Below are 57,304 nucleotides of genomic sequence, written 5' to 3' on the forward strand. Positions count from 1 at the left end.
TGACATATCGAATGGATATGGACTCGGCATAGGTGCGGGCGCTTCGCAAAACAACGAGCACACGGGGTACATATCCGGCATTTGCGGTGAACTGAAATGATGGTTTCGCTCTTACAGCGAGTCACTTTGCAAAAGCGGCAAAGTAACCAAAGCGCTTTCGCCCCCGCGTACGGCCCTCGCTGCGCTCAGGTGTCCCTCACTCCGGCCCTGCTCCGTGGGCACGCCGTGACGGGCCATCCATGGCCCAACACGGCTCTCCCGGCATCCATGCCGGTCGACACACTACGCAGAACCTCCTCTCGGCCTCCCGAAGGGGCGGGCAGATCAAAAGCACTGCACGCCGAGGCGGCCCACCGGCCGGCCTGTTTGGTGTAAGTGTGCGCTGCTCAATCTGTAGCCGCTGACGAGCCTCGCACGACTCGTTAGCGGGTCTGAAGGACACTTCAACTGTGGGAGCGAGCCTGCTCGCGAACGACCTTCGCGAGCAGGCTCGCTCCCACAGGGAGGGTTGACTGGCAGCAGAGTATCTACAGGTCGCCGGGTCCCATTGGGCCGAGAATTTCCTTGCGGCAAACCTCGAGAATCTCATCTGCCAGAGCGCTGTCATCGGGGCAGGCACGGGACAGCACGATCGCGCCAATGGCATGGGCCATGGTGTCGATCATCTTGGCCCGCATGTCCTGTGGCTCCACGCCGGTGAGGGTGATGCCTGAGTGCTCCACGGCGGCCAGCATGTTTTCGAGCCCCTGGGCAAAGGTTGCCTTGACCTCTTCAGGCTGACGCGCAGCGTCCCCTGACAAGGCCGCGAAGGTGCAACCCTGGCCTGGAGTATCACGGTGCTGACGGGACAGGTACTGGTCAAAGAACGCGGCAATGTCGTGCTCTGCACTTTTTTCCAGTGAGTTCGCCAGCCCGCACGCAGCGGCTTCTGCCATCAGGTCGGCCTTTGAGCCAAAGTGCTTGTAGAACCCGCCATGGGTGAAGCCTGCCTCGGCCATCAGATCCGCCACTCCCACACCGTCATAGCCACGCTCGCGAAACAGCCTGGAAGCCGTCTCGACGATATGTGCCCGGTTCGCCTGCGCCTGTGCTTTTGTGACCCTCATTGCTTTATGCCTCGTTCAAACCACTGACAATCAAGGGCCCAATATACATGGATGTCGACCATCATCAAAATGGTTGACGTTTAAGATTATGATCATCATCATAATGGCTCGCTGATCGATATGCCGTATCCCGCGGCTAGATTTTCTCTTGAGAGAGCGCCTCCATGACTACTCATTCTTCTGTCCTTATCACCGGCGCCTCCAGTGGCATCGGGGCAACCTACGCGGAGCGGTTTGCCCGCCGTGGCCATGACCTGGTACTGGTTGCCCGCGACAAGGCGCGACTGGAAGCCCTGGCAGCACACGTGCGCCAGGAATACGGCGTTGCCGTCGATGTGTTACAGGCAGATCTGACCCAATCCAGTGATCTGGAGGTGGTTGAAGCGCGGCTGCGTGACGACTCCAGCATAGGCATCCTGATCAACAATGCGGGCATTGCCCAGTCGGGCGTTTTTTTGGAACAGACCGCGCAGAGCCTCACGACGATTATTGCGCTCAACACCGTTGCGCTGACGCGACTGGCCAGCGCGATTGCGCCACGGCTGGTGCAGGCCGGTGAGGGGGCGATCGTCAACATAGGATCGGTGGTAGGTCTGGCGCCCGAGTTCGGTCAGTCGGTCTACGCTGCAACCAAGGCGTTTGTGCAGTTGCTGTCACAAGGGCTGAGTCACGAGCTGTCGGCCAAAGGTGTTTATGTTCAGGCGGTGTTGCCTGCCGCAACCCGCACCGAAATCTGGGAGCGCGCGGGGATCGATATCAATACCCTGCCCGAAGTGATGGATGTGGGTGAGCTGGTCGATGCCGCTCTGATCGGTTTCGATCGCCGTGAGTTGATGACTATCCCGCCTTTGCATGACGCTGCCCGTTGGGATGCACTGCAGGGCGCACGTCTGGCGCTGCTTGGAGATGTGCGGATGGCCCATGCTGCCGAGCGTTATCAAAACTGATAGATGTGGAAAGGCCGCACCGGGCGCAGTGGGCGCTCGGTGCCTCACCCGGAGCCGCCGTGTATGAATGCTTTTTTTATCGATGGATACGGCAAGGACAATGGGCGGATAGGGCACGTGCCCGACCCTGAAGTTCGACCCGATGAAGTACTGGTCAAGGTGTATGCCGCCAGCGTCAATCTGCTGGACTCCAAAATCCGCAAGGGCGAGTTCAAATTGATCCTGCCGTACCGGTTTCCTCTGGTGCTGGGGAACGATCTGGCGGGCGTGGTGCTTCGAGTCGGCAGCAATGTGAGTCAATTTAAGCCGGGAGACGAGGTTTATGGGCGTCCTCAAGAGGACCGTATCGGCACGTTTGCTGAGCTGATTTCGGTGTCGCAGGATGCGCTGGCGCTTAAGCCCGTCAACCTTGACATGGAGCAGGCAGCGTCCGTGCCATTGGTCGCACTCACGGCCTGGCAGGTGCTGGTAGAAACCGCGCAACTGAAAAAAGGGCAGAAGGTGCTTATTCACGCGGGTTCCGGCGGCGTGGGCAGCATTGCCATTCAACTGGCCAAGCACGTGGGGGCCTTTGTGGCCACGACCACCAGCACCCGCAACGTCGAATGGGTAAAGGCTCTCGGAGCCGATGTGGTTATCGACTACAAACAGCAGCATTTTGAAACGCAGTTGCACGACTACGACGTGGTACTCAACAGCCTGGACGCTGGCACCCTCGAAAAATCCCTCAAGGTACTAAAACCGGGAGGGCAGCTTATATCTATCTCCGGCCCACCCACCGCGCAGTTTGCCAAAGCCCAAGGGCTGTCCTGGGTGTTGCAGCAGGTCATGGGCCTTCTGAGCTATGGCATTCGCCGCAAAGCACGCCAAAGAGGGGTGAGTTATTCGTTTGTCTTTATGCGGGCAAGCGGGGAGCAGTTGCGTGAGGTCACCACGCTGATTGAGTCTGGTGTTATCAGGCCGGTGGTTGACCGGGTGTTTGAGTTCGGCGCGACAGCCCAAGCGCTGAGTTACGTTGAGTCAGGCAGGGCGAAAGGTAAGGTCGTCATCCGGGTCGAGCTGTAACAAATGCAATGCGGTGCTAGGCTAGCAGGCAGAAAACGGCCATGAAATCCATCGTGGCCCCTGTTTTTTCGGTCCCGTTACCATGCCCGCAACCCAACAGGTCAACACCCTTCCCGTCGATGCAAGCTGCGCAACTCCGAGGTTCTGGCGGGATGCGCAGTTACCATTTATCGAGGCTCGCTCAATCGCCGACGGTCGCAAGGTTTGCTATGCCCGGCACTCTCACGAGATATTCTCGATCGGTGCGATCACGTCCGGTTGTTGCAACTACCTGCATGAAAAAACTTCACACGCTATCAGCGCAGGCACGGTGGTGTTGATGAACCCGGGTGATGTCCACGCCTGTAACCCGGTCGAAGATCAGCCTTGGTCGTACGTGATGCTGTATGTGGATGCACTTTGGCTGTCCGGTATTCAGCAGGGTTTTGATGAGCAAGGCAGCGAGGTGTTCCAACCCGTCGCGGCCACCCACACGCAATCCGCCGTCTTGTTCAGCGGCCTGACCGCCCTGTATGCACAATTGGTCGACCCTCAGCTCGAGGTGCTGGCCAAGCATGAAGCCGCGATTCTGTTTTTCTCGTCGATGCAGCAGGAGCTGGGCAGTTCGGTGGCGCTGCGCAAGAGCGCCAATGTGCGGGTGGAGCGTGCCGCCGACTATATTGATGAGCACTTCTTGAGCACGATTCGATTGCAGGACATCTGTGAAGCCGCGAGCCTGTCAGAGGCTTACCTGATTCGTGCATTCCAGCAGCGTTACCACATGACGCCCCACGCCTATCTGATCAACCGACGGATTCAACATGCGCAAACGCAGTTGCGTGAAGGTGCATTGATCGCCGATATCGCGCATCAAACCGGGTTTGCCGATCAAGCGCATTTCCAGCGGGTATTCAAAAAGTACCTCGCGGCCACGCCCGGCCAGTACAAGACTTAAAACCACAGCAAAGAGACCGCACAGCCCGCCAGCATGGCCGCCATGCAGCGGTTGAACAGCCGGATGCGCTGTGCGCTGCGCAGGTAACGGCTCAGGAAGGCCCCGGTGTAGGCCCAGCAAGCTACGGACAGGTAGCAGACGACAAAGTAGATCAAGGCGAACGACCAGATCAGTACGGCTTCTCCGCCCGCCACAAACGCGCCCATGCCCGCAACTGCAGCCAGCCACGCCTTGGGGTTGAGCCACTGCATGGCCGCGCCATATAAAAACGAGGGCTGTCGTGTATCACCTTCGAACTCGATTCGGCCGTTATCCATCGCCAGCTTCCATGCCAGATACAGCAGAAATGCCATGCCGGCCCAGCGAATCAGGTCGGTCAGTATCGGCCACTGCTTGAGCACTTCATGCAGGCCGAAACCGGTAAACAGCAGCAGCACGACAAAACCCACCGTGGCGCCCAGCACATGACGCAGGCTGGGGCCCAGGCCGAACTGCATGCCGGAACTCAGGGCAACGACATTGACCGGCCCCGGTGAAATGGATGCTGCCAGGGCGAACGCCGCCATCGAAATCAACACGCTCATCGTTACTGTGCTCCGCTCAAGGGGTGTGCTCGAAGGTTAAGGAGCATGCAGGTTGGCGTATTGAACAAAACTCCCCTGTGAAGACGTCGATGGGAGGCGTGCAGACCAATTGGCTTGCACTTGTGAAATTTAACCTGTAATTTTTCATGAAATTAAACGGTTTAAATTTCACGGCGGCCCGGGATGAACAAGCAAGAAGAGATGGCCGCATTGGCGATCCTTATCCACGACCTGCGCAAACACAAGAAATACACCCTCAAGGAACTGGCTGACAAAATCGGCCGTTCGGTGGGTTTTTTGTCCCAGGTCGAACGCGGAATTTCGCAGCCAACGGTGGCCGATCTGACCGCCATCAGCGAAACACTGGGCGTGCCGACCACCTATTTTTACAGCCTGCCAAAACCCAAGCAGTTGCCCTGGGTGACCCGCCCGGACGAGCGCCGCACGTTGTATCTGGGCAACGGCATTACCGATATTTTGGTTTCGCCGAAAATCCGCGCGTCGTTCTCGATGCTTGAAAGTCTGCTGGAAGCAGGCGCGAGCAGCGGTGAGCGGCTCATGACGGACAGCTCGGAGCAGGGCGGCTATGTGATCGAAGGTCAATTGACCCTGTGGCTGGGTGACGACGATGAGCCCGCCACCCTGAACGCCGGGGACAGTTTTCAGTTCGACAGCCACACGCGCTGTCGCTACGCCAACCTGACACAGCAGCTCACGCGAGTGCTGTGGGTCTACACCTGATAACAATAAAGGAACTTCCAAGATGGATGCTGCATGCTCTGATCTGCTGGCCGAGGTGCGTGCCTTTCGCCAACACAACCCTGAGGTGCGTTATGTCGACCTGATTTCCCTGGATATTCCCGGGCATTTCTACGGCAAGCGTTACCCCATCGACATGCTAGAAAAAGTGGCGGTTGGCAGCGTGCTCAAATTGCCGCAAAACTGCGTGTTGCTGGGTGTGCAGGGCGGGCTGTTCAAGATTGGCGATTACTGTTTCAACGACGGTGACCCGGATGCCGTACGGCGCCTGGTGCCAGGCACCCTCAAGCCGGTGACCTGGGAAGGCAAGCCGCTAGGCCAGATGCTGATTACCACGGACGGCACTGAAAAACCGATTGTCTTCGAGCCCCGGGAGGTCCTCACCCAGGTGTTGGCCCGGATGGCCCGAAAGGGTATCCACCCGGTGGTGGCGTTTGAACTGGAGTTTTACCTGTTCGACAAGCAACTGCGTGAGGGGCTGCCGCAGTTTCCACGTGATCAGTTGAGCGACGATGCCGATGACCAGCCCAACATGCATATCGAGCGGTTGTCGCGCTTTTCTCCTGTGCTGGATGACATGGTCGATGCTGCGCAGGCCCAGGGGATCGACGCAACCGTGATCACAGCGGAGCTGGGGCCGGGTCAGTTCGAAATCAATTTTGGCCATCTCGATGATGGTGTTCGGGCAGCGGACTGGGCGGCCCTTTTTTGCCGCAGTACCCGCGGGGTTGCCCTTAAGCACGGTTATCGCGCCAGCTTTATGGCCAAGCCCTATCTGCAACATCCCGGCAGCGGCATGCATGTGCATGTGAGCCTGTACGACGCCGGCGGCAACAACCTGTTGGCGCACAATCAGCAGCAACCCTTGCGGCATGCCATTGCGGGTTGCCTGGAATTATTGCCGGCCTGTATGCCGATTTTTGCCCCGAACCAGAATGCGTTTCGCCGTTTGGGCGGCACGACCAACATCGCCACACACGCCAGTTGGGGCTACGAAGATCGGGATGCCTGTTTGCGGATTCCTGAATCCGATGCAAAAAACCTGCGGGTCGAATATCGCCTTGCGGGTGCCGATGCCAACCCCTATCTGGTACTGGCGGCGATTCTGGTGGGGTTGGAGCACGGGCTTGAGGCGGGTAAAGAGCCGATTTTGCCGCTTAACGAAGACCGCAACAGCGGTATCGCTTTCCCGCTTGAGATGCTTGAAGCGGTGCGGACCATGCAGCATCAACCTCAGTTGCGCGACGGCATGGGCGGCGAATTTGTAGACGTTTACTGCGAGAACAAACGTCAGGACCATCTAGCTTTCATGCAAGAAATCAGTGCCCGGGAATATCGCTGGTTTTTGTAAATGCCTTATGGAGTAAAGACTTATTGGCGTTTGCAATGACTGCACCAGACAGCAGATTTTCAGGGGATACCTGCTATACCTACTGATTGAATCCATGACCGGTTAATCAGGGCGATGAGAAAACAGACTGTCAGATGTGCGTCTGCGGCGTTGCCGCTGTTGTTAGCCCTGCAGGTGGCGCAGGGGGCAGAGCCACCCGTTAAAACCAGTACCAGCGACTCGGACTGGCTGCTGTTGGCGAGCCCGTTTGTGTGGGCTCCGTCAATGAGCGGGCAAGCGGCGCTTGGCGGGGTCAATACCAAAGTTGATGTGCCGTTCTCGGATGTTCTGGATAATTTGAGTTCGGTTTTCATGGGCAATCTGGAGCTGACCAATCGCACGTTGGGGTTTTATGTCGACGGCGTCTACGCGAAAACACACCAGTCTGAACGGGTGTACGGGCGCAAGGTAGGTTTGGCAATCGCCCAATCCACCCTTGCCGTGGGGGTGTACTACCGCGTCTATGAGTATGAGTTGGGGGGCTCCACGATTTTCGGCGAACCTCGCGCCTGGCGCGTCGAGCCCACGGTCGGTGTGCGCTGGACCAAGCTGTCGACAAAACTGGACATCGATTCTCTGGGTTTCAGTACCAAGAAAAAAACCGAGTGGACAGACCCTTTCGTTGGCTTGCGCATGCAGACCGACCTGACGGACCGCTGGACGCTTTCGGGCCAGGCCGATACTGGCGGGCTGGACACGTCCTCCAAGAAAACCTGGAACGCTCAGGGGTATGTGGGCTACCGCATGTTCCTGGCGGATCACCCCACGATCATTCGTGTCGGTTATCGGGTGTTGTCGCAGGACTATCGCACCACCGACTTTACCGGCAACAAGTTCAAATACGATGTGACCCAGCGCGGCCCGGTACTAGGCCTGTCCATGCGCTTCTAAACCAGCAGTGAGGAATCAAGGGAATGCAATTGCTCAAACACACCCAACATCTGGCGTTGGCAGTCGCAGGTTTTATGCTCGCGTTGCCTGTTGCCAATGCCTGCACCCGCCTGGTTTATCTGGGTGACAATCAGACGGTGATTACGGCGCGCTCCATGGACTGGAAAACAGACGTGGCAACCAATCTGTGGATCTTCCCCCAGGGTATGCAGCGCACAGGAGAAGCCGGGCCGGGCTCGCTCAAGTGGACGTCCAAATACGGCAGTGTGATTGCCACGGGCTATGACATTTCAACCACTGACGGGGTCAACGAAGCCGGGTTGTCAGCAAACCTGCTGTGGCTGGTTGAGTCTGAATATCCACCGGTCAATAAAGACAAACCGGGGTTGAGCATTTCTGCCTGGGCTCAGTATGTCCTGGACAACTTCAGCACCGTTGCCGAAGCGGTCGACGTACTGAAGACCGAACCCTTCACCGTTGTCACCGCCAATGTGCCGGGTGAGAGTCGTCTGGCGACCCTGCACCTTTCAATGTCCGATGCTTCGGGCGACAGCGCCATCATTGAATTTATTGATGGAAAACAGGTGATTCACCACGACCGGAGCTATCAGGTCATGACCAACTCACCGGCGTTCGATGCGCAGTTGGCAATGAATGCGTATTGGCAGTCCATTGGCGGTACGGTGATGCTCCCCGGCACCAATCGCTCCGCGGACCGTTTTGCCAGGGCGTCGTTTTACGTCAATGCGGTGCCAAAAAACCAGGACGCACGCTTGTCGCTGGCCAGTGTGTTCAGTGTGATCCGCAACGTTTCAGTGCCCTACGGGATTACCACACCCGGCGAGCCGAACATATCTTCGACCCGCTGGCGCTCCGTGATCGATCACAAGCAGGGGTTGTACTTTTTCGAGTCGGCCGTCACCCCGAACACGTTTTGGGTGGACTTGAACAAGGTCGATTTTTCAAAGGCAACGGGCACCGTCAAAAAGCTGAACCTGGGGCCGGACCAAAGCACTATTTATTCCGGGGAGGTCTCAAGCAGCTTTAAAGTCACTCCGGCGTTCAAGTTTGAGGGGGTTTAATGTTGTTGCGAAGGTGGGGTTATCCGAGTGTTGCATCGTGCTCCGGCACCAAGCGGATCTCTACGCGTTGACCTAGTGCGCGGGCGGCGCTGGCCAGGGTTGCCAGTGTCATGCCCGGGTCATTTTCATCAAGTGCCCGATCGACCGCCGTACGGCTGGTGTGCATCCGGTCAGCCAGCGTTTTTTTGGTGACATGTTGCTCCTTCATGGCCTCGGCTATCTGCCAGGCAATGACGCGTTTGAGTGCAGCGGCCGAGACCTCTTCTGCGAGGCCTTGCTCCGAGAGGAAGTCGTCAAAATCGGAGCCGATGTGGTTATTCATGCGCTGTACCTCATAGTTTTGCATTGCGCTGTCTGGCTGTTTGAAGATCGACCGCCGGGGTTTTCTGGCTTTTCTTGATGAATCCGTGAAGCAGGATCATCTGCGAGCCGACAACCGTAAAGATGATACGAGCAATGATGCCATCCAAATCCGAGCGAACCTCCCACAATTTAGGCTCCAGCTTGCGCACAACCGGCATGCCAATCGGCCAGCCAAGTTGTACGGTCTTTATATCGGTTCCAATCAGGCGCCTCTGCTCGCGCTCGAGACTGGCCAACCATTCACGCACAGGCTCATTGCCTGCGAGCGTGCAAAAAAATCGACCATTAAGAATGGGAGGGACAGAGTTCATGTACTGAAGTGTACCTAATTTGGTACCTTCCTCAAGCCCGGCCAGTGTTCAACTGATCAGCGGCCAGGGGTGACCTGCTCACAGGACATCTGAAACTGCGCGTCGAATGATTCTACGACGGCTGCGCCGCCGGACGCAGCCGTCGTGCCTCGGCAGCTGCTACGGGCTGGGTGATCGCAGGGCCCCATCACGGGGCCCGCGCAGATCAGCAGGCCAGTGGCTCGCGGCTGTGCTTGCCGTCGAGCAAGCGCTGGATACCCAGCGGGTTGGCGTTTTTAAGCGCGTCCGGCAAAAGGCTGTCCGGATAGTTCTGGTAGCACACCGGGCGCAGGAAGCGGTCGATGGCCAGAGTGCCCACCGAGGTGCCTCGAGCATCGGAGGTCGCGGGGTAAGGCCCGCCGTGAACCATCGCGTCGCACACTTCAACGCCGGTCGGGTAACCGTTGAGCAGTAGGCGTCCGGCCTTTTGTTCAAGCACCGGCACGACCTCGGCGAATGCCTGCACGTCAGCGGGCTCGGCAATCAGTGTCGCGGTCAACTGACCATGCAGGCTATGCAACGCTTGCAGCAACTGCGCCTTGTCGGCTACTTCGACCACCAGGGTGGTGGGCCCGAACACCTCTTCCTGTAATACCTCGGCACCATCGATCAGGAGGCTGGCATTGGCCTGGAACAATTGAGGGCTGGCCAGATTGCCTTGTTGCGGCGCACCTGCAAGGTGGCGAATACCATCGACATCAGCCAAGCGCTGGATGCCCTTGCTGTAACTGGCCAGGCCCCCTGCATTGAGCAGTGTCTGTGCGGGCTGAGCGCTGAAGAACTGGCCGAGTGTGTCGATAAAGGCACTGAATTCGGGTGAACGGATACCCAGCACCAGGCCCGGGCTTGTACAAAACTGGCCAGCGCCCAGCATCACGGAACCGCCCAGCTCCCGTGCTATCTGCTCGCCGCGGGCACGCAATGCCTGGGGCAATACCAGCACCGGGTTGATGCTCGACATCTCGGCAAAGACCGGGATCGGCTGTGGCCTTGCCGCGGCCATGTCGCACAGGGCACGGCCACCGGGCAAGGAACCAGTAAAGCCGACGGCTTGAATCGCCGGATGCTTGACCAGCACAGCGCCCACACCCGCGCCGTAGATCATGTTGAACACACCGGCTGGCATGCCGGTGCGCTCGGCGGCACGCACAATCGCAAGCGCCACCTGTTCAGCGGTTGCCATATGCCCGCTGTGGGCCTTGAACACCACCGGGCAACCGGCCGCAAGTGCCGAGGCGGTATCACCGCCCGCAGTGGAGAACGCCAGCGGGAAGTTACTGGCCCCGAACACAGCCACCGGCCCCACGCCCATTCGGCACTGACGCAAGTCTGCACGGGGCAATGGTTGACGATCAGGCAGCGCCTGATCGATGCGCGCTCCATAAAAATCCCCTCGGCGCAGCACATTGGCGAACAGGCGCATTTGCCCGCTGGTGCGCCCGCGCTCGCCCTGGATGCGCGCGGCTGGCAAGGCGGTTTCGCGGCAGACGATGGCCACGAAATCGTCGTCCAGGTTGTCAATTTCTTCGGCGATGGCTTCCAGGAACTCGGCGCGCCGTGTGGCGGGCAAACTGCGAAAGGCAGGAAACGCGGCGCTGGCAGCGCTGACAGCGGCATTCACTTCGGATTCCGTAGCCTGGATAAAGTGGTATGGCAGCGCTTCGCCGGTGCTGGCATCCACGCTTTGCAGGTGCACGGTGCCAGCGCCGCTGCGGTGTCCGCCAATAAAGTTTTGTCCGGTGATGCGTGTCATATCAAGGTCCCTTTAGGCAACGGCTACAAGATTTTTTGAGCCTGCTGCGAATCAGCTCATCGCGCCGCAGTGCTCGCAATCGGGAGCCACCAAGGCTCCTTCAGGCGGCCACTGTAGTTTTTGTCGAAGAGACTGCCCAATGACGAATGCTGATTGGGCGATAACCATTGGTCATCCTTCAGGCTCGCGCGGCATCCCATACGCGCATGATCTGAGTGATCGCTGCATCGAGTACCTCATGGGGCACGCCGTCGCGGGCGAGGGTGGTGAGCCCCAGCAAAAAACTCTCGAACACAGTGGCCAGTGCAACCGGATCGGTATGTTCCGACAGTTCAGCGGTATTGATGCCGCGCTCAACACAGGCAATAAATCCTGCGCGGTTGCGGGCACGGGCTTCGGCCAGCGGCGCGCAGATGGCCAAGGTCTGTGGTGTGCAGGCACTCATCAGGCCCAGAGCAACCAGGCAACCCCGTGGGTGACCGGTCTCGCACTGCATGTTGGCGGACCGGCGCAACGTTGTTTCGATGGCCTCGCGCGCAGGCAACTGGGGGTCGTACAGGCTGTCGGTCACTTTGCCGTGACTGTTCAGATAGCGTTCCATCACTTCTTTGAACAGGGCTTCCTTGGAACCGAAAGCCGCATAGAAGCTGGGTGCAGAAATGCCTGAGCCAATATTCGCCTTGAGCTGGCTCAGGGAAGTTGAGTCGTAGCCTTGCTCCCAGAACAGGTGCATGGCCTGCGTGATAGCCGCGTCCCGGTCAAATGTACGCGGGCGTCCCATCTGTGCCATTTGAATCTCCTTCGTCACGAGACATAAATACTATTCGATACAAAAGTCGTTGACCAATATTTTTCCTCGACTTACATTTGTACCTATCGATACATAACTAGGCAGGTCAGAGCACCCATGGCACAAGAGCAAAACACCACTGAACGATTACCCATGGGCGCGCTGCTAGCGCTCGCCATGACTGGCTTTATCTGCATCGTCACCGAAACGTTGCCTGCGGGCCTGTTACCGCAAATCAGCAGTGGCCTCGAAGTGTCATCGGCATGGGCGGGGCAGATGGTTACGGTCTACGCGCTGGGGTCTTTACTGGCCGCCATCCCGTTGACCATTGCGACCCAAGGCTGGCGGCGGCGCAATGTACTACTGCTGACGATTGTCGGTTTTCTGCTGTTCAACTCGATTACCGCGTGGTCTTCAGACTATGTCGTGACCCTGATTGCACGGTTTTTTGCCGGTGCATCAGCCGGACTGGCCTGGAGCCTGCTAGCGGGTTATGCCCGGCGCATGGTCTCACCGAACTTACAGGGCAGGGCCATGGCGGTGGCGATGGTCGGCACCCCGATTGCACTGTCTCTGGGTGTGCCGCTGGGTACCTGGCTGGGCGCGCTGGTGGGGTGGCGCACGGCGTTTGGCCTGATGTCGATCCTGACCTTGGTGCTGATTGTCTGGGTGGTGGTCAAAGTCCCCGATTACCCGGGGCAGACGGCCTCTGAGCGCATCGGTTTGCGCCAGGTATTGGCCACTCCGGGGGTGCGTCCGGTGCTCGCTGTGGTGCTGACCTGGATGCTTGCGCACAACATGCTTTACACCTACATCGCGCCTTTCGTGGCCTCTGCAGGCCTGGGCAATGAGGTCGATCGTGTGTTGTTGGTCTTCGGGCTGGCTGCGCTGGCAGGGATCTGGATGACCGGGCGTCTGGTGGACCGGCATCTGCGTAACGCGGTGCTGGCAAGCCTGGCGACGTTTGCCGCGATCTCTCTGCTGTTCGGGTTTTTCTCACAGTCGGTGGCCGTGGTGTACGCGGGTATCTTCGTTTGGGGGTTGTCCTTCGGTGGCGCCGCCACATTGCTGCAAACAGCCCTGGCCGATGCGGCAGGCGAGGGCGCCGATGTGGCGTTGTCGATGAACGTAGTGGTCTGGAACAGCGCTATTGCCGCCGGGGCATTAACCGGCGGCGTGTTGCTCGACCAGGTCGGGGTTGGTGTCTTTCCCTGGGTATTGCTGGCGCTGTTGCTGGCAGGGCTGTGGATTGTGTTTAGCGCCCGGACCCACGGTTTCCCAAAGGGCCAGAGGCAATCAGGAGCGGCGGTGGTCGGGCATTGAGCCCGGTTGATCGGGCGTTTTCACTCTGGCCCGTTACAAGGGCCAGAGTGTGCCGGGGTTCTAAGCCTTGTCAGCTGACCTGTCCGCCGCTTTCCAGTACGTCGTGATGGGTGTTCAGGGCAGTGATCACCGCGATGCGCAGCCCCTCAACCACCGTTGAAAGTGTCATGGATGGCATGCCGTTCTGCACCGTCTGCTCTGGAAGCGCGGGCACATGGATAAACCCGCCGCGCACCGCAGACCCGGCCAATGCATGCTGCAGGCAATAGAACACCTGGTTGCAGACAAAAGTGCCCGCCGTATGCGACACCGAGGACGCAATGCCAGCGGTCTTTAACGCCCGTACCATGGCTTTGATGGGCAGGGTACTGAAGTAGGCGGCCGGACCGTCCGCCACCACAGGCGTGTCGATGGGCTGCTCGCCCAGGTTATCGGGGATGCGGGCGTCGTTGATGTTGATCGCCACCCGCTCGATGCACACGTCAGCACGGCCGGGGCCCAGCCCGACCGCGATCACCAGTTGCGGCTCGTACTCTTCCAGCAGTTGCTGCAGTCGTTCAGGTGCCTGTGCAAAAGCGCAGGGCAACTGGCGGCCGACGATGCGCACATCGCCTAGCAAGGTGCCGTCCAGAAGGCCCACGGCCTCCCAGGACGGGTTCACGGTGTCTTGGTCGAACGGCTCGAAGCCGGTCAGCAGTACAGTGCGCATCAAGGCCTCACATCAGCACGTAAAGAAGCACGATGTTGACCAACAGCATCATCAGTGCGGTCGGCATTTGCGCCTTGATCACGGCGTATTTGTCCGGCAGTTCCAGCAGGGCAACGGGCACGATATTGAAGTTGGCTGCCATCGGTGTCATCAGGGTGCCGCAGTACCCGGAAAACATGCCGATTGCCGCCATGACCGCCGGGTTGGCATCGTACATACCCACCAGCACCGGTACCCCGACACCGCCAGTCATCACCGGGAACGCAGCAAAACCGTTGCCCATGATCACGGTAAACAGCGCCATGCCCAGGACGTAGACGATGACTGCGACCAGTCGATAGTCCATGTTGATGTACGCAGTAGTGATATGGGCAACCGCAGTACCGACACCTGCGTCATTGAATAGCAGGCCAAGCATGGCCAGCATTTGCGGCAAGACCATGGTCCAGCCCAGGGCTTCGGTCAGGCGGCGTGATTCACGCAAACCTTGCAACGGCGTGTCGCGGGTCAGGATGCACGCCAGGACCAGAGCCACCATGCAGCCGATACCCAGTGACACGAACGTGGTGTTTTTTGGGTCCAGCAGCGGCACGCCACCGATCTGGGTGTTTTTCAGCAGGATGGAACCAATCACCGTCACCAGCGGAATCGACAGGGCTGGAATGAACAGCTTGTGGCCCAGACGTCCAGCACTGCCCCGTGCTGCCTTGATCGACAACTCGGCGTGGGTGCCACGGCCGACGCCACCGATGCCCGCAATACCGGCCATGACCAGCACGCCAACACCGACCACAAACGGCGACAGGCTATCGCCAATCAGGAACACCATGGCGAACAGCGCCCAGAACAGGCCGCTGGTCCAGCGTTTCGGGTGGGTACGGTCACTCACAATCATGCCCGCAGTGACCAGCAACAGAGCACCGGCCAGCCAGTAGAAATACTCAATAGAGATAATCATCGTGCCAGCTCCTGGGCTGCATCAACTTCTTCCCGGGCAACTTCGGCCATGCTGCGTGACAGCATCAGGTCGAAGCGGTACAGGCGTAACGCATGCACGATAAAGGCACAGATGGCGGTCGGGATGCCCCAGAAGGCAATGTGCAACGGCTCTACATCAAGCCCCGAACCCAGCAGGAAGGTGTGCATCAGTGCGATTGCACCAAAGGCTACAAACACGTCTTCGCCAAAGAACAAACCAATGTTGTCGGTGGCCGCGCACATGGCGAGCACCTTTTGACGCACGGGGGCCGGCAGCTTGCCGTACTTGTTTTCGGCGGCGCCCTCGGCCATCGGTGCCAGCAGCGGGCGGACCATCTGCGGATGCCCGCCCAGGCTGGTCAGCCCGACTGCGGCCGTAGTTTCACGCACAAACAGGTACATGATCAGCAGGCGCCCGACGGTGGCGCGCTTGAAACTGGCAATCCAGTTTTGCGCATGCAGACGCAACCCGTGGCGCTCAAGCAGGCCGATCACGGCCAGGGGCAACAGCAGAATCAATTGCAGGGCGCGGGTTTGCAGGAAGCCTTCACCCATTTCGCTGATGATTTTTTCCAGCGGGAAGTTGGCAGCGAGGCCGGTGACGATGGCTGCGGCGCTTACCACCAGCAGTGGATTGAAGCGCAGCACAAAGCCAATGATGATGACGAACACGCCAATCAGTGGCCATAGATTTACGACGGTTTGCATGAGGGGGGAATCCCTTTAGCTGATTGCCGCTGCACCAGGGCAGGCTGGTGAGAGCAAGTCGAAAGCGGTCAGGCACACTTTCGAAAAATCGGTACGCTGCCGGACTCAGCGTGTTTTTTTATTTTTGACGCCCGATGAGCGTCATTGCCCGATATGGTTGGTGGCTTTGGGTTGTGCGTCCAGTCAATAAAAGTTGTCACCACTGAACAAAAAAGTTTTACCAATCACCGACTTAAGCCGACTGGCTTGCGGCTGCGGCAAGGGTTTAAAGTACGGGCCTGGTTTTGTTTGGGTGAGGCGTCCTGTATGAACATGCGATTTCTTCTGACATTCGTCTGGGTGGCGCGCCTTGGCAGCTTTCGACTCACCGCCGAAAAGCTCTCAAGCACCCAGGCGGCTATATCGAGTCGCATTTCAGTCCTCGAAACCGAGCTTGGCGTGCAGCTTTTCCAGCGCGATTCCCGTGGGGTCAATCTGACCCGTGAAGGTCATCAAGTGCTGGGCTACGCCGAGGAAATGCTGGCCACCCAGCAACGCCTGCTCCAGTCGCTGGGGCAGGCAGACAGCTTCGCCGGGCGCTTGCGCATCGGGGTGATGGACACCGTCATCCACAGTTGGCTGGGCGATTTGATCAGCGCATTGAGCCGCGATTACCCTCAGGTCGAGGTGGAACTGACGGCCGACACGGCACTTAACCTCAATGAACAGCTGCTCAAGGGGCAGTTGGACCTGATCTTTCAGACGGACCTGCTGCGCGCTGATGGTGTGCGCAATGTGCAGTTGGCCAGTTATCCCCTGAGCTGGATCGTTGCCAAGGATGCTGCCCTGGATCGCAACTACGAGAGCCTGGCTGATTTGTGTCAGGAGCGGTTGCTGACCTTCTCTCGCCTGTCACGGCCACATCAGGACATGCTCAATTTTCTGCATCAGCACGACATTGCGGCCCCGCGCATCAGTTGCATCAACTCGGTGGCGGCCATTATCAAGTTGGTGGCAGACGGGTTCGGCATCGGTGCATTGCCACCGGTACTGGTGAGTCGCGAACTGCAAAGCGGAGCGATGATCGCCTTGCCGATCGAAACTGCACCGGGCTTTGCGGTGTACGCAAGCTGGCGCGCAGGGGCGGGGCTGGAACTGAACGAAGCGGTGGTAAGCCTCAGCCAGGCGGTTGTTGCCCAATACCAGCGCAGCGTTGTACCTGAACACTTTGTGCTACCCGGCATCTGATCCGTATTTTTTTGCGTTATCTGCGACTGTTATGTATGCAGTTTGCGGCGCAAAATTCCCGTCAACCTTTCGAGACAGACGAGGACGTGAGTACTCAGCAACACTCGCGTGTGGTCGGCTGATGTTCTGCGCCTGTTTTATTACGAACGTTTGACGGGGAATTTCATGAACAAAATGGCATGGTTTTTAGGTGGCTTTTTGGTGCTGACCATCGGGATCGGCATTTTGGCGACCATTCCGCCGGGTTGATGGGGTGTTTTTACTCGCGAGTTGAAGTTTTTCTGTAGCCGCTGGCGAGTAGTACAAGGCTGCGTCCGAACGCGCAGCGGTCGTAAACCCTGAACGCGCGGCTTGACTGATAAGCCGTGGACGCTGGACTTTACGGTGGCTACGCAGTCGGACGCAGCCTTGGCGCCTGGGCAGCGGCTGCGTTGTGTGAGCTCAAGCCATGGCTTTCATCGCCTGCTCTATGTCCGCCAACAAATCGGCAATGTCCTCCAGCCCCACGGCCAGTCGTACCAGCCCCTCTGAAATACCGTGCCTGGCCCGTTCTTCAAGGGTGTAAGTGGAGTGGGTCATGCTCGCAGGGTGCTGTGCCAGTGATTCGGCGCCACCCAGGCTGACCGCGCGGCTGAACAGTTGCAGGGCATTCATGAACCGCTGTCCTGCGGCCATTCCACCTTTGAGTTCAAAGGCAATCATGCCCCCCGGCAGTTTCATTTGCCGGGAAGCCAGGGCGTATTGCGCGAAGGAGGGCAGGCCGGGGTAAGCCACCCATTCCACGGCTGGATGATCCTGCAACATGTGTGCGATGACTTGGGCGCTGCTGCAATGGCGATCCATGCGCAATGCCAGGGTTTTTATGCCTCGCATCAGCAGGTGCGCATCATTGGGCGACAACACCGCGCCGGTCAGGTCCTTCAGCCCTTGCAGGCGAATCCTGTCTGCCAGAAGCTGGCTGGTCACCACCATGCCTGCGGTGATATCGCTGTGCCCGCTCAGGTACTTGGTGGCCGAATGCACCACCACATCGGCGCCCAGTTCCAGGGGGCGTTGCAAGTAGGGGGTGCAGTACGTGTTGTCGATCACCACGATGATGTCGCCGTGCGTGTGGGCAATCTGTGATACAGCGGTGATGTCCACCAATTGCATGTTCGGGTTGGCCGGTGTTTCAAAGTAAATCATGCGCGTTGCCGGGCTGATGGCAGCTTCGAGATCCGCGGGGTTGGACATGTCCACGTGCTTGACCACGACCCCGAACTCCCCGATGCCGTGATGCAGTAGCGCAAAGGTGCAGCCATACAGCGTGCGGTTGACGATGATTTCATCGCCGGGCCTGAGCAAGGTCCAGAACGTTGCAGCAATCGCCCCCATGCCGGAGCTGAATGCCACGCCCGCTTCGCCGTTCTCCAGCGCCGCCATGCGCGACTCCAGCAGGGCCAGGGTCGGGTTGGAAATACGGGTATAAAAATGGCCGCTCTCTTCTCCGGCAAAACAGGCTGCGCCGTATTCGACCGATGCAAACGCAAAGGTCGACGTCAGATAAATGGGCGGGATCAGCGCACCGTGATTTTCCAGTGCGTTGTATCCGTGATGTATTGCGCGGGTAGAAAAGCCGAAGTTGTTATTTTTATCGTTCATGCTGAACTCTCCGATATTTCCTACAATGCTATGCTTTAAACAGACGGTAAAAATTCCAAATTTGCCTGTAAATACCCAGTGTATTAGAACAAAACCAAGTCGCAGCGATATTTAGAGGCACAGTATGCCAACTGCTCTGGATCGAATTGATAAAGCCCTACTTGCTGCACTGCAAGTTAATGCCCGCCTCACCGTCGCCGAGTTGGCCGAGAGCGTTTCGCTGACCACCTCACCGTGTTGGCGAAGGGTAAAAATTCTGGAAGAAAGCGGGATTATTACGGGCTATCAGGCCGTTCTTTCGCCCAAGGAACTGGGTTATGGCGTTACAGCTTTTGTCAGCGTGATGATGGAATCCCACTCTCAAGAGGTGGCCCGGTGTTTTGAGCAGCGCTTGCTGGAAATCCCTGAAATCATTGCCTGTCATAACGTCTCTGGGCGTTATGACTTTTTGTTGGAAGTCGTGGCCAAAGATCTGGAGTCTTTTGGTGAATTTGCCCGCGAGGTCCTGCAAGCCTTGCCTGCGGTGAAGGAGATTTATTCGAGCTTTTCGTATAAGTCGGTCAAGCCGCGGCGAGTGGTTCCGGTCATCGGTTGAGGACGGTTAACCGTTGGCTCACGGTGAAGTATGCGAACTTCGCACTCACCCTGTTATGGGGTTGTAAGTGTGTTCTGTTAAAGGTGTAGTTCTGGTCTTTCGATAGTTATTTAGCAGGCGGTAAAAATTCTAAATGGTTCACTTTTAATTTCATTTATTAAGAGTAAGTAACCATGTTGACCCGTGAAATCATGTTGCAGCTTTTTCCAAAAAGCGTTGCGTTTGTCGATGTGTATCTGCCGTTCATGCAGGCGATGACCCCTCAACGACTGATCAATACGCCCAAGCGTATGGCGGCATTTTTGGCTCAGGTAGGGCACGAAAGTGCTGGTTTCAGTGCCCTTGTCGAAAACCTCAATTACAGCGCTGACGGCCTGGCTGCGACCTGGGGCTCACGGTTTGCGCAGAAAGATTCGGCCGGCCAGTACCTCACAGAGATGGACGGTGGCCGTGCACGGCGCCTGCCCAATAGTGACGCACAGCGGCTGCATCGCAGGCCAGAAGCAATCGCCAACCGGGTTTACAGTGATCGCCTGGGCAATGGTTCCGAGGCGTCGGGAGATGGTTGGCGGTATCGTGGCCGAGGGCTGATCCAGATAACCGGCAAGAGCAATTATCAACACTGCAGCCTTGGGCTGTTCGGCGATGAGCGATTACTGGCGAACCCGCACCCGTTGCAGGAGTGGCGCTGGGCAGTTGAGTCCGCAGGCTGGTACTGGAACTCGCGCAACGTCAATGTTCTTGCCGACGGGGATAACTTTGAGCTTGTCACAAAGGCAATCAATGGCGGGCACAATGGCCAGTTGCACCGTGTTGCGTTGTACCGCCAGGCATTGAATTTATTGCAGTCGTCCTGATCGGTGTTTTTTCCGTCAGCAACACCGCGTTATCGGGCCATAATGCCCGCGCACTTTGCTCACAGCCATGGAGTCATAGATCAGTGATGTTTGAAATACAGCCGATGAACCCCGACATTTATCGTCAGCAAACCCGCCGCAGCACGCTGTATATCGTGCTGACGTTTGTGGTGCTGTCGTTGCTGCTGTCCGGGCTGGCGGTCATGTTGCTGGGCGTTCCAGGTGGCGATAACTTTCGCTTGAACCTGGCCGGGGTGATTGCCGCCTTGATCACGACCATACTGCTGGTGCGCTACCTGTTCTGGTCACAACCCTGGATGAGGCCTGCGGCCTACGGCTGGCAGCTCAAGCGTAGTCTGATGAAGGTGACCAATGTCATGCACCACGTAACGGCGGGGGTGATGGCGGGGGATGTTGCGGCGATGAAGCTGCTGCGCTTTTATCATTTGGGGGTGAGCCAGATGTACCAACTGGACGCCAACTCCAGTGCGTTGAGCCAAATGGTTCTCGAGATAGATTTACACAAGGCGCGCCTAGAAGCGCTGGGTATCGACACCGAACAAACCCGGCTTGATCCGGCCTGGATTGAAACCGTTAAAAAGTGGGCACCCTTGAAGTGATCCCTCACCGGGCAGGCCAGGCGATGTGCGTGATGACGTTACGCGTTTCGCCTGGCAAGCCCTTCAGGATGAGTGTTAGCTGACGACTCGATAGCACGGCTCATAGGCCGCGCCGCCTGGCAGTTTCATGCGGTGTTGCTCAACAAATGCCTGCAGCAGTTTGTCCAGTGGCTTCATGATGGCCGCGTCGCCGTGGATCTCGTAAGGCCCGAACTGTTCGATCAGGTGAATACCTTTCTCTTTGACGTTACCCGATACAATCCCGGAAAAAGCCTGACGCAAATTAATTGCCAGTTCGTGCGCCGGCATATCTTTACGCAGTTGCAGGCTGGCCATGTTGGCGTGGGTCGGGTCGAACGGACGTTGAAAACCTTCATCGATTTTCAATAGCCAGTTGAAGTGGAATGCGTCATTGCGCTCGCGACGGAACTGTTTAACCGCCTTGAGTCCCGCAGTCATTTGCCGGGCTACTTCGGGCGGGTTATCGATGATGATCTGGTAGTGCTGTTGCGCTTCTTCACCCAAGGTAGCCCCTACAAATTCATGCAGTTGCTGCAGGTAGGGTGCGGCTTCTTTGGGGCCTGTCAAAATCACCGGGAACGGCACATCGCTGTTTTCCGGGTGCATCAGGATGCCGAGCAGGTACAGAAACTCTTCGGCGGTCCCGGCTCCGCCCGGAAAAATGATCACGCCGTGGCCGACCCGGACAAACGCTTCGAGGCGCTTTTCGATGTCCGGCAGGATCACCAGTTCATTGACGATAGGGTTCGGCGCTTCGGCAGCGATGATGCCCGGTTCGGTAAGCCCCAAATAACGCCCGCCTGTCAGACGTTGTTTTGCGTGGGAAATAGTGGCGCCCTTCATCGGGCCTTTCATCACACCAGGACCACAGCCGGTGCAGATGTCGAGGCTACGCAGCCCCAGTTCGTGACCCACCTTTTTGGTGTACTTGTACTCTTCGGTGTTGATCGAGTGACCACCCCAGCACACCACAATTTTTGGCTCGACGCCCGGACGCAGGGTGCGGGCGTTGCGCAACAGGTGAAACACGTAATCGGTGATGCCGGCAGAGCTGCTCAGGTCGATACGCGGGCTGTCGAGGCCGCTCTGGGTATAGACGATATCGCGCAGGGCGCTGAACAGCATTTCACGTGTACTGGCGATCATTTCGCCATCGACAAATGCATCGGCGGGAGCGTTGAGCAGCTCAAGACGAACGCCGCGGTCTTGCTGGTGAATGCGAACCTCAAAGTCCAGGTAGGCCTCAAGGATGGTTTTTGCGTTATCGACGTGAGCGCCAGTGTTCAGAATAGCCAGTACGCACTGGCGAAACAGCGTGTAGCTGGTGCCTGAGCCAACTTCGCTCAGCTGTTGTACTTCGCGTTGGGAGAGTGTTTCCAGACTGCCTTTAGGGCTTACTGAGGCGTTGATGACTTGTCTTTGGACCATTGCGGGCTTCCTTGAGCGGGGTCGAAAAGTTGCTTGGCGCAGCCATTGAGTTCATGTCAGCAGTACAGTTTTGCCGAGCGAGGCGTCCCAACTCTTACGTCTTAGATTCATCTGCTGTAAGCATAGTAGCCTTTGGTCATGCTTTATAAGGCCCTGTTGCTCACTCTGGCTACAGTAGCAGCAGTGAGCAGGCCAACGATAAGGTAACCTTTCAAGTCACTGAAACAGAAAAGGAAAAGGGCGGGCTGATGATTATTACCACCACACATGGCATTGACGGCCGAAAAATTACTGAATACGTGGGAGTTGTCAGCGCCGAGTCGGTTCACGGGATCAACGTGGTTCGAGATTTTTTTACCGGCGTGCGCGACTTTTTTGGCGGGCGTTCTCAGACGCTGGAACGGGCCCTGAAGGAAGCGCGGGCAGAAGTCACGGATGAAATCCGTGACAGGGCAAGAGCCATGGGTGCAGATGCCATTGTGGGACTGGATTTTGAAATCAGCATGCCGTCAGGTCGAGGTGGAATGCTGGTGGTGTTTGCCACGGGCACCGCAGTGCGCCTGAACTGAGGATCAAGGATTCGACCGCGCCAACGCGGTCGAATGGGGGCGCTACAGGCTTAAATCGTTTTGCTCAAAGAGGCGCCAGAAGTGGTTTGGGATAGCGCGTCCTGTAGCTTCTGCTCTTGTTCTGGAGACAGGGAAGTACGCAAAACCTTGCCCTTGAAGTCTGAGTCTTCCAGTTCTTTCAGGACTTTTTCAGGCTGGAACTTGCGCAGCAGCACGAACAGGGCCGAGGAATCGTTGGGAATGGTCTCGCTCAACGACTTGATAAAGTCGTCATCAATCCCGTAATCGCTCAGCGAGCCCGACAGGGCGCCAGTGCCAGCGCCCAGTGCGCCACCGATGGCAAAGCCTGCCAGCGGGTTAAGAAACAGCAGCCCTACCAATGCGCCCCAAAGGCCGCCGGTGACCAGGCCTGATGTCGCCCCAATGGCTGTCAGGTTTACGCTTTGCTTGATATGGATTTTGCCTTCGGCATTGCGCACAACAATGACCGCATCTTCCAGCTCAACCAGATGCTCTTTGCTCAGCGAAACCATCTTGGTGAGGGCGCGATCGGCTTTTTCGGTGTCTGAAAATCCCACTACGATTAAATCGGACATGTCTTTCATTCCTTGACGGTACAGGTCCAGCCCGGTAACGGGCTGAATTGAGGAGGAGTTTCTCAAGACGTCACAACGCAAACGCCCTGGCGCGCAGTGGTTCAGATGCTTTGAGCCTTCTGCGAGGATTGAGCGTGGTCGCTAACCTTGAAACGGTCAAGTCGACAGGACATATCTCTTGGCAAAGAGACGGGTCTGCAGGAAGAGGGGTGACGCTTTGGCAGGCACGCGTTTTGATTGATTTGAGAAGGGCTGGCTGAGCAGCCCTGACACTCAAGCCTAGGGCTGATACCTCACAGGCTTACGGCTGATCGTTTTTTTCAGGTGCATTCAATCCGGCCTGGATACGTTGATAAATTTCTTCACGGTGAACGGCCACATCTTTCGGCGCGTTGATGCCGATTCTGACCTGTTGTCCGCTGACACCTAAAATAGTGATCGTAATATCGTCACCGATGTTTATGCTTTCACCAACTTTACGGGTGAGTATCAGCATTTTTTTCTCCTTGATGGCTTTGTAAGGCACGTCTCTGAGACGGTGCGGCTTCGGTCATGACTACAGAATACTGCTAAGTGCGTATAAATGCGCCGCTCATTACAGACGACATGGCCAGAGGTTTGATTCCCCATATCGGGAAAATTCTTGCGCATGAACCATAAATTGGGGCGTTTTGGATTTGTTCAAGGAGAGCAAAGGCCGCTGTCCCAGTGATAAAATCTACCCATTCAAACAGACAGGGGAAACGCAGTGCGTAAAGTCATCGTGATGACAGCAATATTGGCCTTGACGGCTTGCGGTCAGGAGTCTAACGATAAAATCCAGCGGGCTAAAGCAGCTTCTGAATCAACAGTAGTCCAGGCGCCAGTTGCGCATTGGGCGCTAGAGATCACTGAAGGCCAGAGAGCGACAATTCCTGACACGACCGGAAGGCTTCTTGACAACGGTTTTACTCCTTACATTTTCGAGAGTGGCGGTGTTCAGCACTTCCTGATCGGGCCGTTTACCACTGAGGCTCAAGCACTTGAGGCCCAGGAAAAAATGAAACTCAAGCCCAAACTCGACGGTATTGAAACCAATGTGATTGAGTTACCCGCCGTCAAATAATCTGCTGCAGCGTCGTGTATTCGCCTAAGCGTAGCTGCCGCAGGCGTTATTCGACGCTTTGTGCAGGAAATATTTGCTCACTCGGCGTTCATCAAAGAAGCACGACGGCAAGGGCACCAGGCATGAGCAATCACAAGATCGAAATTCGGCGCAGCAACGTCGAAAAAATCCTCCTCGGGGCCGAAAAGATTTTTGCCGAAAAAGGGTTTGCCGGAACCGCGATGGCGGACATCGCGGCGCAAGTCCAGCTGCCACGCTCCAACCTGCATTACTACTTCAGTACTAAAACCGAGCTGTACAGCGCCGTCTTGCTGGGGCTGCTTGAGGTGTGGAAGCAGGATGCGCTGTGTTTTGAAACCTACGATGACCCTCGCCTTGTGCTCAGCAGCTATATCCGCGCCAAAATGAACCACTCGCGCACACGGCCCCACGGCTCCAAAGTCTGGGCCAATGAAATGATCCACGGCGCCCCGACCCTGGGCCTGGCGCTGGATGCCAGTCTCTATGACTGGGCGAAGATGAAAGAAGCCAAGATCCGGCAGTGGGTGCTGGACAAGCGAATTCTGCCCGTGGAACCGTCCAGCCTGCTGTACATGATCTGGGCCTCAACCCAGCATTACGCCGACTTCGACCATCAGGTGATGATCATCAACGACCATCAGCCATTGTCCGACATTCAATTTGAGCGGGCGCTGCAAACGGTCACCAGCGTGATCCTGAGAGGGATCGGGCTGGAACCTTGAAGCGCCTGGTTTGTAGTCGCTGCAGAGGCACGAAGGCTGCGAGCCTTTTCAAGACAAGAGCTCGCAGCCTTCGTGCCTCGGCAGCGACTTCGGGCTAACTACGAAGCCACGCAGTACGGGTTACGCGGATCATGGTTCCAGTCCAGGAACGGCAGCCCATTGTTGTGCGGCACCATCTCGATACACGCTTCGACCGGGCAGGTGATTTGACACAGGTTACAGCCCACGCACTCATCCTCGATCACTTCATAACGATGTGTCCCGTCAGCCTGCTTCAAGCTGGAGATGGCCTGGTGTGAGGTGTCTTCGCAGGCAATATGGCAGCGTCCGCAGCCAATACACGCGTCCTGATCGATTTTGGCGATAACCTGATAGTTTATATCCAGATATTTCCAGTCGGTGGTATTGCCCACAGCGCGCCCGGAAAAATCGTCCAGGCTGGTATAGCCTTGACTGTCCATCCAGCGGGACAAACCATCTTTCATCTCGTCGACAATTCGAAATCCGTGGAGCATCGCTGCGGTACAGACTTGAACCGCCCCACAGCCCAGCGCAATAAATTCTGCTGCATCACGCCAACTGCCAATGCCACCTATTCCACAAATAGGCAAGCCCTTGGTCAGCGGATCGCGGGCGATTTCGGCCACCATATTCAGTGCAATCGGCTTGACTGCCGAGCCGCAATATCCACCGTGCGTGCTTTGGCTTCCCACCATCGGCAACGCCACCATGCGCTCAAGGTCGACGCTGGTAATCGAGTTGATGGTGTTGATCAATGACACCGCATCGGCGCCACCGCGATGGGCTGCGCGGGCGCTCAGGCGCACGTCGGTAATGTTGGGCGTGAGTTTGACGATCACCGGCAGCGAGCAATAGGTCTTGCACCAGCGCGTCACCATCTCGACGTACTCGGGTACTTGGCCTACCGCCGCACCCATGCCGCGTTCCGGCATGCCGTGGGGGCAGCCGAAATTCAGCTCAATGCCATCAGCCCCTGTGGCTTCTACCAGCGGCAGGATGAACTTCCATGACTCTTCTTCGCAGGGCACCATCAGGGACACGATCAAGGCCCGGTCCGGCCAGTCCTTTTTGACCTGGGTGATTTCACGCAAGTTGATTTCAAGGGAGCGGTCGGTAATCAACTCGATATTGTTGATGCCCATGACTTCTCGGTTTGGCCCGAAGTGCGCCGAGTAGCGCGAAGACACGTTGACCGCGGCCGGGTCTTCGCCCAGGGTTTTCCAGACCACTCCACCCCAGCCGGCCTCATAGGCGCGTACTACGTTGTAGGCCTTGTCGGTAGGCGGTGCAGACGCCAGCCAAAAAGGGTTAGGCGCTTTGATACCGGCGAAAACAATCGAGAGATCGGCCATTTACGCAGCCTCCTGATCAAGCATGAGTTGGGCATGCATGGCTTCTGCGGCCAGCTTGCCGTGTTGCACGGCCTGTACGGTCAAGTCCTGCCCAAGGGAGGTGCAATCGCCCCCGGCATAGACCCCGGGCACACTGGTGCGCAGTTGCTCGTCTACTTCAATCCGGTCGCCTACCCGTTTAAGTTTTTGCGCCAGAGGATCCCCAAGGGCCGCGTCATCAAAAGTCTGGCCGATGGCCTTGAATACCGCGTCAGCCGCCAGCTCAAAGGTTTCACCGGTACTCACCAGACGCCCGTCCTCAAGGCGGGTGCGAGCAAAGCGCATGCCGCGCACGCGGCCTTGCTCATCCAGCAGCAGCTCTTGTGGCTGGGCCCAGGTCATCAGTCGCACTTGATTGGCCTTGGCAATGTCCTGTTCGTGACCGGTGGCGCCCATGTCTTCGAGCCCCCGGCGATACACCAGATTCACCTCGCGGGCACCCAGGCGGGCCATTTGCACGGCCATGTCGATCGCGGTATTGCCTGCGCCCAGCACAATGCAACGCTCGGCCAGGGGGAGTTGGGTCAGGTCATCGCTTTGGCGCAGCTCGCGGATGTAGTCAGTGGCAGCCAGCAGGCCGGGTGCGTCTTCGTGGGGCAGGCCAAGCAACCGGCTGGCGGCCAGCCCCAATCCCAAAAACACCGAATCAAATTGTTGATGCAGTTCGCTCAAGGTCAGGTTGTCGCCCAGGCGCTGACCGTGGCGCACTTCAATACCGCCGATCTCCAGGACGAAATCCACTTCGCGCTGGGCAAAATCATCCACCAGTTTGTACTTGGCAATCCCGTACTCATTGAGCCCGCCGGACTTCGCCCGGGCTTCGAAAATCACCACTTCATGCCCGTGCAATGCAAGGCGATGGGCGCAGGCCAAGCCCGCAGGGCCTGCGCCGACCACGGCGATGCGTTTGCCGGTAGGAGCCGCACGGGTGAATGGATGCTCGCTGAATTGGGCGTGGTCGACCGCATAACGCTGTAGTAAACCGATCAGTACCGGGGCACATTCCTGGCTGTTGTTGCGCACACAGGCTTGCTGGCACAGCACCTCCGTCGGGCAAACCCGGGCACAACTGCCGCCCAAAATGTTGGCCGAGAGAATCGTGTGCGCGGCGCCCTGGACGTTTTCCTGCTGGATATTGCGAATAAACGACGGGATATCGATCTCGCTGGGGCACGCATTGACGCAAGGTGCGTCGTAGCAATACAGGCAGCGCGAGCTCTCCAGTACGGCTTGACGGGCATTGAGCGGTGGCGCCAGGTCGGTGAAGTGACTGGCCAACACCTGCGCATTTTCATGGGGGTGCGGTAAATGGTTCAGGGACTTGATCACGGTGATTGCCTCACGGTTGTGGGGATCGTCCTGCCTCTGTCGGGCAGTGGTTAGCCACTCAGCGTTTAACAGCCACGGGCTGCTGATGCTCGGCGCGTTTTTTCAGCAAGTCGAACACGGCGGGGTAGGCCGGGCGTTCGATATAGCGGCCCGCTCCGCGTTCTGCCCGCAGATCGCCATCGGCCCACACCACACGGCCCTGACTGATGGTATGGCTGGGGACGCCGCGCACGGTCTTGCCTTCAAAAATATTGAAATCGACTTTTTGATGGTGGGTCTTGGCGCTAATGGTGCGCGTACCCAACGGGTCCCACAGCACCAGATCGGCATCGGCGCCGACCCGGATCGAGCCTTTGCGCGGGTACAGATTGAAAATTTTGGCGGTGTTGGTGGAGGTCAGTGCGACGAACTCCTGCATCGACAACCGGCCTGTGTTTACGCCCTCATCCCAGAGCACTGCCATGCGGTCTTCGATACCTGCCGTGCCGTTGGGGATCTTGCTGAAATCGTCGCGCCCGGCGGCTTTTTGTTCGGCGCAAAAGCAGCAGTGATCGGTGGCTGTCGTGTGCAGATTGCCCGACTGCAGGCCATGCCAGAGTGCTTCCTGATGCCCGCGTGGGCGGAAGGGTGGGCTCATTACGAAACCTGCGGCGGTTTGCCAGTCTGGATGTTGGTACACGCTGTCATCGAGCAGCAGATGTCCGGCCAAAACTTCGCCATACACCGGCTGCCCCTGACTGCGGGCATAGGTGATTTCGTCCAGCGCTTCACGGGTTGACACATGCACCAGATACAACGGCGTGCCAATGGTCTGGGCGATGCGGATTGCCCGGCTGGCGGCTTCGCCCTCAACTTGAGAAGGACGTGACAGCGGGTGAGCTTCCGGTCCTGTCATGCCCTGGGCCATGAGTTTGCGTTGCAGGTGATACACCAGTTCGCCGTTTTCGGCATGCACTGTGGGCACCGCGCCCAATTCCAGGCAACGCTCAAAACTCGCGACCAGAGTGTCGTCTGCGGCCATGATCGCGTTTTTGTAAGCCATGAAATGTTTAAAGCTGTTGACGCCATGCTGGCTGACCAGTTCGGCCATTTCTTCGCGCACCTGTTCGCTCCACCAGGTGATAGCGACATGAAAGCCGTAGTCCGACGCCGACTTCTCTGCCCACCCGCGCCACTGATGAAAAGCTTCCAGCAGGGACTGCTGAGGATTGGGAATGACAAAATCGATAATGGAAGTTGTGCCACCTGCTAAACCGGCTGCCGTGCCACTGAAAAAGTCTTCACTGGCCACCGTGCCCATAAACGGGAGTTGCATATGAGTGTGGGGATCAATGCCGCCGGGCATTAAATATTGACCGCGGCCGTCGAGAACTTCGCAGCCGGATGGAACATCAAGATTAGTACCAATTGCGCGGACGAGACCGTCGGCGCAATAAACATCGGCACAATAACTTTCATCATGGGTCACAAGCGTAGCGCCACGGATTAACAGTGACATACCGAGTTCCTCGCAGGCTGACCGGCTATAACCGGTTCTAAATGTTGTTATTAAAGTTAGCGCACAGGCTGAATCCTGTCACTGGTGTCAGGAATGAAATCTAGAGGGTTGTTGGAAAATGATCAAACTTTATTTTTAATAGCTTAATTAATGTCTAAGTACATGTTTTATATATAAATTATTTTGAATTCACCAAAATGTGGCACGGCCTCACCATTTTGACGCACTTGACAGGATTCAAATATAAGCGAAGTTTCTTATGCTAAATCAGGCGCTTGAGTCAGCGGGAGAAGGGAGAGGTAGCGATAAAAATAAATAAGCGTGCACCGTGATGTTTCAGTGGGCTATATCAAATAAGCGATAAGTCGAAGGTGAACGCCTTTAATAGGAATGAGAGTCATTTGGCTCATGGGTTGAAACAGTTTAAAACAGGGTGTTGCAAGTAGTAACAGCCAGTGTGCGGGGAAGGGGCAAGTAACACGGCACAGTTCTTGATTGTTGCTGCCACAACCGGACGGGCCGATACATAAACGTTAGTGTCCAGGCAAGGGAGCCGCTCTGCGTCAACACGCAGGGCCTCAAAGCACAACCAAGAGCCCCACAACAAGAGAGTGATCGAATATGCAACCGAGCAGATCCAAAGTCACCGAACGTAACGGTTTGTACGAATTGGACGCCGGGCCTGAAGTCCTCGATAGCCCCCGGTACAACCACGACATTGCCCCCACCCAAGTTCACGAACGCACCTGGAACAAATGGCATATCACGGCCTTGTGGGTAGGCATGTCCATTTGTGTACCCACTTACACCTTGGGCGGGGTACTGACCGCCTACTTCGGACTCTCGGTCGGCGAGGCGCTGCTGGCGATTTTGCTGGCCAACATCGTGGTGCTGATCCCGCTGACCCTCAACGCGTTTGCGGGCACCAAGTACGGCATTCCCTTTCCCGTGTTACTGCGTTCCTCCTTCGGCATCATCGGCTCAAACGTCCCTTGCCTGATCCGAGCGCTGGTGGCTTGCGGCTGGTTCGGTATCCAGACCCTGTTTGGCGGCCTGGCAATCCACCTGTTTCTGGGGTCCGTATTCGAGGGCTGGAAAAGCCTGGGCGGGACCGGAGAAGTGATCGGTTTCATGGTGTTTTGGGCATTGAACCTGTGGGTGGTCTTGCGCGGTGCCGAGTCGATCAAGTGGCTTGAAACCCTCTCAGCCCCCCTGTTGGTACTGGTCGGCATCGGTCTGCTGGTGTGGGCATTGCCCAACGTGTCGATGACTGAATTGCTCGCCCAACCCCCCAAACGCCCCGAAGGCGCCAGCGTGTATGGCTACTTCTTTGCAGGGCTGACCGCGATGGTCGGATTTTGGGCCACCTTGTCACTGAACATTCCGGACTTCAGCCGCTACGCAAAAAGCCAGAAAGACCAGATTCTGGGGCAGATCTTCGGGTTGCCGCTGACCATGTTCCTGTTTGCCGCCCTGGGTGTGGTGTTGACCGCCGCCTCGGAAAAACTGGTAGGCGTTACGGTGTCCGATCCGGTCAGCCTGATCGGTCATATTCAAAGCCCGGGCTGGGTGGCACTGGCCATGGCGCTGATCATCATCGCGACCCTGTCGACCAATACTGCCGCCAATATCGTGTCGCCCACCAATGACTTCCAGAACATTGCGCCCAAGCTGATCAACCGCACCAAGGCGGTGATGCTGACCGGGCTCGTTGGTCTTGCGCTGATGGCCCATGAGCTGCTCAAAAAGCTCGGTTTGCTGGTGTCCGATGTGAGCCTTGAAACCGTGTATTCCAACTGGCTGCTGGGCTACTCCAGTCTACTGGGGCCGATTGCCGGGATCATGGTGGTCGACTATTTCATTATCCGTCGGCAAAAACTCGACCTCGCCGGGCTCTACCACGACGGCGTGTACCCGGCCTGGCACTGGAACGGGTTTATCGCGTTTGGCATACCCGTGGTGCTGACCTTGCTGTCGCTGGGTAGCAGCGCCTTCAGCTGGTTCTACGACTTTGGCTGGTTTACCGGCTCATTGCTCGGAGCCGGAATTTATTACGGACTGCATCGCATGAGCAGCCAGCAAGCAGAAACCGTCAAAGGCACGGTTTAAAACCAATTCCTATAAAAACTGCCTGAGGAAAACATCATGAATGCCCCACAAGACCTTCAGCAGCACCCCATGCAATCGATCAATGGCGACCGCCTGTGGGCTTCGCTGATGGAAATGGCACAGCTTGGCGCCACGGTAAAAGGTGGGGTGTGCCGCCTGGCCCTGACCGACCTCGACCGTCAGGCCCGTGACCTGTTCGTTCGCTGGTGCGAAGACGCGGGCTGCACCGTCAGCGTGGATGCGGTGGGCAATATTTTTGCCCGCCGCCCCGGGCGCAATCCCGACTTGCCGCCGGTGATGACCGGCAGCCACATCGACACCCAGCCCACCGGTGGCAAGTTTGACGGCTGCTTCGGCGTGCTTGCCGGGGTTGAAGTGCTGCGCACGCTAAACGACCTCAATATCGAGACCGAAGCCCCCCTGGAAGTCGTGGTCTGGACCAATGAAGAAGGCTCGCGATTTGCACCTTGCATGATGGGTTCGGGCGTCTTTGCAGAAAAATTCACCCTGGAAGAAACCCTGGCCAAAACCGATGCCCAGGGTGTAACCGTCGGCGAAGCCTTGAATGCCATTGGTTACGCGGGTAGCCGCAAAGTCAGCGGCCATCCCGTGGGGGCATACTTCGAAGCCCATATCGAGCAGGGCCCTATCCTTGAAGACGAGCACAAAACCATTGGTGTGGTGCTCGGGGCTCTGGGGCAGAAATGGTTCGACCTCAACCTGCGCGGCGTCGAAGCCCACGCCGGGCCGACCCCCATGCACCTGCGCAAAGACGCACTGGTCGGTGCCGCTGCGGTAGTCGCCGCCGTCAATCATGCCGCTCTCGGCCATCAACCCCACGGCTGTGGCACCGTAGGCTGCCTTCAGGCCTACCCTGGATCGCGCAACGTGATCCCCGGCGAAGTGCGCATGACCCTGGACTTCAGACATCTGCTGCCTGAGCGGCTTGACTCGATGATTGAAGAAGTACGTGGAGTGATAGAAGCCACGTGCAAGCAACATGGCCTGAGTTTCGAACTCACCCCAACGGCAGATTTCCCGCCGCTGTACTTCAATCCTGATTGCGTCAACGCCGTGCGTGAGGCCGCCAACGAACTGGGCTTGTCCAACATGGATATTGTCAGCGGGGCGGGGCACGACGCAATATTCCTTGCCGAACTTGGGCCCGCGGGCATGATTTTTGTGCCCTGCGAAGGCGGGATCAGCCACAACGAAATCGAAAACGCCGACCCCAAGGACCTGGCAGCGGGATGTGCGGTCCTGCTCAAAGCCATGTTGGCCGCGTCTAAAACAGTAGCGCAGGCAAACTGATCACCGAACGCTCTCCCAAGGGCTGATAGGAGTCAGCCCTGCCACCCACCCCCCAACGCCGTCAACAACCCCACGCTGGCCTGCAACTGCCGGGTGCGAAGTGCCTGCACCTGGCGCTGGGCTTGCAGCGCTGCCGTTTGTGCCGTCACCACATCCAGATAACTCACTGCCCCGGCTTCATAGCTGTGGGTGGCGATTACCTGGGTGTGTTCGGAAGCATTGGCGGCGGCTTGTTCGTCGAGGCTTTCCTGTTGCAGGTCGCGCAGTTGGGCCAGGTTGTCTTCGACTTCACGTACGGCATGTAGCACTTGCCCTCGGTAATGGGCCGAGGCTTCTTCAAACTCGGCCCTGGCCTGGCGCTCCTGACCATCGAGCCTGCCGCCGTCAAAAATCGGCAAGCTGATCAGTGGCCCCAAGGCCCAGAAGCGGTTGCTGGCGGCCAGTAAATTGCCGCTGCCCTGGGTTTGCCCGCCGAGCAGGCCCGTCAAGCTGAAGTCCGGGTACCAGGCCGCTTTTGCCACGCCGATCGCGGCATTGGCGGCAAACACCCGACGCTCGGCCGCGGCAATGTCGGGGCGGCGTTGCAGCAGGGTGCTTGGCAGGGTTCGGGGCTGATCGGGCAGGTTCAGCGTCTGTTCACTGGCCGCCAGCTGGAAGTTGCTGGCGGGTTCGCCCACCAGTTCACCCAGGGCGTGTTCGGTCAGGTTGCGCTGGGCACGTATGTCGTCCAGTTGAGCCTCGGCTTCGGCCAATTGGCTTTGGGCGCGGGTCAGGTCGAGCTCGGAGGCTATTTGCCCCTGATAGCGGGAACGGGTCAGTTGCAGGGCCTGGCTGTAATCATCCAGTGAGCGGGACAAGATGCGACGTTGCGCATCCAGTCCGTCGAGTTGCACATACAGGCTGGTCAGCTGACGTTGCAGACTTAGACGCGCGACGGCCAGATCATCCGCCGAGGCTTGTGCCCGGGCATCGCCTGCCGCCACCTGATTGCGGATTTTCCCCCACAGGTCGAGGTCAAAATTCAACGCGAATCCAGCGGTATTGCTGTTGTAGACCGACGGCTGAGTCGTGCCCCGCAAGGGGCGGTTGTCCGATTGACGTTGGCGCAGCGGTTGCCCGCTGGCAGTCAGTTGCGGGAACAATCCTGCGTGCAACTGGCTGGCATACGCCTGCGCGCCATCGAAGTGGGCCAGCGCGGCTGCCAGGTCAGGATTGGCCTTGAGCAACTGCTCTTGCAGGCTGTTCAGGCGCGCATCCTGATAAACCCGCCACCATTGCGACGACAGTTGATCGGCAGGTTGCGCGCTGTGCCACGGGCCATCACTGCTTTGCTCGCGGTAGTGCGTGGGCAAGTCCAGCGTCGGGGTTGTGTAGGTGGGCGCCAGGGAGCAGCCCTGCAGCGTCATGGCCAGGAACAGGGCGGCGTGTTTAAGCCTTGGCTGCATGGGACGCTCCTGCATCGGCCAGTTTGACCCTGTCGCCTTCGCGCAAGGCATCGGGCGGGTTGTCTATGACCGTGTCGTGCGCTTCAAGGCCTTGATCGATCACCAGCCGCTCGCCCAAATCGAGGCCAACATGAATGTTCTGCAAATGCACCTGTTGCGCGCTGTCGAGCACGGCCACTTGGGTGCCTTGGGCGCGAAAGATCAGCGCACTGGCCGGGATGCTAACGCCGTGAGTGTCCGCCGGGATGGCCAGAGTCGCTTGGGCGTAGTCCCCCGGCATCAGGGCGTCGCCGGGGTTTTGCGCCACAAACTGCGCCATCAGGGTGCCGGAGCGCTGATCAATCGAGGTCGAGTTGCCAATCAGGGTGGCGCTGAATATTTTTCCCGGATGCTCCGGCACGCTGAGCTGCACTTGCATGCCGGTGCGGATCACGCTGGCGTAGTTCTGTGGCACCGGTACGTAGAGTCTCAGTTGGTGGGTGTCGGCAATATCAAACAACTCGGTGTCGCTGTCGGTATCGGCCTTGATCAACTGACCAATGTCGGTGTTACGTGCCGTGATGGTTCCGGCGAACGGCGCACGTATGGTCTTGTAGGCTTCCAGCGTTGAGAGGCGTGCGTAGTCGGCTTCTGCGGCTTGGGCATTGGCCTGGGCAGCGTCGGCGTTTGAGTGTTTTTCGTCGGCCTCCTGACGCGAAACCGAATGACTGGCCAGCAGGTTTTGCCAGCGTGTGGCGGTGGTTGTCGCGAGCCTGGCGTTGGCTTGTGCCTGCAGCATGTGGGCATGGGTTTGCGCCAGTTGCTGATCGAGATCAGGGCTGTCGATAACGGCCAGTACCTGGCCCGCTTTGACCTTGCTGCCGATATCGGTTTGCCAGCTTTTCAGGTAACCGTTGACCCGTGCATGAATCGGCGCCTTGCTCCAGGCTTCCAGATGCGCGGGCAGGCGCAAGGTGTCGCCGTGGGCGTTATGCATGGGCTGAAACACGCTGACAATCGGCAGGGCAGCCGCTTCGGTCCATTGGCTCACCGCGTGTTCGTGGCGACTGCGTGCTGCCAGCCCATTGGCTACCAGCAGTGCGGCCAGGGTCAGGCCACCGATGCCCAGGTACATCAAGCGCTTGCGCGAGGGTGTTTGATCAGATGACATGAGGCGTTTCTCCAGCAGCGCGATTTCTTTCACCGTCGTGCACCAGGCTGAACACCACGGGCACGAACAGCAGGGTGGCAACGGTTGCCAGCATCAGACCGCCAATGACGGCGCGTCCCAGCGGCGCGTTCTGTTCTTCTGACAAGGCCAGTGGCAGCATGCCGATCATCATCGCCAGTGCGGTCATGCACACTGGCCTGAAGCGCGTGTAGCCCGCTTCGAGTGAGGCCTTGAGAGCATCGCCATGTTCGGCCAGGCGCTCTCGGCAAAAGCTCACCACCAGAATCGAGTTGGCTGTCGCCACCCCCATGCACAAGATGGCTCCGGTCAAGGCGGGAACCGACAACGAGGTACCGCTCAGGAACAGCATCCACACGATCCCGGCCAGGGCGGCGGGCAGGGCGGTGATGATCACGAAAGGATCGACCCATGACTGGAAGTTGACCACGATCAGCAGGTAGATCAGCACGACCGCACCCAGCAAGCCCAGGCTCAGGCCACTGAACGCTTCATGCAGGGCGTCGATCTGACCGTGCAGGCTGACTATTGCACCTTTGTGCCGCAGGTCGGACGCACCATCAATGACCTTTTGCACATCCGCCGCCACCGAGCCCAGATCGCGACCCTGAATATTGGCGTAGAGGTCCAGTGTCGGCTGGATGTTGTAGTGGGTGACCACGGCCGGGCTCTCGACCCGGCTGATGGTCGCCAACCCGCCCAAGATTTGAGACTGGCCGTTGCTGCCCGTCACCGGCAAGGCTTCAAGGGCAGGCAGGCTGTCCAGGCGATATTGCGGGGTGGCGGCAACCACGCCATAAGACACGCCGTTTTGCGGGTTGAGCCAGAAAGTCGGTGCCACCTGTGAACTACCGGCCAGCGAGGCCACCATGCTGTTGGTCACATCGCGCTCGGTAATCCCGAGGCCATTGGCCCGTTGGCGATCCACGTTGACTTGCAGCGACGGGTAGCCCACCGATTGCTGAATCCGCAGATCGGCAATGCCCGGCACATGCTGCAAGCGCCGTTGCAGTTCCAGGGCGTAGGCGCGGTTGGCCGCGTCATCACGGCCGGAGATTTTCACGTCCAGTGGGGCAGGGGTGCCGAAGTTGAGAATCTGGGTGCTGATGTCCGCAGGCATAAACGCAAACTGGCTGCCGGGAAAGCTTTCGGGCAGGGCTTCTCGCAAGCGTTTCACGTAATCGGCGGTGGGACTGTGATCGGTCTTGAGGGCGACTTGAATATCGCCGTCCTGTGGGCCGATAGTGCCGCTGCTGCTGTAGGCCATATCGATACCACTCAACGGAATCCCGATGTTGTCGATGATGGTGTCCAGTTGATCGGCAGGGATGATTTCCCGGATGCGGGATTCGATGCGATCGAAGTCGGCGGCGCTTTCCTCAATCCGGGTACCCAGCGGCAAGCGCACATGCAGGGCCAGGGCCCCGGCATCGGTGGCCGGGAAGAAGTCCTGGCCCAGGCTTGGCAGCAACGCAAACGAGGCCAGAACACAGGTCATAAAGCCCAGCAAAAAGCGTTTGCGATGGGCCAGCGCCAGCTCCAGCACTGCGTAATAGACGTCACGCACGGCCGAAAAACGGCGTTCGAACCCAAGCTGGAAGTTCAGCAGTGCGCGCACGGGCGCCGGGTGCTGTCGGGTGTGTTGATCGCCTTCGTGATGGTTGATGTAGCCGTCTTCCGGATGATGCCCTGCACCTTGCTCCGTTACATGTGGCTTAAGCAGAAACATAGCCAGGGTGGGCACCAAGGTACGCGACAGAATGAACGAGCTGGCCATGGCGAAAATCACCGACAACGCCATGGGGCGGAACAGGTAGCCGGCAATGCCCTGCAACATGAACATGGGCACAAACACAATGCAGATACACAGCAGCGACACGAATGCCGGGCCGACAATCTGTTTGGCACCCTCGAGAATCGCATCACGAACCGATTTGCCTTGTTCAAGGTGCCAGTTGATGTTCTCGATAGTCACCGTCGCATCGTCCACCAGAATCCCTACCGCCAACGCCAGCCCGCCCAGGGTCATGACGTTCAGGGTTTGCCCGCTGAGGGCCAGCAGGGCTATGGCCGACAGCACGGCCAGTGGAATCGACACGGCAATGATCAGGGTGGAACGCCAGCTGCCCAGAAACAGCAAAATCATTGCACTGGTCAGCAAGGCGGCAATGATCCCTTCCTGGGCCACGCTGCCTACCGATTGTTTGACGAATACCGAGGCATCCCCCAGCAGCGAGGTCTTGAGAGAGGGCGGCAAGGTTTCGTTGATTCGCGGCAGCATCCCGCGAATACCGTCGATGATGGACAGGGTCGAGACAGTGCCGTTCTTCAATGCCGGCATCAGCACGGCACGATGACCGTCCACGCGCACGATGTTGGTTTGCGGCGGTGAGCCGTCGCGCACATGGGCCACCTGGCCGATGGTGATGAGCGCGCCGTTAACGGTTTTGATCGGCAAGTCGTTCAGCTCGTCGATGGCCTTGGGGCTGTTGTTGAGCAGCACCGTGTATTCATAGGTGCCTAGCTTTGCCGTGCCCACCGGTACGATCTGGTTTTGCGCTGCCAGTGCATTGCCCACGTCTTGTGCCGACAAGCCTTTGGCCGCCAGTGCTTGCGGGTCAAGATCAAGGGTGATCTGGCGCTGCTTGCCGCCCATGGGTGTCGGCATGGCCAGACCGGGCAAGGCACTGAGGGGCAGGCGGATATTGTTCTGCACCAGGTCGCGGATTTTGGCTTCCGACAGTGTCGGGCTGGAGAACGCCAGTTGCAGGATCGGTACCGTGGAGGCGCTGTAATTGAGGATCAGCGGTGGCGTGATCCCCGGGGGCATTTGCTTGAGCACGGTTTGCGACACGGCGGTGACTTGCGCGTTGGCCGTACGAATATCAACGCCGGGTTGAAAGAAAATTTTCACGATACCCATGCCGGGTAAGGACTGGGACTCAATATGTTCGATGTCGTTGACCGTGGTACTCAGCGATCGCTCGTAGGTGTAGATAACCCGTCCTGCCATGTCGGCAGGTGCCAGCCCGGTGTACTGCCACACCACCGCGACAACCGGAATGCCAATGTCCGGGAACACATCCGTAGGGGTACGTACAGCCGCCAGCGGCCCAATGATGCAAATGAAAATCGCCAGCACGATAAACGTGTAGGGCTTGTGCAGTGCGGTCTTTACCAGCCCGAGCATGCCTGAACCTCCGAGGAGTGGAATTGCAAACCTCGGCAGTCTCACCGTCCACACCTAACGATCAGCTTTCAGCAACGTGAAGGATCCTTTAGGAATGGCCTGAAAATCCCTTCATTTTCATTCATTTGGCCGCAGAGCCGATGAGCGCCAAGCTTGAATCCTGTTCGACGGACCAGCCTTGGTCCCTGTCGCTTTTTTGCTTTTTTTGCGAGGCGCACGTGCAATGACTTTTAAACCGCTGCTGCTGATTCCGTCCCTTGGCATGGTGCTGTTGCTGTCGGCCTGTGCTGGCCCCATGCCCCAGCAGGACCCGAGCGAAGCCTGGATCAGCCTGAAAGAAGAAGGCAACAGTGACCTGATGGCCGAGCGCGTGGATGGTAAAAACGTCAACGATGGCCGTTACTTTGAAGTCACTCCCGGCGCGCACCGTCTGGATGTCACCTTGTTTGACGGCGCCACGGGTGATGAAAACCAGGTGGATTGCCAGGGCAAGGTCAACTACACCGGGTTCAGGGCCGGTGAGCACTACGAACTGATCGAATCGAGCCTTGGACCTGAAGTCAGCGCAAGGCTGGTGGACGGGCATGGCAAGGAAGTGGCGCACACGGCTGATTTCACCTGTATGCCGGGGTAAGTGCCACGATCGTCGTAGCAGCTGCCGTAGGAACGAGGCTGCGTTCGGCGACGCAGTCGTCGCAAGATCAGGCGCTTGGGTGTGTCAGGCATATTGAGTGCCCAGGTTTCACGACGGCTTCGTCGGGGTGCCGCACCACGCGAACGCAGCCTCGTTCCTACGGCAGCTGCTACAGGGCTTTGGGGTGTTGTCTAGAACGAACGCACGATCTTGCCCAATGTCTCCATGGCCTTTTCGCATGCCGAGTCCCACGGGCTGCCGTAGTTCAGGCGGATGCAGTTGCGAAAGCGCTGGGTGGCCGAGAAAATCGGGCCCGGTGCGATGCTGATGCCTTGGGCCAGGGCCATCTGGAACAGCTTGAGCGAGTCCATTTGTTCAGGCAGTTCGAGCCACAAAAAGTAGCCGCCCGAGGGCTGGCTGACACGGGTTTGGGCCGGGAAGTAACGGGCAATCGCTGCCAGCATCGCGCTCTGTTGTTCTTCCAGGGCATAACGCAGCTTGCGCAGGTGACGGTCGTAGCCGCCGTGCTGCAGGTAATCGGCGATGGCAGCCTGGGCGGGCATCGAGGCGCACAGCGAGGTCATCAGTTTTAGCCGCTCGATTTTCTGCGCGTACCGTCCCGCAGCCACCCAGCCGATGCGATAGCCCGGGGCCAGGCTTTTGGCAAACGAGCCGCAATGCATCACCAGCCCCTCAGTATCGAACGCCTTGGCCGGTTTGGGTGCGTGCTGGCCGTAATACAGCTCGGCGTAGACATCGTCTTCAATCAAAGGCACTTGATGGCTGCGCAGCAGTTCGACCAGGGCCTGTTTCTTGGCCTCGGGCATGGTCGCGCCAATCGGATTCTGAAAACTGGTCATACACCACACGGCCTTGATCGGGTGGCGCTCGAGGGTTTGTGCCAGCACCCCGAGGTCGATGCCATCACGGGGATGCACCGGGATTTCTACGGCCTTGAGTTTGAGCCGCTCAAGCACTTGCAGGCAGGCGTAAAACGCAGGAGCTTCGATGGCCACCAGGTCGCCGGGCTCGGTGACGGCTTGCAGACACAGGTTCAGCGCCTCCAGCGCGCCATTGGTAATCAGCAGTTCCTCCATGGGCAACATCAACCCGCCAACCATGTACCGCAGGGCGATTTGCCGGCGCAGTTGCGGGTTGCCGGGGGACATGTCGGTGACCACCATGCGCGGGTCCATCTCGCGGCTGGCGGTGGCCATCGAACGGGCAAGCCGCTGCAGCGGAAACAGCATCGGGCTTGGGAATGCCGAGCCAAATGGCACGGTGTGGGGGTCTTTTATCGAGTCCAGTACCGAGAACACCAGGGCGCTGACATCCACCTGGGTGGACTCGGTGACCTGGCTGCTGAACACCGGTTCGCAAAAAGGGGTAGGCGCATGCACATTGACGAAGTAGCCCGAACGCGGCTTGGCTCGAATCAGGCCGCGGCGCTCCAGCAGGTAATAGGCTTGAAACACGGTCGAAGGACTGACGCCGTAGGTCTGGCTGGCATAGCGCACCGAAGGCACGCGCTGGCCGGGGCCGAGCACCCCGCTGCGAATCAGTTCAGCAATATCGTCGGCGAATTTTTCGTAGCGTTTCATTGGATAGGGCTCGGTCCGGCGTGAGTGACACACATCAAGCATCTGTGGAAGCGAGCCTGCTTGCGATGCATGCAGCGCCGTGCTGCCGTCGCGAGCAGGCTCGTTCCACAAGGGTTGTTGCAGTCTAAAGGCTCAACGATTAAGCGGTGCAACAAAACGGCTTTTGGCCACGCTGCGTACAGCCGGTTCATCGGTGTCGGTCACCACGAACTCGATGGTCTGTGAGCTGCTCTTCGGTCGATCGGCCAGCAGGGCGACTGACACCGGTACATCAACGATCTCGCCCGGGGCCAGGCTCAGCTCGGTTTTACCCTGCAACTGAAAGTCCTCGCTGTCTTGCAACGACACCCGATAGTGCTGCGGCTCTTGGGTCTTGTTGATGATTTTAAGGCTGTAGATGTTCTCGATCTGGCCCTGGCTGTTCTCGCGGAACAGGCCCCGGTCCTTGATCACGTCCAGCGAGACCATCGTGCGCTGGTTCAGGGCCACCACCAGCGCCCCGATCATCACGACCAGCACCACGGCGTAGCCGATCAGGCGAGGGCGCGCCAGATGGGTTTTGCCGCCTTGCAGCTCGTGCTCGGAGGTATAGCGCACCAAGCCCGGGGCATAACCCATTTTCTCCATCACCGAATCACAGGCATCGATACAGGCTGCGCAACCGATGCATTCCATCTGCAAGCCATCGCGGATATCGATCCCGGTCGGGCATACCTGCACGCACATATAGCAGTCGATGCAATCGCCCAGACCCTCTTGCTTGGGTTCAACCCCGCGTTTGCGCGGACCACGGTTTTCGCCCCGAGCCACGTCATAGGAAATGGCCAGGGTGTCTTTATCGAACATGACGCTCTGGAATCGGGCATACGGGCACATATGCATGCACACCGCTTCTCGCAGCCAACCGGCACTGATGTAAGTGGCACCCGTGAAAAACAGCATCCAGAACAGACTGATGCCCGCTATCTCCAGGGTCAGCAGCTCAGTGGCCAATGGCCGGACCGGCGTGAAGTAGCCGACAAACGTCAGTGCAGTCATTACGCTGATGGCCAGCCACAGTGTGTGCTTGGCGGTACGGCGCAGGATCTTGTTCAGGCGCCAGGGTGCTGCTTGCAGTTTTATGCGCTGGTTTCTGTCACCTTCGGTGATCTTTTCGCACCACATAAACAGCCAGGTCCAACTGCTTTGCGGGCAGGTGTAGCCACACCAGACCCGACCTGCGAAGACGGTGATCGCAAACAGGCCAAAAGCGGCAATGATCAGCAATGCCGACAGCAGGATGAAGTCTTGCGGCCAGAACGTTGCGCCGAAAATATGAAACTTGCTCTCAGACAAATCCCACAGGACCGCCTGCCGACCTTCCCAGTTCAGCCAGACCGTGCCAAAGAACAGCAAAAACAGAAAGCCTGTGCCCACTATTCGCAGAGTGCGGAACAGGCCAGTGAAGCTGCGGGTGTGGATCACGTTGTCGTTGGACTTGTTTTTATTTTTTGTGGCTCTGGGGCGAGAAGCCTCAAATGACTCAAGTATCTGGACGGGAATTTGTTCGCTCATGGTCTTTCGCTCATCAGCCTCCATCAGGCAGGAGCACTATGCCCAGCGAACTGTTTGCATAACAGGCTCAGTTATTTGAATTAAAACCGGATCAGATGCTGTTTTAGGGCTGCCTGCGACAATGTGCTGCACCTGGGTCAATGCCCCGTTGTCATTGACTTTGTGCGCCTGTAACCCAGGTGCGTTGAGCACAGTGTGATCGAGGTCAAGCAAATCACCGAATCACGCAAGTAAGGCTTTAGTGTGGGTGAAATGTGCATGTGTCTTGCATTGGTAACGGCAGTGACGCCCATGGGCCTTATTAACCTCGGACTGGATGTTCGGGTGACCTTAAAGCAACACATTGCACGGTTAATGTGCGAAAAGAGTGCATTCGGCCGTGTTCTGCGCCCAGTACTTGATGTGCGTCACGGGTTATTCATGAATGGATACAGATTGTCTGACAACAGCTAGTCTTTGCTCTGTCTGTGAGTCTCAGGACACAGCTCAAGTCGATGGCTATAACGCGTGCTGGGTCAGACGTAACCTTTACCGGATGGAGAACAGCATGATGTCGAGCAAGCAAACGGGTAAAGGTAAAGACTCGTTGTTACCCGCAGACTCGGATATCGAGGCGTTGACACGGGCAGAGCACCCCGATCCGTTTTCGGTGTTGGGCCCTCACGCAGATGGCGAGGGCGGGCAGTATATTCGGGCATTTCTGCCGGGAGCGGTGAGTGTCAACGTGCTGGCCCGTGACGACGGTCAAGTGCTCGGCAGCCTTGAGGATTCTCAGGTGGCCGGTCTATATGTCGGACATTTCGCGCATACCCGGCCGTATGTGCTGCAGGTTGATTGGGGCGACGCTGTGCAAATCAGCGAAGATCCCTACAGTTTTGGCCCATTGCAGGGTGAAATGGATCTGTACCTGTTTGCCGAAGGCAATCATCGTGACTTGAGCAGTTGTTTCGGCGCGCAGCTGACCCACGTTGACGGTGTACACGGGGTGCGCTTTGCGGTGTGGGCACCCAATGCCCGGCGGGTGTCGGTAGTGGGCGATTTCAACGGCTGGGACGGCCGTCGTCACCCCATGCGCCTGCGCCATCCGAGTGGAGTGTGGGAGTTGTTTGTTCCCCGCCTGCAAGCGGGGGAGGCGTACAAATATGAAATTCTGGGCGAGCAGGGGATCTTGCCGCTCAAGGCCGACCCTGTGGCGCTGGCCACACAGCTACCGCCTGATACCGCATCAAAGGTAGCTTCACCCCTGACCATCGACTGGCAGGACGGTGACTGGATGCAGGCCCGTGCGCAGCTCCAGCGTCACGATGCGCCGCTGTCCATCTACGAATTGCATGTGGGCTCGTGGCAGTGTGAGGTCGATGATGTCGGCGAGGTCGAGCGTCAGTACACCTGGCCTGAGCTGGCGGATCGCCTTATTCCCTATGTGCAGCAATTGGGTTTCACCCACATCGAGCTGATGCCGATCATGGAGCATCCGTTTGGCGGCTCCTGGGGTTATCAGCCCCTGTCGCAGTTTGCCCCCACAGCCCGCTACGGCTCGCCCGACGATTTTGCTGCGTTCGTCAATGCCTGCCATGTAGCCGGTATTGGGGTGATTCTGGACTGGGTACCGGCACACTTTCCTAACGATACCCACGGGCTGGCGCAATTTGACGGCACCGCGTTGTATGAATACGCCAACCCCCTTGAGGGGTTTCATCAAGACTGGAATACCCTGATTTACAACCTGGGTCGCACCGAAGTGCATGGCTTTATGCTGGCGTCGGCCCTGCACTGGCTCAAGCACTTCCATATTGACGGCCTGCGGGTCGATGCCGTGGCGTCCATGTTGTACCGCGACTATTCGCGCAAATCAGGGGAGTGGGTGCCCAACCGTCATGGTGGCCGGGAAAACCTCGAAGCCATCGAGTTTTTGCGCCACCTCAACGACGTGGTTGCCCACGAAGTCCCGGGCGCTCTGGTGATTGCAGAAGAGTCCACGGCCTGGCCGGGTGTCAGTCAAAGCACCGATCAGGGCGGTCTGGGTTTTTCGTATAAATGGAACATGGGCTGGATGCACGACTCGCTGCATTACATTCAGCAGGACCCGGTATACCGCGCCCACCATCACAATGAGTTGAGTTTTGGGCTGGTGTACGCCTGGACCGAGCGTTTTATCCTGCCGATTTCCCACGATGAAGTGGTGCATGGCAAGCACTCCCTGATCGACAAAATGCCCGGTGATCGCTGGCAAAAGTTCGCCAATTTACGGGCGTACCTGAGCTTTATGTGGGCTCATCCGGGCAAGAAACTACTCTTTATGGGCTGCGAGTTCGGCCAGTGGCGCGAATGGAATCATGATCAGCAACTGGACTGGTATTTGCTGCAGTACCCCGAGCACCGGGGTGTACAGAAGCTGGTGAGCGACTTGAACCGCCTGTACCGCGAGCAACCTGCGCTGCATGATCAGGACGACGTTGCGCAAGGGTTCCAGTGGCTGATCGGCGATGACGCCGTCAACAGTGTTTACGCCTGGCTGCGCTGGAGCAAGGATGGCTCGCCATTGCTGGTGGTGACCAACTTTACCCCGGTACCCCGCGAGGGCTACCGCATCGGCGTGCCGTTTGCCGGCACCTGGCAAGAAGTGATCAACAGTGATTCCGCCTCCTATGCAGGTTCTGACTACGGGAATGGCGGCGGGGTGGTGACCGATGAACTGCCCAGCCATGGGCAGAGTGTGTCCTTGGCATTGAATCTGCCGCCGTTGGGGGTGTTGATACTGCGGCCGGTGATCGCGTAGATCAAAAGCACCCTCACCCTCACCCTCCGGGAGAGGGTGAGGGCATGGCGGGCGCCTCGGTATTACAAATGCACCTCAACCGCCAGTGGTAAATGATCCGATAAATGCGTCCACGGCTTGTTGCCGAGGATTTTTGGATTGTGACTGGTTGCATTGCGCAAGTAGATGCGGTCCAGACGCAGCAGTGGCCAGCGCGCCGGATAGGTTTTGGCCAGTTGCCCGTGATGACGCTCAAACACTTCGTGCAGGTCGTCTCGTTGGCGCAGGGCGGCATTGCCTTGCTGCTTCCAGTCGTTAAAGTCCCCGGCAATGATGACCGGTTCTTCGGGCGGCAGGGATTTGAGCAACTGGTTAAGCAGCACGATCTGTAGCTGGCGATGGCTTTCCAGCAGGCTCAAATGCACGCATATGGCGTGCACATTGGTGTGGCCCGGTACGTCCAGTACGCAATGCAACAGACCGCGCCGTTCGGGACCTGTGATGGACACATCGAGATTGCGCGAAGCCTTGATCGGGTATTTGGACAGCAAGGCATTACCGTGATGGCCGTCTGGGTACACGGCGTTGCGGCCGTAGGCGAAGTCGCTCCACATGCTGTCGGCGAGAAACTCGTATTGCGAGGTTGCTGGCCAGTCTTCGTAGCGCGATGCGTGTTTGTCATGCTCGCCCAGCACTTCCTGCAAGAACACCAGGTCGGCACCGGTACTGCGCACTGCCTCGCGCAGCTCGGGGAGGATAAAGCGACGGTTGAAGACGGTAAATCCCTTGTGCGTATTGACCGTCAGGACCTTGAGTTGATGGACAGCAGCAGCTGTTGCCGTAGTGGCAGATAAAAGTGTATTGCCGACAACATCTTCAGTGGGCATGGTCACTCCTCTGTCAGGGGCAGTTTTGAGCGGCAAGCTCAAGGGTGTAGTTTGCCGCTTTTCATGGGGGTGGACTTGATGTTTATCAATACATTTACGACACCTCGGTATGTTGCAGTTCAAACAGCACCAGCGAGCGTCCGGTGACCTCGTAGGGCTTGTTGAACGGCAGGTGCTGGGGGCCTTTGATGGTCGGGTCCGTGGTGTCGAGCTTGCATGACCAACTGATGCCGTGGGGGACTTTGGGCAAGTTGAAGCTGATCGGGTCGTGGTTCGCATTCACGACGATCAGCAATGAAGCGTCTGCTCCGGCCCGTTGTACTCCGGACACCTGGGCCCGGCCATCCAGCAGCATGCCCAGGCACCGGGCCTGACCGTCCTGCCACTGCTCGGTCGTCATCTCGGTGCCATCGGGTGCCAACCAGGTGACGTCTTTTACCCCCGGGGTATCGCTGGAGTGACCCACCAAAAACAGGCCGCGCCGCAAGATGGGGTATTGCAGGCGTAACTTGATCAGGCGTTTGACAAACGCCAGCAGCGATTTACCGGTCTTGTCCAGTTCCCAGTTGATCCAGCCGATTTCGCTGTCCTGGCAGTAGGCGTTGTTGTTGCCGTGTTGGGTGCGGGCGAACTCGTCGCCGGCTACCAGCATCGGCGTGCCTTGGGCCAGGAGCAGGGTGGCCATGAAGTTGCGCATCTGGCGCTGACGCAGCGCATTGATTTCGGGATCGTCGGTGGGGCCTTCCACCCCGTGGTTCCACGAAATGTTGTTGTTGCTGCCGTCCTGATTGTTCTCTTCGTTGGCTTCGTTGTGCTTGTCGTTGTACGACACCAGATCGTGCAAGGTGAAGCCGTCATGGGCGGTAATGAAATTGACCGAGCTGTAGGGCCTGCGACCACGATGATTGAACAGGTCGGCAGAGCCGGTCATGCGTCCGGCAAAGTCGGCCAACTGGCCTTCGTCGCCTTTCCAGAAGGCGCGCACGGTGTCGCGAAAGCGGTCGTTCCACTCCGCCCAGCCAGGCGGGAAACCCCCGACCTGATAGCCCCCGGGCCCGCAGTCCCAGGGTTCAGCAATCATTTTGACCCGGCGCAACAGCGGGTCCTGGCGGCAGGCCACCAAAAAACTGTGACGTTCGTTAAAGCCGTCGTGATAACGCCCCAGAATGGTTGCCAGGTCGAAGCGGAAGCCGTCAACGTGCATTTCCCGGGCCCAGTAGCGCAGCGAGTCGGTGACCATCTGCAAGACGCACGGGTGGCTCAGGTCCAGGGTGTTGCCGGTGCCCGAATCATTGATGTAATAACGTTTATCCTCGGGCATCAACCGGTAGTACGAGGCGTTGTCGATGCCGCGCATGGACAGGGTCGGGCCTTGCTCGTTGCCTTCGGCGGTGTGGTTGTAGACCACATCCAGAATTACCTCCAGCCCGGCCTTGTGCAGGCGCGCGACCATTTCCTTGAACTCGGCGATCTTGCCGCTGGCCAGATAACGCGGGTCCGGGGCGAAAAAGGCGATGCTGTTGTAACCCCAATAATTGGTCATGCCTTTTTGCAGCAGGTGCTGGTCGTTGACGAATGCGTGTACCGGCAACAACTCGACGCTGGTGACGCCCAGGCCGGTGATGTGTTCGACCACTTCATCGACCATCAACCCGGCAAAGGTGCCCCGTACCGCATCTGGTACGGCGGGGTGGCGCATGCTGATGCCGCGTACGTGGGCCTCGTAGAAGAGGGTGCGGTCCCAGGGCACGCTGAGTCGGTGGTCGTGGCCCCAGGTGTGCGCCGGGTCGATCACCTTGCACTTGGGCACAAATGGCGCGCTGTCACGCTCATCAAAACTCAGATCGGCATCCGGATGGCCGATGGTGTAGCCAAACAGGGCTTCTGACCATTTGAGTTCTCCCACAAGCTGCTTGGCGTAAGGGTCAATCAGCAATTTATGGTGGTTGAAGCGATGGCCGTTTTCCGGTTCGTAGGGACCATACACGCGGTAGCCATAAACTTGCCCGGGGTGGGCGTCTGGCAGGTAGCCGTGAAAGGTCTCGTCGGTGTATTCGGGCAGCTCGATACGCTCCAGCTCAACTTCACCGTTAGCGTCGAACAGGCACAGTTCAACTTTGGTGGCGTTGGCTGAAAACAGGGCGAAGTTGACGCCCAGTCCATCCCAGGTGGCGCCCAGGGGGAAGGGCAGTCCTTCGCGGATGCGCAAAGTGTCGCCAGTGGGCGGTGCTGACGTGTGTTTACTCATGACCTGCTCCTGCGTATTAAGGACTTGAGGGATAGGTGGCCTGTAGGCGCTGGCTTGCCCGCTATTCAACTACCTCGATTCAACTCGTTCCCGGGTTGAATCAATCGCGGGCAGGCTCGCTCCCACACGTTGGAAACCTGTGCTCAAGACGAGGCAGGTTTGCGCGGTGCCCGGGGTTTTTTCTCGGCGCCAGGCTTGGGTGCTGCCTTGGCCTTGCCAGCCTTTGGTTCGGCTTTGGACGGGGACAGGGCTTGTGCCTGGGCCAGCTTGTGAGCCATGTCCCAATGGCGTGCCTCCTGGCCCTCGGGGCGACCCTCGGATTCCCAGATCTGATAGGCAAATTCACGAATGTGTTTGTCGTCGTTACTCATGGCGAAGCTCCTTGACTCATGGGTGAATTATCGGTCTCTTTCGTGGGCTTGCTGGCGGGCGCAGGCCAGCAATTCGAAGCGTTGCGTTGCATCAATTGCGTCCAGCAACGTATTGCAATCGCCCGGCATTCGGCGCCGCCAGTTGGGGTGGCCGCTGACGGTGCCAGGCAAATTGGCTTGCTCCTCAAGACCCAAAGCATCCTCGATCGGCAGCAACACCAGCGGCGCACGGGTGTGCCCCAGAAAACGGATGCTGGCGTCCAGTGTCGGGGCGTTGCCTTGGGCTTCTTCCTGAAAGTTCTGCGGGTCCTGGCGCAAGGCCCGGTCCAGGCCTTCGCACTCGCGTTGACGATTTTCGCGCCAGTGGTGGGCGGTAACCGGATCAATCAGGCCCAGGCGTTCATTCCAGTCGATATCGCGTCCGTGCAACCAGCCATTGAGTGTCGGCAGATCATGGGTACTGGTGGTGGCGAGTGCATCGTGCGGCCAATCCAGTATGGGTTTGAAGCGCGCCCCATAGTCTTGCTCGAACAGCAGCACGCGTATGCCCAGGATTGCCCTTTCGCTGAGTTTCTCCCGCAGGCCGTCAGGTACCGTACCGAGGTCCTCTCCGAGGACGATGGCTTGATGGCGCACGGATTCGAGGCATACCAGGCGCAATAGGTCGTCAACCGGGTAATACAGATAAGCCCCCTCGCTGGGCGCTGCGCCCAAGGGAATCACCCATAAGCGTTGCAAGCCCAGTACATGGTCGATGCGCAGCCCACCGGCATGAGCAAAGTTGGCGCGCAACATCTCAATAAAAGCGCGAAAGCCATTGCGCTTGAGGCCTTCAGGCGAAAACGCGGAAATCCCCCAGCCCTGGCCTGCACGGTTCATCTGATCGGGTGGGGCACCCACGGTCAGTTGCGACAACAGTTCGTCCTGGCGACACCAGGCCTGACTGCCCGCACCATCGGCGCCCACGGCCAGGTCGGCGATCAGGCCGATGGCCATGCCGCTGGCCCGAGCGGCAGTTTGTGCGCGGCCCAGGCAGCGATCCATCAACCACTGACAAAACGCGTAATACGCGATGACATTTCGGTGTTCTTCGGCGAAATGCAGCAATGCAGGACTGTCGGGGTTGCGCCATTGCTCCGGCCAGTCGCGCCAGTCCAGGCTGTGATGTTCAGTCACACACAACTCTTGCAACGCTTCGAAACGGCAATGGTTCTCCAGGGCTTCGCCCCCCAGCTCGCGAAAGCGCTTGAAGTCAGCATTGAGCGGGTGTTCGTCCAGGATAAAATCGTTGTAGAGCTGGCGCAGCAATGCTTGTTTGGCCTTGGTTACGGCAGGCCAGTCGATCAGGGGCAGTTGTTCAAGACGCTGCAGTTCATCTCTCAGGCCGGTGGCGTCAATGGCCCGGTTGAGTGCCTCGTGCCCCAGGATGCTGGCGGGAGCGGCGTACAGGCTGTTGAGAAACAAACGGCTGGACGGTGAATAAGGGCTGTAATGCTTGGGTGCACTGCTGAACATGGCGTGCAAGGGGCTGATCGCCAGTGCGTCGGCTCCGCGTTCACCGACGGCCTGCAGCAGGGTTTCCAGCGCCTGGGTATCGCCAAACCCGCCATCCCCGTGGCGATGCAGCGAGTACAGCTGAACGCTCACCCCCCATGCTCGCGGGGCGGTTTGATGCAAGGCATCGGCAATACTGAAGCAGTGTGTCGGGGCCACGGCCAGGGTGAACTGCTGATCGTCCAGTTGTACCCGGTGGTAGCCGACGGGAATCATGCCCGGCAGTACGGCGTCAGCATCCAGCTGGATCGGCAGCGAATCACCGTTTTCCAGGTGCACGATGCACTGGCTATGGGGGTGGAAATAACGTGACAAGTCCAGGGCCTTGCCGACGTCTGCGGTCAGCAAGGGCGGCAGACGTTTGTTCTGTTGCTCCAGTTGCAAGTTCAGCAAGCTGGTTTCAATGGCTTCGGCGCTGTCGGCGGGTAATCCCAGACCCGCCAGAATGGCTTCCAGTACCTGGGGTGTAACCCTTTGTGGTTGGCCGTTGGCATCAATCCAGTCAACGGCCAGGCCGGCTCGGCCGGCGAGTACTTCGAGTTGCGCTTCGCTCATTGGCGGGCTCCCTTGGCGATAAACGGTCGGGCGTCAGGCAGATCCGCGGGTTGCATGACTCATGGCTTCACGGAGCGAAGCAATGACTTGGCTACCAGTTGTTCATAAAGCTCGGCGTAGGGTTCAACGGCCTTGCACCAGTTAAATGGGGCGGCCATTGCGCGGCAGCGCATGGCGTTGAACAGTGCCGGGTAACTGAAAACTTTGAACGCCCGTTTCAAGGCTTGCTCGTAACTGGCTACGGTGGACTCATCGAACAAGAAGCCGGTGACGCCATTCTCGATGGTGTCGGCCAGTCCGCCGGTGTTGCGAGCCACGGGCAGAGAGCCGAAGCGTTGTGCATACATTTGGCTCAACCCGCAAGGCTCGTAGCGCGAGGGCATCAGCAGGAAATCACTGCCCGCGAACATGCGCCGGGCATCGGTTTCATTGAAGCCGATGCGCACCCCGATCTGCCCCGGAAAGCGCAAGGCCAGTTCGCGCATGGTTTGCTCCTCTTCGGGCTCGCCGCGGCCGATGATGCAGATCTGACCACCGTTGGCCACGATAAAAGCCGCCACGGCTTCTGTCAGGTCCAGGCCTTTTTGGTACACCAGACGCGAAACCACGGCGAACAGGGGGCCCTTGGACGGTTTCAGGCCGAACAGGGTGCGCACATGGGCGGTGTTCAAGGCCCTTGCCTCCCAGTCACCGATGCCGAACGGGGCAACCAGATGGGGGTCGGTCGTGGCTTCCCAGCTTTCATCGATGCCATTGGGAATGCCGCTCAGCAACCCTTGCTGGGTTTTACTGGCCAAAAAGCCATCCAGCCCGCATCCAAAGGCCGGGGTGGTGATTTCGGCAGCATAGGTGGCGCTGACGGTGGTGATATGGCTCGCGTAGGCCATGCCCGCCTTCAGGAACGACAACTTGCCATAAAACTCCATGCCGTCCTGCTGCAGGGCATGCTGCGGAATGCCCAGCTCCGGGCAGCAGGCGCGGCTGAATACGCCCTGATAGGCCAGGTTATGGATGGTAAAGAGTGTGGGCGTACGTTGGCCGCGCCAATGCATATAAGCAGGCGCCAGCCCGGCGGGCCAGTCGTGGGCGTGGACCAGATCGGGTTGCCAGTGAATTTGCGCCAGGTTGGCCGCAATATCGGCTGCGGCCAGGCCAAGGCGAGCGAAGCGAATATGGTTGTCAGGCCAGTCGCGTCCGTTATTGGCGCCGTAGGGAGTGCCTTCGCGCTCATACAGTTCCGGGCAAATCAGCACATAGATGACCAGCCCGTCCTTCAAGTCCATGCGGCCGATCTTGCAGGCGGGCAGGGCAGCATGGCCGCCGAGTTCACCGATGATATGAATCGGGTTGTCGCTGTTGAGTACTTGCGGGTAGCCCGGGATCAATACACGCACATCATGCAAGTGACGCATGGCCCGCGGCAGGGCGGCCGACACATCCCCCAGACCGCCTGTTTTAACCAGATCGGCCAGTTCGGAAGTGACAAACAGCACTTTCTTCTTGTTGGGATTGGCACTCGCCAGCGGCAGCTCGGGCCTCCCCGCAGGGGCCAGGTCTGGCAGAGACAACAGCTCACTCACAACTTGCGGGGTCAGACGTTCTTCTTGATGTGGCGCAGCCGCACTGATCATGAATTTCTCCCGTTATATTTATTGATCCACTGACGGCCACCCGGCCGGTACTTCCCCACTTGCGATTGGCCCTGTCATCCAGGGCATAAATGCTCAAAAGATGATTAAGGCACTGCAAGGAATGCACCAATAGCGGCAACCCAGCCTTAGGTAGACCTATCACGGGTGAAGAAAATTCGATTGTCTGATTACGGCAGTTAGACGCCGTAGACACGACAGCGTTGAGTGTAGGAGAGATACTTCAAGGTGTTAGGTATATGAGATGTTTTTTTGTAGGACAAAGATAATTATCGCGTAGGAAAAATATCTATCACGGGATGTGTGTCACTGTTATTTCAGTGCCGGGTGATGCGTCGCTTCTTTGTTGTCGCTGCCGAGGAACGAAGGCTGCGAGCTCTTGATCGTGCGAACGGGACAATAAAGCTCGCAGCCTTCGTTCCTCGGCAGCGACTACAGGTCACTTAACGCTCCAGAGGATTTCAAAAAAGCACGGGGCGCACCATTGCGGTGCGCTGCGTGCTGAAATCTCAGTTGCCGGGATACTCGGCCACAACCTGATCACTGCCATCGTTGCGCAAGCCGATCACCTGATACGCGTCCTTGCGGTCACCCATTTCCATACCCGGCGAACCCATAGGCATGCCCGGTACCGCAATCCCCTTGAGGTCATTGCGCTTGGTCAATGCCACCACTTGTTCGGCCGGGACATGGCCTTCAACAAATTTGCCGTTGATCACCCCGGTATGGCATGAAGCCAGGCGCGGCTGGACACCGAGGCGCTGCTTGACACTGCTCATGTCGGCTTCCACATGGTCATTGACCTTGAAGCCATTGGTTTCAAGGTGGGAGATCCAGGCTTTGCAGCAGCCACAGTTGGCATCGCGGTGCACATCAATGGTCAGTTGTTCGGCGGCCTGAGCCAGCGAGGACAACAGCAGGGCCGAGAGTGCGACAAGGCGCAAAGGGGTTTTCATCGAGTTCCTCAATACGTAAAAAATGTGAGCCTGAGCATTAACGACTGTCAGGTAACTGATGACCAGATGACAATTTTGTCAGGTTGGGGCCACCTTGCTGCGTTTCAAGGCGTCAGTCGCAAGCTTGCACGGATGCCCTGGACCTCGGGCTCGTTGGCTTTGTAGCCGTCTGCCGGGCCTGCGTAGGAAAGGGCGTAGGCGCTGTTGCCCTGAGTGGCGGCCACCAGGGTCTGGGTGATGACGTGGTTGCCGTTCTGGGTGATTTTGCAGGTGGTTTGCAAGGCGTCCAGGCCCCCCAGGGTGCTGCTGTTGATTTTGCTGCAAGCGCTCTGGTATCCGCCTTTGGCGAAGTTTTGCTGCAGGGTTTTGCGCATTTGCAGCAAAACGGCCTCCATATTCACCTTGTGTTCCGGCACCAGGGTCGACTGGGTCAGTTCCATGACCATTTGCGGATCGCCATTGGCATCGTTCTTCACGGCCCGTTGGCGCACGCTGCTGTCGCCGGGCTCAGGGGTGACGGTTTGAATCTCCCAGCCTGCGGGCCAGGTAATCGTCAGACCGTCGGCATGGGCCACTGGCAACGCAACAAGCAGGCATAAACCGATAAAAGCGGGGAAACGGCGGGCAAAGTGCATAGGTCTCGGGCCTTTTTGACGGGTTTTTAACAGCAATAGTGTATCAATAGGTGTCGATCTCTTGCTTTGCAGCGTGACATCATTTTCGACCATTGCTCAGCTAAACCTTTGCTTCTTATGTCTAATCCCGGACAATCGCGCCCCTCTTATGGCCGGGGCGATGTCAGCAAGGTGTTTCTTGTCCGCTCCGGCTGCGTGGTAACGACCGGCTAGCGGAGATTCGACCGGATGAATGACCAGGCTAACAGCGTCGACGAACGCTTCGACGAGACCCCTGCGACTCTCAGTCGCTGGAATCGTCATGACACCACCTGGATGCTGGGCCTGTTCGGCACAGCGATTGGCGCAGGTACCTTGTTCTTGCCAATCAATGCAGGGCTTGGCGGCTTTTGGCCGTTATTGATCCTGGCGCTGCTGGCGTTCCCGATGACCTTTTACGCTCACCGTGGCTTGACCCGCTTCGTACTCTCCGGGCGCGAAGGCTCAGATATCACTGACGTGGTTGAAGAGCATTTTGGCCTGCGCGCCGGCGCAGTGATCACATTGCTGTACTTCCTGGCGATTTTTCCGATTTTGCTGATTTACAGCGTAGCGCTGACCAACACAGTTGGCAGCTTTATGCTCAATCAAATGCATATCACGCCTCCGCCACGGGCAATTCTGGCGCTGGTTCTGATTCTGGGCTTGCTGATTGTGGTGCGCTGCGGCGAACAAGTGATCGTCAAGGCCATGAGCATGATGGTCTACCCGTTTATTGTCGCGTTGCTGTTTTTGGCCGTGTTTCTGATTCCGCACTGGAACGGCGGCATTCTGAGTACCGCGACCACGCTGCCTGCACCTTCTGCATTGCTGCACACCTTATGGCTGGCCATCCCGGTGATGGTGTTCTCCTTTAACCACTCGCCCATTATCTCGGCGTTCGCCGTTGATCAGAAGCGCCGCTATGGTGCCAATGCCGATGAGCGCAGCTCGCAGATCCTGTCCCGCGCCCACCTGCTGATGGTGGTGATGGTGCTGTTCTTCGTGTTCAGCTGTGTACTCACGCTGTCGCCGGAGCAACTGCTTGAGGCCAAGACGCAGAACCTGTCGATTCTGTCCTACCTGGCCAACCACTTCAGCAACCCGACCATCGCTTTTGCTGCGCCGCTGATTGCGTTTGTGGCCATTGCCAAGTCGTTCCTGGGCCACTACATCGGCGCCAGTGAAGGCCTTAAAGGCCTGGTACTGAAAACCGGCAAGCGCCCTGCAGCGAAAAACCTCGACCGCATGACTGCCGCGTTCATGCTGGTGGTGTGCTGGGCGGTGGCAACGCTGAACCCAAGCATCCTGCGCATGATCGAAACCATGGGCGGGCCGGTGATTGCAGCCATCCTGTTCCTGATGCCGATGTACGCGATTCGCCGTATTCCAGCCATGCGCCAGTATTCGGGGCAGATCTCCAACGTCTTCGTGACGGTTGTTGGCCTGATCGCGATTTCGTCGCTGGTGTACTCGCTTATCCCTTGATCCTTGCCCCAGTCGCCGCCGTTCTGTGCGGCGACATTGCATGATTGCCCTCGCAAGCCGCCCAAGGCTTGAGTCTGGCCAGTACTGCGAATATGATTGCGACCCATTCCTATTCGCAGTGTGCTGACAGCACGTCCCGAGGGTTCCCGTGTCGCCATCCCCGTCGAACCCACCGTTGCTGCATGCAGACGTGCATAGCCTTTATAGCGATCACCACGGTTGGCTGGTGAACTGGCTGCGGCGGCGTTTGCGTGATACCGACAATGCTGCCGACATGGCACAAGACACCTTCCTTTATGTATTGGGCAAACCGGAGCAGGTTGCGCAGTTGCGTGAGCCGCGTGCCTGGTTGAGCAGCATCGCCAAGGGTTTGTTGATTGACCGCTTTCGCCGCCAGAAAGTCGAGCAGGCTTATCTGCAAGCCATTGCGCACTTGCCCGAGCAGGAGATGCCGGCTCCCGAAGAGCGTTTGATCCTCCTGGAAACCCTGACCCGAATCGATGCGCTGCTCGATGGGTTGAAACCTGCGGTGCGAACTGCTTTTTTGCTTTCGCGCCTTGAAGGGCTTGGCTATCAGGCGATTGCCGAGCGCCTTGGGGTTAGTCTGAGTTCGATTGAAAAGTACATGGCCACGGCCATCCGCCATTGCTTTGTCGCGCGTCACACCCTGTGAGCGGTAGCCCCACGCAGGTCGAATTTGCGCCCCATGTGCTCGATCAGGCCATTGACTGGCTGGTGAAAACCCAATCCGGCGCGGCTGAACCGCAAGTGTTTGCCGCGTGCAAGCAATGGCGCGCCGCCGACGCCAGCCACGAAGCTGCCTGGCAAGCCCTGCAACTGACCGAGACGACCTTGCGTCAGGCCTCGGCACTCTCCGGTCGTGTGGCACTGGACACCCTGGCCGGCAGTGGCCGCCTGCGCTCGCGCCGTCAGACGCTCAAAGTATTGGGGTTGAGCATGCTGGGCGTCGGGGCTGGGGGGGTGGCGATCCAGCAGCAACCGTGGCGTACGTTTGGCGCCGACTATGCCACTGGTGTGGGTGAGCGGCGATTGTTCAATCTGGTGGATGGCACGGATTTGCAGCTCAATACCGACAGTTCTGCTGATGTGCTGTTCACGGAGCAACAGCGGCTGGTGGTGTTGCGCAGTGGTGAGATTTTTGTCCGCACGGGCCAGGACCCGATTTCTGTCAGCGGTCGCCGACCGTTTTGGGTTCATACCCGTGAGGCTCGATTGCAGGCCATCGGCACGGCATTCGACGTGCGTCAGGAATCCGGGCGTACCCGGCTGCTGGTCGAGGAGGGGGTGGTGGCGATTCACATGCCTGATGCCCGACCAGTACTGGTGCAGGCCGGGGGCGAGTATTTGATCAACGCCCGTTCGGCGCAACCGCAGCCGGCGTCTGGGTTCACGACCAGTGGCTGGGCAAGCGGTGTGCTGGTGGCCAGGCAGATGCGTTTGCAGGACCTGGCGCAAGAGCTCGCGCGCTATCGCCACGGCTGGTTGCAGTGCGATCCGGCGGTCAGAGACCTGCGGGTGTCCGGGGTGTTTCAGCTCGAGGGTATCGACCATGCGCTGGAAAGCCTGAGCCAGTCGCTGCCAGTTCGAATTGAGCACAGGACACGGTTCTGGACGAGGATTGTGGCGGCGTAGGCAATCGTACCTGGGTGCTGCTGAAGGATTTTGTGCAAGCCGTTTTTTGCCGAGTTTACAAATACGAATAATTATCAAATTTCTTTGCGGGTTTTCGCGTGTCCTTCGACAGATAGGCATAAGACTTATTTATTGCAGGAGCCCCGC

The 57,304-nt window shown here is 58.3% G+C and carries 51 protein-coding genes; 23 read left to right on the forward strand and 28 right to left on the reverse strand.

The window, feature by feature from the left end:
* Window positions 1–527 precede the first annotated feature (527 nt).
* The gene (locus TU76_RS14800) at window positions 528–1,106 is read right to left on the reverse strand and encodes a TetR/AcrR family transcriptional regulator (RefSeq protein WP_046809794.1); all 579 of its coding nucleotides are present in this window, start codon (window positions 1,104–1,106) and stop codon (window positions 528–530) included.
* 164 nt (window positions 1,107–1,270) lie between these two features.
* On the opposite strand from TU76_RS14800, the gene TU76_RS14805 reads away from it, so the two are divergent.
* The 3 genes from TU76_RS14805 to TU76_RS14815 all read left to right on the forward strand — a co-directional run bounded on the left by TU76_RS14805 (window position 1,271) and on the right by TU76_RS14815 (window position 4,052).
* Window positions 1,271–2,053, forward strand: coding sequence for an SDR family NAD(P)-dependent oxidoreductase (locus tag TU76_RS14805; RefSeq protein WP_048351955.1), 783 nt, complete (start codon window positions 1,271–1,273; stop codon window positions 2,051–2,053).
* 63 nt (window positions 2,054–2,116) lie between these two features.
* Window positions 2,117–3,118 carry an NADP-dependent oxidoreductase gene (locus TU76_RS14810; protein WP_048351956.1) on the forward strand — a complete coding sequence of 334 codons (1,002 nt, stop codon included), beginning with the start codon at window positions 2,117–2,119 and terminating at the stop codon, window positions 3,116–3,118.
* An 82-nt stretch (window positions 3,119–3,200) separates the two neighbouring features.
* Complete coding sequence (locus TU76_RS14815; RefSeq protein ID WP_048351957.1) at window positions 3,201–4,052, forward strand: AraC family transcriptional regulator; 852 nt, start codon at window positions 3,201–3,203, stop codon at window positions 4,050–4,052.
* Here TU76_RS14815 and TU76_RS14820 read toward each other — a convergent pair.
* Window positions 4,049–4,636 (reverse strand): LysE family translocator, encoded by a 588-nt coding sequence (locus TU76_RS14820; protein WP_019828887.1) that lies wholly within the window; start codon window positions 4,634–4,636, stop codon window positions 4,049–4,051. The two genes, TU76_RS14815 and TU76_RS14820, sit on opposite strands and share 4 nt — an antisense overlap.
* Window positions 4,637–4,819: 183 nt before the next feature.
* Between TU76_RS14820 and TU76_RS14825 the strand changes: the two genes are divergently transcribed.
* From TU76_RS14825 to TU76_RS14840, 4 genes are all read left to right on the forward strand, one after another.
* Window positions 4,820–5,377 carry a helix-turn-helix domain-containing protein gene (locus TU76_RS14825; RefSeq protein ID WP_019828888.1) on the forward strand — a complete coding sequence of 186 codons (558 nt, stop codon included), beginning with the start codon at window positions 4,820–4,822 and terminating at the stop codon, window positions 5,375–5,377.
* A gap of 22 nt (window positions 5,378–5,399) precedes the next feature.
* Window positions 5,400–6,746 carry a glutamine synthetase family protein gene (locus TU76_RS14830; protein WP_048351958.1) on the forward strand — a complete coding sequence of 449 codons (1,347 nt, stop codon included), beginning with the start codon at window positions 5,400–5,402 and terminating at the stop codon, window positions 6,744–6,746.
* Window positions 6,747–6,860: 114 nt separating this feature from the next.
* On the forward strand, window positions 6,861–7,676 hold the full coding sequence (locus tag TU76_RS14835; RefSeq protein WP_048351959.1) for a hypothetical protein: 816 nt from the start codon (window positions 6,861–6,863) through the stop codon (window positions 7,674–7,676).
* Window positions 7,677–7,699: 23 nt separating this feature from the next.
* Window positions 7,700–8,758 (forward strand): linear amide C-N hydrolase, encoded by a 1,059-nt coding sequence (locus TU76_RS14840; protein WP_048351960.1) that lies wholly within the window; start codon window positions 7,700–7,702, stop codon window positions 8,756–8,758.
* A gap of 19 nt (window positions 8,759–8,777) precedes the next feature.
* Here TU76_RS14840 and TU76_RS14845 read toward each other — a convergent pair whose 3' ends face one another.
* From TU76_RS14845 to TU76_RS14860, 4 genes are all read right to left on the reverse strand, one after another.
* Window positions 8,778–9,080, reverse strand: a complete 303-nt coding sequence (locus tag TU76_RS14845) for a helix-turn-helix domain-containing protein (RefSeq protein ID WP_046809788.1) — start codon at window positions 9,078–9,080, stop codon at window positions 8,778–8,780.
* Between the two features lie 10 nt (window positions 9,081–9,090).
* Complete coding sequence (locus tag TU76_RS14850; RefSeq protein ID WP_048351961.1) at window positions 9,091–9,432, reverse strand: type II toxin-antitoxin system RelE/ParE family toxin; 342 nt, start codon at window positions 9,430–9,432, stop codon at window positions 9,091–9,093.
* 205 nt (window positions 9,433–9,637) lie between these two features.
* Window positions 9,638–11,224: an aldehyde dehydrogenase (NADP(+)) gene (locus TU76_RS14855; protein WP_019828894.1), complete on the reverse strand. Its 1,587-nt coding sequence runs from the start codon at window positions 11,222–11,224 to the stop codon at window positions 9,638–9,640.
* Between the two features lie 178 nt (window positions 11,225–11,402).
* On the reverse strand, window positions 11,403–12,014 hold the full coding sequence (locus tag TU76_RS14860) for a TetR/AcrR family transcriptional regulator (protein ID WP_019828897.1): 612 nt from the start codon (window positions 12,012–12,014) through the stop codon (window positions 11,403–11,405).
* 117 nt (window positions 12,015–12,131) lie between these two features.
* On the opposite strand from TU76_RS14860, the gene TU76_RS14865 reads away from it, so the two are divergent.
* On the forward strand, window positions 12,132–13,337 hold the full coding sequence (locus TU76_RS14865) for an MFS transporter (protein WP_019828899.1): 1,206 nt from the start codon (window positions 12,132–12,134) through the stop codon (window positions 13,335–13,337).
* A 70-nt stretch (window positions 13,338–13,407) separates the two neighbouring features.
* On the opposite strand, the gene pcp is transcribed toward TU76_RS14865, so the two are convergent.
* The 3 genes from pcp to TU76_RS14880 are packed head-to-tail and all read right to left on the reverse strand — an operon-like array spanning window position 13,408 to window position 15,732.
* Window positions 13,408–14,046 (reverse strand): pyroglutamyl-peptidase I, encoded by a 639-nt coding sequence (gene pcp, locus TU76_RS14870; RefSeq protein WP_048351962.1) that lies wholly within the window; start codon window positions 14,044–14,046, stop codon window positions 13,408–13,410.
* A 7-nt stretch (window positions 14,047–14,053) separates the two neighbouring features.
* Window positions 14,054–15,004 (reverse strand): DUF979 domain-containing protein, encoded by a 951-nt coding sequence (locus tag TU76_RS14875; protein WP_019828901.1) that lies wholly within the window; start codon window positions 15,002–15,004, stop codon window positions 14,054–14,056.
* On the reverse strand, window positions 15,001–15,732 hold the full coding sequence (locus tag TU76_RS14880) for a DUF969 domain-containing protein (protein ID WP_019828902.1): 732 nt from the start codon (window positions 15,730–15,732) through the stop codon (window positions 15,001–15,003). The genes TU76_RS14875 and TU76_RS14880 overlap by 4 nt, the downstream gene beginning before the upstream one ends.
* Before the next feature lie 306 nt (window positions 15,733–16,038).
* Here TU76_RS14880 and TU76_RS14885 point away from each other — a divergent pair, with 306 nt between their 5' ends.
* Both TU76_RS14885 and TU76_RS25240 read left to right on the forward strand, forming a co-directional pair.
* Window positions 16,039–16,959, forward strand: a complete 921-nt coding sequence (locus TU76_RS14885; protein WP_048351963.1) for a LysR family transcriptional regulator — start codon at window positions 16,039–16,041, stop codon at window positions 16,957–16,959.
* A gap of 108 nt (window positions 16,960–17,067) precedes the next feature.
* Window positions 17,068–17,208, forward strand: coding sequence for a hypothetical protein (locus tag TU76_RS25240; protein ID WP_019828905.1), 141 nt, complete (start codon window positions 17,068–17,070; stop codon window positions 17,206–17,208).
* Window positions 17,209–17,400: 192 nt separating this feature from the next.
* Here TU76_RS25240 and TU76_RS14890 read toward each other — a convergent pair whose 3' ends face one another.
* Window positions 17,401–18,600 (reverse strand): methionine gamma-lyase, encoded by a 1,200-nt coding sequence (locus TU76_RS14890; RefSeq protein ID WP_046809785.1) that lies wholly within the window; start codon window positions 18,598–18,600, stop codon window positions 17,401–17,403.
* A gap of 124 nt (window positions 18,601–18,724) precedes the next feature.
* Here TU76_RS14890 and TU76_RS14895 point away from each other — a divergent pair, with 124 nt between their 5' ends.
* The 3 genes from TU76_RS14895 to TU76_RS14905 all read left to right on the forward strand — a co-directional run bounded on the left by TU76_RS14895 (window position 18,725) and on the right by TU76_RS14905 (window position 20,672).
* Entirely contained in the window at window positions 18,725–19,195 is a 471-nt protein-coding gene (locus tag TU76_RS14895) for an Lrp/AsnC family transcriptional regulator (protein ID WP_019828909.1), read from the forward strand.
* A gap of 173 nt (window positions 19,196–19,368) precedes the next feature.
* A complete protein-coding gene (locus TU76_RS14900) occupies window positions 19,369–20,052 on the forward strand; it encodes a glycoside hydrolase family 19 protein (RefSeq protein ID WP_048351964.1) in 684 nt (227 codons plus the stop codon).
* 86 nt (window positions 20,053–20,138) lie between these two features.
* Complete coding sequence (locus TU76_RS14905) at window positions 20,139–20,672, forward strand: DUF3087 family protein (protein WP_019828911.1); 534 nt, start codon at window positions 20,139–20,141, stop codon at window positions 20,670–20,672.
* Window positions 20,673–20,747: 75 nt separating this feature from the next.
* Here TU76_RS14905 and ppnN read toward each other — a convergent pair whose 3' ends face one another.
* A complete protein-coding gene (ppnN, locus tag TU76_RS14910) occupies window positions 20,748–22,121 on the reverse strand; it encodes a nucleotide 5'-monophosphate nucleosidase PpnN (protein WP_019828912.1) in 1,374 nt (457 codons plus the stop codon).
* Between the two features lie 248 nt (window positions 22,122–22,369).
* On the opposite strand from ppnN, the gene TU76_RS14915 reads away from it, so the two are divergent.
* Window positions 22,370–22,690: a YbjQ family protein gene (locus TU76_RS14915; protein ID WP_019828913.1), complete on the forward strand. Its 321-nt coding sequence runs from the start codon at window positions 22,370–22,372 to the stop codon at window positions 22,688–22,690.
* 50 nt (window positions 22,691–22,740) lie between these two features.
* Here the strand turns inward: TU76_RS14915 and TU76_RS14920 are convergent, their stop codons facing one another.
* Entirely contained in the window at window positions 22,741–23,286 is a 546-nt protein-coding gene (locus TU76_RS14920) for a DUF1269 domain-containing protein (protein ID WP_019828914.1), read from the reverse strand.
* 301 nt (window positions 23,287–23,587) lie between these two features.
* Window positions 23,588–23,782: a carbon storage regulator CsrA gene (gene csrA, locus TU76_RS14925; RefSeq protein WP_019828915.1), complete on the reverse strand. Its 195-nt coding sequence runs from the start codon at window positions 23,780–23,782 to the stop codon at window positions 23,588–23,590.
* A gap of 252 nt (window positions 23,783–24,034) precedes the next feature.
* On the opposite strand from csrA, the gene TU76_RS14930 reads away from it, so the two are divergent.
* Window positions 24,035–24,391: a hypothetical protein gene (locus TU76_RS14930; RefSeq protein ID WP_048351965.1), complete on the forward strand. Its 357-nt coding sequence runs from the start codon at window positions 24,035–24,037 to the stop codon at window positions 24,389–24,391.
* A 122-nt stretch (window positions 24,392–24,513) separates the two neighbouring features.
* Window positions 24,514–25,134, forward strand: coding sequence for a TetR/AcrR family transcriptional regulator (locus tag TU76_RS14935; protein ID WP_019828917.1), 621 nt, complete (start codon window positions 24,514–24,516; stop codon window positions 25,132–25,134).
* A 98-nt stretch (window positions 25,135–25,232) separates the two neighbouring features.
* Here the strand turns inward: TU76_RS14935 and preA are convergent, their stop codons facing one another.
* From preA to hydA, 3 genes are read right to left on the reverse strand one after another with little or no spacing between them, the layout of a single operon-like run.
* Window positions 25,233–26,507, reverse strand: a complete 1,275-nt coding sequence (gene preA / locus TU76_RS14940; RefSeq protein ID WP_019828918.1) for an NAD-dependent dihydropyrimidine dehydrogenase subunit PreA — start codon at window positions 26,505–26,507, stop codon at window positions 25,233–25,235.
* Entirely contained in the window at window positions 26,508–27,875 is a 1,368-nt protein-coding gene (locus TU76_RS14945) for an NAD(P)-dependent oxidoreductase (RefSeq protein ID WP_048351966.1), read from the reverse strand. It abuts the gene before it with no gap.
* Window positions 27,876–27,933: 58 nt separating this feature from the next.
* Entirely contained in the window at window positions 27,934–29,373 is a 1,440-nt protein-coding gene (gene hydA, locus TU76_RS14950) for a dihydropyrimidinase (RefSeq protein WP_048351967.1), read from the reverse strand.
* A 621-nt stretch (window positions 29,374–29,994) separates the two neighbouring features.
* On the opposite strand from hydA, the gene TU76_RS14955 reads away from it, so the two are divergent.
* Complete coding sequence (locus TU76_RS14955; RefSeq protein ID WP_019828921.1) at window positions 29,995–31,482, forward strand: NCS1 family nucleobase:cation symporter-1; 1,488 nt, start codon at window positions 29,995–29,997, stop codon at window positions 31,480–31,482.
* Between the two features lie 36 nt (window positions 31,483–31,518).
* On the forward strand, window positions 31,519–32,793 hold the full coding sequence (locus tag TU76_RS14960) for a Zn-dependent hydrolase (protein ID WP_048351968.1): 1,275 nt from the start codon (window positions 31,519–31,521) through the stop codon (window positions 32,791–32,793).
* Window positions 32,794–32,825: 32 nt separating this feature from the next.
* Here TU76_RS14960 and TU76_RS14965 read toward each other — a convergent pair whose 3' ends face one another.
* The 3 genes from TU76_RS14965 to TU76_RS14975 are packed head-to-tail and all read right to left on the reverse strand — an operon-like array spanning window position 32,826 to window position 38,596.
* Entirely contained in the window at window positions 32,826–34,238 is a 1,413-nt protein-coding gene (locus TU76_RS14965; protein ID WP_048351969.1) for an efflux transporter outer membrane subunit, read from the reverse strand.
* The gene (locus TU76_RS14970; RefSeq protein ID WP_048351970.1) at window positions 34,222–35,388 is read right to left on the reverse strand and encodes an efflux RND transporter periplasmic adaptor subunit; all 1,167 of its coding nucleotides are present in this window, start codon (window positions 35,386–35,388) and stop codon (window positions 34,222–34,224) included. Before TU76_RS14970 ends, TU76_RS14965 begins: the two co-directional genes overlap by 17 nt.
* Complete coding sequence (locus tag TU76_RS14975; RefSeq protein WP_048351971.1) at window positions 35,378–38,596, reverse strand: efflux RND transporter permease subunit; 3,219 nt, start codon at window positions 38,594–38,596, stop codon at window positions 35,378–35,380. The genes TU76_RS14970 and TU76_RS14975 overlap by 11 nt, the downstream gene beginning before the upstream one ends.
* A 223-nt stretch (window positions 38,597–38,819) precedes the next feature.
* Between TU76_RS14975 and TU76_RS14980 the strand changes: the two genes are divergently transcribed.
* Entirely contained in the window at window positions 38,820–39,230 is a 411-nt protein-coding gene (locus TU76_RS14980; RefSeq protein ID WP_019828928.1) for a PA0061/PA0062 family lipoprotein, read from the forward strand.
* A gap of 191 nt (window positions 39,231–39,421) precedes the next feature.
* Here TU76_RS14980 and mapR read toward each other — a convergent pair whose 3' ends face one another.
* Both mapR and ccoG read right to left on the reverse strand, forming a co-directional pair.
* The gene (gene mapR, locus TU76_RS14985; protein WP_048351972.1) at window positions 39,422–40,831 is read right to left on the reverse strand and encodes a GntR family transcriptional regulator MpaR; all 1,410 of its coding nucleotides are present in this window, start codon (window positions 40,829–40,831) and stop codon (window positions 39,422–39,424) included.
* A 132-nt stretch (window positions 40,832–40,963) separates the two neighbouring features.
* Window positions 40,964–42,385: a cytochrome c oxidase accessory protein CcoG gene (gene ccoG, locus TU76_RS14990; protein WP_019828930.1), complete on the reverse strand. Its 1,422-nt coding sequence runs from the start codon at window positions 42,383–42,385 to the stop codon at window positions 40,964–40,966.
* Between the two features lie 547 nt (window positions 42,386–42,932).
* Here ccoG and glgB point away from each other — a divergent pair.
* Complete coding sequence (glgB, locus tag TU76_RS14995) at window positions 42,933–45,164, forward strand: 1,4-alpha-glucan branching protein GlgB (protein WP_048351973.1); 2,232 nt, start codon at window positions 42,933–42,935, stop codon at window positions 45,162–45,164.
* Window positions 45,165–45,226: 62 nt separating this feature from the next.
* Here glgB and TU76_RS15000 read toward each other — a convergent pair whose 3' ends face one another.
* The 7 genes from TU76_RS15000 to TU76_RS15030 all read right to left on the reverse strand — a co-directional run bounded on the left by TU76_RS15000 (window position 45,227) and on the right by TU76_RS15030 (window position 53,998).
* Complete coding sequence (locus tag TU76_RS15000; protein WP_019828932.1) at window positions 45,227–46,030, reverse strand: endonuclease/exonuclease/phosphatase family protein; 804 nt, start codon at window positions 46,028–46,030, stop codon at window positions 45,227–45,229.
* Window positions 46,031–46,124: 94 nt separating this feature from the next.
* Window positions 46,125–48,278 (reverse strand): glycogen debranching protein GlgX, encoded by a 2,154-nt coding sequence (gene glgX / locus TU76_RS15005; protein WP_046809775.1) that lies wholly within the window; start codon window positions 48,276–48,278, stop codon window positions 46,125–46,127.
* Between the two features lie 143 nt (window positions 48,279–48,421).
* Window positions 48,422–48,649 carry a DUF2934 domain-containing protein gene (locus tag TU76_RS15010; RefSeq protein WP_046809774.1) on the reverse strand — a complete coding sequence of 76 codons (228 nt, stop codon included), beginning with the start codon at window positions 48,647–48,649 and terminating at the stop codon, window positions 48,422–48,424.
* Between the two features lie 27 nt (window positions 48,650–48,676).
* A complete protein-coding gene (gene malQ, locus TU76_RS15015; protein WP_048351974.1) occupies window positions 48,677–50,758 on the reverse strand; it encodes a 4-alpha-glucanotransferase in 2,082 nt (693 codons plus the stop codon).
* Window positions 50,759–50,817: 59 nt separating this feature from the next.
* The gene (glgA, locus tag TU76_RS15020; protein ID WP_019828936.1) at window positions 50,818–52,389 is read right to left on the reverse strand and encodes a glycogen synthase GlgA; all 1,572 of its coding nucleotides are present in this window, start codon (window positions 52,387–52,389) and stop codon (window positions 50,818–50,820) included.
* A 527-nt stretch (window positions 52,390–52,916) separates the two neighbouring features.
* Window positions 52,917–53,363, reverse strand: coding sequence for a DUF411 domain-containing protein (locus TU76_RS15025; RefSeq protein WP_037032823.1), 447 nt, complete (start codon window positions 53,361–53,363; stop codon window positions 52,917–52,919).
* Between the two features lie 104 nt (window positions 53,364–53,467).
* On the reverse strand, window positions 53,468–53,998 hold the full coding sequence (locus TU76_RS15030; RefSeq protein WP_048351975.1) for a DUF4946 domain-containing protein: 531 nt from the start codon (window positions 53,996–53,998) through the stop codon (window positions 53,468–53,470).
* 228 nt (window positions 53,999–54,226) lie between these two features.
* On the opposite strand from TU76_RS15030, the gene TU76_RS15035 reads away from it, so the two are divergent.
* The 3 genes from TU76_RS15035 (at window position 54,227) to TU76_RS15045 (ending at window position 57,157) form a co-directional block, all read left to right on the forward strand.
* A complete protein-coding gene (locus TU76_RS15035; protein WP_046809771.1) occupies window positions 54,227–55,504 on the forward strand; it encodes a serine/threonine transporter in 1,278 nt (425 codons plus the stop codon).
* Window positions 55,505–55,652: 148 nt separating this feature from the next.
* Entirely contained in the window at window positions 55,653–56,177 is a 525-nt protein-coding gene (locus tag TU76_RS15040) for a sigma-70 family RNA polymerase sigma factor (RefSeq protein ID WP_037032778.1), read from the forward strand.
* Window positions 56,174–57,157 carry a FecR domain-containing protein gene (locus TU76_RS15045; RefSeq protein ID WP_048351976.1) on the forward strand — a complete coding sequence of 328 codons (984 nt, stop codon included), beginning with the start codon at window positions 56,174–56,176 and terminating at the stop codon, window positions 57,155–57,157. The genes TU76_RS15040 and TU76_RS15045 overlap by 4 nt, the downstream gene beginning before the upstream one ends.
* Window positions 57,158–57,304 lie beyond the last annotated feature (147 nt).

This window comes from Pseudomonas psychrophila, assembly GCF_001043005.1.
Taxonomy (GTDB): domain Bacteria; phylum Pseudomonadota; class Gammaproteobacteria; order Pseudomonadales; family Pseudomonadaceae; genus Aquipseudomonas; species Aquipseudomonas psychrophila.

Bases quoted from the DNA above. Each gene is read 5' to 3' on its own strand.
- TU76_RS14800 (WP_046809794.1), bottom strand. From the start codon at position 1,106: ATGAGGGTCACAAAAGCACAGGCGCAGGCGAACCGGGCACATATCGTC.
- TU76_RS14805 (WP_048351955.1), top strand. From the start codon at position 1,271: ATGACTACTCATTCTTCTGTCCTTATCACCGGCGCCTCCAGTGGCATC.
- TU76_RS14810 (WP_048351956.1), top strand. From the start codon at position 2,117: ATGAATGCTTTTTTTATCGATGGATACGGCAAGGACAATGGGCGGATA.
- TU76_RS14815 (WP_048351957.1), top strand. From the start codon at position 3,201: ATGCCCGCAACCCAACAGGTCAACACCCTTCCCGTCGATGCAAGCTGC.
- TU76_RS14820 (WP_019828887.1), bottom strand. From the start codon at position 4,636: ATGAGCGTGTTGATTTCGATGGCGGCGTTCGCCCTGGCAGCATCCATT.
- TU76_RS14825 (WP_019828888.1), top strand. From the start codon at position 4,820: ATGAACAAGCAAGAAGAGATGGCCGCATTGGCGATCCTTATCCACGAC.
- TU76_RS14830 (WP_048351958.1), top strand. From the start codon at position 5,400: ATGGATGCTGCATGCTCTGATCTGCTGGCCGAGGTGCGTGCCTTTCGC.
- TU76_RS14835 (WP_048351959.1), top strand. From the start codon at position 6,861: ATGAGAAAACAGACTGTCAGATGTGCGTCTGCGGCGTTGCCGCTGTTG.
- TU76_RS14840 (WP_048351960.1), top strand. From the start codon at position 7,700: ATGCAATTGCTCAAACACACCCAACATCTGGCGTTGGCAGTCGCAGGT.
- TU76_RS14845 (WP_046809788.1), bottom strand. From the start codon at position 9,080: ATGAATAACCACATCGGCTCCGATTTTGACGACTTCCTCTCGGAGCAA.
- TU76_RS14850 (WP_048351961.1), bottom strand. From the start codon at position 9,432: ATGAACTCTGTCCCTCCCATTCTTAATGGTCGATTTTTTTGCACGCTC.
- TU76_RS14855 (WP_019828894.1), bottom strand. From the start codon at position 11,224: ATGACACGCATCACCGGACAAAACTTTATTGGCGGACACCGCAGCGGC.
- TU76_RS14860 (WP_019828897.1), bottom strand. From the start codon at position 12,014: ATGGCACAGATGGGACGCCCGCGTACATTTGACCGGGACGCGGCTATC.
- TU76_RS14865 (WP_019828899.1), top strand. From the start codon at position 12,132: ATGGCACAAGAGCAAAACACCACTGAACGATTACCCATGGGCGCGCTG.
- pcp (WP_048351962.1), bottom strand. From the start codon at position 14,046: ATGCGCACTGTACTGCTGACCGGCTTCGAGCCGTTCGACCAAGACACC.
- TU76_RS14875 (WP_019828901.1), bottom strand. From the start codon at position 15,004: ATGATTATCTCTATTGAGTATTTCTACTGGCTGGCCGGTGCTCTGTTG.
- TU76_RS14880 (WP_019828902.1), bottom strand. From the start codon at position 15,732: ATGCAAACCGTCGTAAATCTATGGCCACTGATTGGCGTGTTCGTCATC.
- TU76_RS14885 (WP_048351963.1), top strand. From the start codon at position 16,039: ATGAACATGCGATTTCTTCTGACATTCGTCTGGGTGGCGCGCCTTGGC.
- TU76_RS14890 (WP_046809785.1), bottom strand. From the start codon at position 18,600: ATGAACGATAAAAATAACAACTTCGGCTTTTCTACCCGCGCAATACAT.
- TU76_RS14895 (WP_019828909.1), top strand. From the start codon at position 18,725: ATGCCAACTGCTCTGGATCGAATTGATAAAGCCCTACTTGCTGCACTG.
- TU76_RS14900 (WP_048351964.1), top strand. From the start codon at position 19,369: ATGTTGACCCGTGAAATCATGTTGCAGCTTTTTCCAAAAAGCGTTGCG.
- TU76_RS14905 (WP_019828911.1), top strand. From the start codon at position 20,139: ATGTTTGAAATACAGCCGATGAACCCCGACATTTATCGTCAGCAAACC.
- ppnN (WP_019828912.1), bottom strand. From the start codon at position 22,121: ATGGTCCAAAGACAAGTCATCAACGCCTCAGTAAGCCCTAAAGGCAGT.
- TU76_RS14915 (WP_019828913.1), top strand. From the start codon at position 22,370: ATGATTATTACCACCACACATGGCATTGACGGCCGAAAAATTACTGAA.
- TU76_RS14920 (WP_019828914.1), bottom strand. From the start codon at position 23,286: ATGTCCGATTTAATCGTAGTGGGATTTTCAGACACCGAAAAAGCCGAT.
- csrA (WP_019828915.1), bottom strand. From the start codon at position 23,782: ATGCTGATACTCACCCGTAAAGTTGGTGAAAGCATAAACATCGGTGAC.
- TU76_RS14935 (WP_019828917.1), top strand. From the start codon at position 24,514: ATGAGCAATCACAAGATCGAAATTCGGCGCAGCAACGTCGAAAAAATC.
- preA (WP_019828918.1), bottom strand. From the start codon at position 26,507: ATGGCCGATCTCTCGATTGTTTTCGCCGGTATCAAAGCGCCTAACCCT.
- hydA (WP_048351967.1), bottom strand. From the start codon at position 29,373: ATGTCACTGTTAATCCGTGGCGCTACGCTTGTGACCCATGATGAAAGT.
- TU76_RS14955 (WP_019828921.1), top strand. From the start codon at position 29,995: ATGCAACCGAGCAGATCCAAAGTCACCGAACGTAACGGTTTGTACGAA.
- TU76_RS14960 (WP_048351968.1), top strand. From the start codon at position 31,519: ATGAATGCCCCACAAGACCTTCAGCAGCACCCCATGCAATCGATCAAT.
- TU76_RS14965 (WP_048351969.1), bottom strand. From the start codon at position 34,238: ATGCAGCCAAGGCTTAAACACGCCGCCCTGTTCCTGGCCATGACGCTG.
- TU76_RS14970 (WP_048351970.1), bottom strand. From the start codon at position 35,388: ATGTCATCTGATCAAACACCCTCGCGCAAGCGCTTGATGTACCTGGGC.
- TU76_RS14975 (WP_048351971.1), bottom strand. From the start codon at position 38,596: ATGCTCGGGCTGGTAAAGACCGCACTGCACAAGCCCTACACGTTTATC.
- TU76_RS14980 (WP_019828928.1), top strand. From the start codon at position 38,820: ATGACTTTTAAACCGCTGCTGCTGATTCCGTCCCTTGGCATGGTGCTG.
- mapR (WP_048351972.1), bottom strand. From the start codon at position 40,831: ATGAAACGCTACGAAAAATTCGCCGACGATATTGCTGAACTGATTCGC.
- ccoG (WP_019828930.1), bottom strand. From the start codon at position 42,385: ATGAGCGAACAAATTCCCGTCCAGATACTTGAGTCATTTGAGGCTTCT.
- glgB (WP_048351973.1), top strand. From the start codon at position 42,933: ATGATGTCGAGCAAGCAAACGGGTAAAGGTAAAGACTCGTTGTTACCC.
- TU76_RS15000 (WP_019828932.1), bottom strand. From the start codon at position 46,030: ATGCCCACTGAAGATGTTGTCGGCAATACACTTTTATCTGCCACTACG.
- glgX (WP_046809775.1), bottom strand. From the start codon at position 48,278: ATGAGTAAACACACGTCAGCACCGCCCACTGGCGACACTTTGCGCATC.
- TU76_RS15010 (WP_046809774.1), bottom strand. From the start codon at position 48,649: ATGAGTAACGACGACAAACACATTCGTGAATTTGCCTATCAGATCTGG.
- malQ (WP_048351974.1), bottom strand. From the start codon at position 50,758: ATGAGCGAAGCGCAACTCGAAGTACTCGCCGGCCGAGCCGGCCTGGCC.
- glgA (WP_019828936.1), bottom strand. From the start codon at position 52,389: ATGATCAGTGCGGCTGCGCCACATCAAGAAGAACGTCTGACCCCGCAA.
- TU76_RS15025 (WP_037032823.1), bottom strand. From the start codon at position 53,363: ATGAAAACCCCTTTGCGCCTTGTCGCACTCTCGGCCCTGCTGTTGTCC.
- TU76_RS15030 (WP_048351975.1), bottom strand. From the start codon at position 53,998: ATGCACTTTGCCCGCCGTTTCCCCGCTTTTATCGGTTTATGCCTGCTT.
- TU76_RS15035 (WP_046809771.1), top strand. From the start codon at position 54,227: ATGAATGACCAGGCTAACAGCGTCGACGAACGCTTCGACGAGACCCCT.